The sequence below is a fragment of the Candidatus Campylobacter infans genome (genome assembly GCF_013416015.1).
GTDB lineage: Bacteria > Campylobacterota > Campylobacteria > Campylobacterales > Campylobacteraceae > Campylobacter > Campylobacter infans.
In genome coordinates, this window is sequence record NZ_CP049075.1 from 172424 (window position 1) to 228845 (window position 56422).

Annotated in this window: 63 protein-coding genes, 1 tRNA gene and 1 pseudogene (2 of these 65 cut by a window edge); 35 read left to right on the forward strand and 30 right to left on the reverse strand. The window is 35.5% G+C overall.

Features of this window, described 5'->3' with window-relative positions; all coding sequences use genetic code 11:
• Both CINF_RS00855 and CINF_RS00860 read left to right on the forward strand, forming a co-directional pair.
• Window positions 1–326 carry the final stretch of a restriction endonuclease subunit S gene (locus CINF_RS00855; RefSeq protein ID WP_179975400.1) on the forward strand. The gene continues 532 nt to the left of window position 1, outside the view, so 326 of the gene's 858 nt are visible here — the last part of the coding sequence; the start codon falls outside the window, past its left edge; the stop codon is at window positions 324–326.
• Window positions 327–337: 11 nt separating this feature from the next.
• Window positions 338–817: a restriction endonuclease subunit S gene (locus CINF_RS00860; RefSeq protein ID WP_179975401.1), complete on the forward strand. Its 480-nt coding sequence runs from the start codon at window positions 338–340 to the stop codon at window positions 815–817.
• A gap of 99 nt (window positions 818–916) precedes the next feature.
• Here the strand turns inward: CINF_RS00860 and CINF_RS00865 are convergent, their stop codons facing one another.
• A complete protein-coding gene (locus tag CINF_RS00865) occupies window positions 917–1138 on the reverse strand; it encodes a helix-turn-helix domain-containing protein (RefSeq protein ID WP_178695882.1) in 222 nt (73 codons plus the stop codon).
• 40 nt (window positions 1139–1178) lie between these two features.
• On the opposite strand from CINF_RS00865, the gene CINF_RS00870 reads away from it, so the two are divergent.
• The 3 genes from CINF_RS00870 to CINF_RS00880 all read left to right on the forward strand — a co-directional run bounded on the left by CINF_RS00870 (window position 1179) and on the right by CINF_RS00880 (window position 4172).
• The gene (locus CINF_RS00870; RefSeq protein ID WP_179975402.1) at window positions 1179–1937 is read left to right on the forward strand and encodes an exodeoxyribonuclease III; all 759 of its coding nucleotides are present in this window, start codon (window positions 1179–1181) and stop codon (window positions 1935–1937) included.
• Window positions 1938–1954: 17 nt separating this feature from the next.
• Window positions 1955–2746: a 3'(2'),5'-bisphosphate nucleotidase CysQ family protein gene (locus tag CINF_RS00875; RefSeq protein ID WP_179975403.1), complete on the forward strand. Its 792-nt coding sequence runs from the start codon at window positions 1955–1957 to the stop codon at window positions 2744–2746.
• A 100-nt stretch (window positions 2747–2846) separates the two neighbouring features.
• Complete coding sequence (locus CINF_RS00880; protein WP_179975404.1) at window positions 2847–4172, forward strand: ArsB/NhaD family transporter; 1326 nt, start codon at window positions 2847–2849, stop codon at window positions 4170–4172.
• A gap of 1 nt (window position 4173) precedes the next feature.
• Here the strand turns inward: CINF_RS00880 and guaA are convergent, their stop codons facing one another.
• Together guaA and CINF_RS00890 are read right to left on the reverse strand one after the other, a co-directional pair.
• The gene (guaA, locus tag CINF_RS00885; RefSeq protein WP_179975405.1) at window positions 4174–5706 is read right to left on the reverse strand and encodes a glutamine-hydrolyzing GMP synthase; all 1533 of its coding nucleotides are present in this window, start codon (window positions 5704–5706) and stop codon (window positions 4174–4176) included.
• Entirely contained in the window at window positions 5703–5840 is a 138-nt protein-coding gene (locus tag CINF_RS00890) for a hypothetical protein (RefSeq protein WP_178695891.1), read from the reverse strand. The genes guaA and CINF_RS00890 overlap by 4 nt, the downstream gene beginning before the upstream one ends.
• Here CINF_RS00890 and CINF_RS00895 point away from each other — a divergent pair.
• Window positions 5814–6269 (forward strand): hypothetical protein, encoded by a 456-nt coding sequence (locus tag CINF_RS00895; protein WP_179975406.1) that lies wholly within the window; start codon window positions 5814–5816, stop codon window positions 6267–6269. The two genes, CINF_RS00890 and CINF_RS00895, sit on opposite strands and share 27 nt — an antisense overlap.
• Window positions 6262–8145 (forward strand): excinuclease ABC subunit UvrC, encoded by a 1884-nt coding sequence (gene uvrC, locus CINF_RS00900; RefSeq protein ID WP_179975407.1) that lies wholly within the window; start codon window positions 6262–6264, stop codon window positions 8143–8145. The genes CINF_RS00895 and uvrC overlap by 8 nt, the downstream gene beginning before the upstream one ends.
• 199 nt (window positions 8146–8344) lie before the next feature.
• Here uvrC and CINF_RS00905 read toward each other — a convergent pair whose 3' ends face one another.
• On the reverse strand, window positions 8345–9712 hold the full coding sequence (locus tag CINF_RS00905) for a coproporphyrinogen III oxidase family protein (RefSeq protein WP_179975408.1): 1368 nt from the start codon (window positions 9710–9712) through the stop codon (window positions 8345–8347).
• 205 nt (window positions 9713–9917) lie between these two features.
• Here CINF_RS00905 and thrS point away from each other — a divergent pair, with 205 nt between their 5' ends.
• Both thrS and infC read left to right on the forward strand, forming a co-directional pair.
• Complete coding sequence (gene thrS, locus CINF_RS00910) at window positions 9918–11741, forward strand: threonine--tRNA ligase (RefSeq protein ID WP_178695899.1); 1824 nt, start codon at window positions 9918–9920, stop codon at window positions 11739–11741.
• Entirely contained in the window at window positions 11738–12250 is a 513-nt protein-coding gene (gene infC, locus CINF_RS00915) for a translation initiation factor IF-3 (RefSeq protein ID WP_178695901.1), read from the forward strand. Before thrS ends, infC begins: the two co-directional genes overlap by 4 nt.
• 935 nt (window positions 12251–13185) lie before the next feature.
• On the opposite strand, the gene CINF_RS00920 is transcribed toward infC, so the two are convergent.
• The gene (locus tag CINF_RS00920; RefSeq protein WP_179975409.1) at window positions 13186–13680 is read right to left on the reverse strand and encodes a type II secretion system protein; all 495 of its coding nucleotides are present in this window, start codon (window positions 13678–13680) and stop codon (window positions 13186–13188) included.
• Between the two features lie 535 nt (window positions 13681–14215).
• On the opposite strand from CINF_RS00920, the gene CINF_RS00925 reads away from it, so the two are divergent.
• Both CINF_RS00925 and CINF_RS09045 read left to right on the forward strand, forming a co-directional pair.
• Entirely contained in the window at window positions 14216–14365 is a 150-nt protein-coding gene (locus CINF_RS00925) for a hypothetical protein (RefSeq protein WP_205195802.1), read from the forward strand.
• 207 nt (window positions 14366–14572) lie between these two features.
• Window positions 14573–14707 carry a hypothetical protein gene (locus CINF_RS09045; RefSeq protein ID WP_275690512.1) on the forward strand — a complete coding sequence of 45 codons (135 nt, stop codon included), beginning with the start codon at window positions 14573–14575 and terminating at the stop codon, window positions 14705–14707.
• 652 nt (window positions 14708–15359) lie between these two features.
• Here the strand turns inward: CINF_RS09045 and CINF_RS00930 are convergent.
• The 9 genes from CINF_RS00930 to CINF_RS00970 all read right to left on the reverse strand — a co-directional run bounded on the left by CINF_RS00930 (window position 15360) and on the right by CINF_RS00970 (window position 23013).
• On the reverse strand, window positions 15360–16262 hold the full coding sequence (locus CINF_RS00930; RefSeq protein ID WP_179975411.1) for a radical SAM protein: 903 nt from the start codon (window positions 16260–16262) through the stop codon (window positions 15360–15362).
• Entirely contained in the window at window positions 16262–17302 is a 1041-nt protein-coding gene (gene hemE / locus CINF_RS00935; RefSeq protein ID WP_179975412.1) for a uroporphyrinogen decarboxylase, read from the reverse strand. The genes CINF_RS00930 and hemE overlap by 1 nt, the downstream gene beginning before the upstream one ends.
• Before the next feature lie 54 nt (window positions 17303–17356).
• Window positions 17357–18358, reverse strand: a complete 1002-nt coding sequence (locus tag CINF_RS00940) for a DNA adenine methylase (protein ID WP_179975413.1) — start codon at window positions 18356–18358, stop codon at window positions 17357–17359.
• On the reverse strand, window positions 18358–19044 hold the full coding sequence (locus tag CINF_RS00945) for a restriction endonuclease (RefSeq protein WP_179975911.1): 687 nt from the start codon (window positions 19042–19044) through the stop codon (window positions 18358–18360). The genes CINF_RS00940 and CINF_RS00945 overlap by 1 nt, the downstream gene beginning before the upstream one ends.
• Window positions 19038–19826 (reverse strand): class I SAM-dependent methyltransferase, encoded by a 789-nt coding sequence (locus CINF_RS00950; RefSeq protein ID WP_179975414.1) that lies wholly within the window; start codon window positions 19824–19826, stop codon window positions 19038–19040. Before CINF_RS00950 ends, CINF_RS00945 begins: the two co-directional genes overlap by 7 nt.
• 10 nt (window positions 19827–19836) lie before the next feature.
• The gene (locus CINF_RS00955) at window positions 19837–20859 is read right to left on the reverse strand and encodes an aspartate-semialdehyde dehydrogenase (protein ID WP_179975415.1); all 1023 of its coding nucleotides are present in this window, start codon (window positions 20857–20859) and stop codon (window positions 19837–19839) included.
• A 114-nt stretch (window positions 20860–20973) separates the two neighbouring features.
• Window positions 20974–22167, reverse strand: coding sequence for a sigma-54-dependent transcriptional regulator (locus CINF_RS00960; RefSeq protein ID WP_179975416.1), 1194 nt, complete (start codon window positions 22165–22167; stop codon window positions 20974–20976).
• A gap of 16 nt (window positions 22168–22183) precedes the next feature.
• A complete protein-coding gene (locus CINF_RS00965) occupies window positions 22184–22585 on the reverse strand; it encodes a hypothetical protein (RefSeq protein WP_179975417.1) in 402 nt (133 codons plus the stop codon).
• Complete coding sequence (locus CINF_RS00970) at window positions 22561–23013, reverse strand: LPP20 family lipoprotein (RefSeq protein WP_179975418.1); 453 nt, start codon at window positions 23011–23013, stop codon at window positions 22561–22563. The genes CINF_RS00965 and CINF_RS00970 overlap by 25 nt, the downstream gene beginning before the upstream one ends.
• A 150-nt stretch (window positions 23014–23163) precedes the next feature.
• Between CINF_RS00970 and CINF_RS00975 the strand changes: the two genes are divergently transcribed.
• Window positions 23164–23658 (forward strand): flavodoxin, encoded by a 495-nt coding sequence (locus CINF_RS00975; RefSeq protein ID WP_178696891.1) that lies wholly within the window; start codon window positions 23164–23166, stop codon window positions 23656–23658.
• 143 nt (window positions 23659–23801) lie between these two features.
• A complete protein-coding gene (gene luxS, locus CINF_RS00980) occupies window positions 23802–24302 on the forward strand; it encodes an S-ribosylhomocysteine lyase (RefSeq protein WP_178696892.1) in 501 nt (166 codons plus the stop codon).
• A gap of 125 nt (window positions 24303–24427) precedes the next feature.
• Here the strand turns inward: luxS and CINF_RS00985 are convergent, their stop codons facing one another.
• Window positions 24428–25237 (reverse strand): M48 family metallopeptidase, encoded by an 810-nt coding sequence (locus CINF_RS00985; protein WP_179975419.1) that lies wholly within the window; start codon window positions 25235–25237, stop codon window positions 24428–24430.
• A 116-nt stretch (window positions 25238–25353) separates the two neighbouring features.
• Here CINF_RS00985 and CINF_RS00990 point away from each other — a divergent pair, with 116 nt between their 5' ends.
• From CINF_RS00990 to CINF_RS01005, 4 genes are all read left to right on the forward strand, one after another.
• A complete protein-coding gene (locus CINF_RS00990) occupies window positions 25354–26712 on the forward strand; it encodes a mannose-1-phosphate guanylyltransferase/mannose-6-phosphate isomerase (protein WP_179975420.1) in 1359 nt (452 codons plus the stop codon).
• A 6-nt stretch (window positions 26713–26718) separates the two neighbouring features.
• Window positions 26719–28071 carry an aminotransferase class V-fold PLP-dependent enzyme gene (locus CINF_RS00995; RefSeq protein WP_179975421.1) on the forward strand — a complete coding sequence of 451 codons (1353 nt, stop codon included), beginning with the start codon at window positions 26719–26721 and terminating at the stop codon, window positions 28069–28071.
• A 167-nt stretch (window positions 28072–28238) separates the two neighbouring features.
• Window positions 28239–28544, forward strand: coding sequence for a F0F1 ATP synthase subunit C (locus CINF_RS01000; protein WP_178696895.1), 306 nt, complete (start codon window positions 28239–28241; stop codon window positions 28542–28544).
• Between the two features lie 69 nt (window positions 28545–28613).
• Window positions 28614–28699 (forward strand) — tRNA-Leu (locus CINF_RS01005).
• Between the two features lie 59 nt (window positions 28700–28758).
• On the opposite strand, the gene miaA is transcribed toward CINF_RS01005, so the two are convergent.
• From miaA to CINF_RS01030, 5 genes are all read right to left on the reverse strand, one after another.
• A complete protein-coding gene (gene miaA, locus CINF_RS01010) occupies window positions 28759–29682 on the reverse strand; it encodes a tRNA (adenosine(37)-N6)-dimethylallyltransferase MiaA (RefSeq protein ID WP_179975912.1) in 924 nt (307 codons plus the stop codon).
• A gap of 133 nt (window positions 29683–29815) precedes the next feature.
• Window positions 29816–30076, reverse strand: a complete 261-nt coding sequence (gene rpsR / locus CINF_RS01015; RefSeq protein WP_178696896.1) for a 30S ribosomal protein S18 — start codon at window positions 30074–30076, stop codon at window positions 29816–29818.
• 11 nt (window positions 30077–30087) lie between these two features.
• Window positions 30088–30684 carry a single-stranded DNA-binding protein gene (ssb, locus tag CINF_RS01020; protein ID WP_179975422.1) on the reverse strand — a complete coding sequence of 199 codons (597 nt, stop codon included), beginning with the start codon at window positions 30682–30684 and terminating at the stop codon, window positions 30088–30090.
• Window positions 30685–30696: 12 nt separating this feature from the next.
• The gene (rpsF, locus tag CINF_RS01025; RefSeq protein WP_178696898.1) at window positions 30697–31122 is read right to left on the reverse strand and encodes a 30S ribosomal protein S6; all 426 of its coding nucleotides are present in this window, start codon (window positions 31120–31122) and stop codon (window positions 30697–30699) included.
• An 89-nt stretch (window positions 31123–31211) separates the two neighbouring features.
• Window positions 31212–32204, reverse strand: a complete 993-nt coding sequence (locus CINF_RS01030) for a hypothetical protein (RefSeq protein WP_178696899.1) — start codon at window positions 32202–32204, stop codon at window positions 31212–31214.
• Window positions 32205–32346: 142 nt separating this feature from the next.
• Between CINF_RS01030 and CINF_RS01035 the strand changes: the two genes are divergently transcribed.
• The 3 genes from CINF_RS01035 (at window position 32347) to CINF_RS01045 (ending at window position 34931) form a co-directional block, all read left to right on the forward strand.
• A complete protein-coding gene (locus CINF_RS01035) occupies window positions 32347–33843 on the forward strand; it encodes an amino acid adenylation domain-containing protein (protein WP_179975423.1) in 1497 nt (498 codons plus the stop codon).
• A gap of 81 nt (window positions 33844–33924) precedes the next feature.
• A complete protein-coding gene (locus CINF_RS01040; protein WP_178696901.1) occupies window positions 33925–34149 on the forward strand; it encodes a phosphopantetheine-binding protein in 225 nt (74 codons plus the stop codon).
• A complete protein-coding gene (locus CINF_RS01045) occupies window positions 34146–34931 on the forward strand; it encodes an AAC(3) family N-acetyltransferase (protein WP_179975424.1) in 786 nt (261 codons plus the stop codon). The genes CINF_RS01040 and CINF_RS01045 overlap by 4 nt, the downstream gene beginning before the upstream one ends.
• Window positions 34932–34965: 34 nt before the next feature.
• Here CINF_RS01045 and CINF_RS01050 read toward each other — a convergent pair whose 3' ends face one another.
• From CINF_RS01050 to CINF_RS01090, 9 genes are all read right to left on the reverse strand, one after another.
• Window positions 34966–35661, reverse strand: coding sequence for a hypothetical protein (locus tag CINF_RS01050; RefSeq protein WP_179975425.1), 696 nt, complete (start codon window positions 35659–35661; stop codon window positions 34966–34968).
• A gap of 23 nt (window positions 35662–35684) precedes the next feature.
• Window positions 35685–37616 (reverse strand): RNB domain-containing ribonuclease, encoded by a 1932-nt coding sequence (locus tag CINF_RS01055; RefSeq protein ID WP_178696904.1) that lies wholly within the window; start codon window positions 37614–37616, stop codon window positions 35685–35687.
• A 12-nt stretch (window positions 37617–37628) separates the two neighbouring features.
• A complete protein-coding gene (locus CINF_RS01060; protein ID WP_179975426.1) occupies window positions 37629–38444 on the reverse strand; it encodes an HDOD domain-containing protein in 816 nt (271 codons plus the stop codon).
• A gap of 171 nt (window positions 38445–38615) precedes the next feature.
• Window positions 38616–39722, reverse strand: a complete 1107-nt coding sequence (locus CINF_RS01065; RefSeq protein WP_240156137.1) for a metallophosphoesterase — start codon at window positions 39720–39722, stop codon at window positions 38616–38618.
• A 12-nt stretch (window positions 39723–39734) separates the two neighbouring features.
• On the reverse strand, window positions 39735–40340 hold the full coding sequence (hisG, locus tag CINF_RS01070; RefSeq protein WP_178696906.1) for an ATP phosphoribosyltransferase: 606 nt from the start codon (window positions 40338–40340) through the stop codon (window positions 39735–39737).
• On the reverse strand, window positions 40334–40945 hold the full coding sequence (locus CINF_RS01075; protein WP_179975427.1) for a type III pantothenate kinase: 612 nt from the start codon (window positions 40943–40945) through the stop codon (window positions 40334–40336). Before CINF_RS01075 ends, hisG begins: the two co-directional genes overlap by 7 nt.
• Complete coding sequence (locus CINF_RS01080) at window positions 40932–41258, reverse strand: hypothetical protein (protein WP_178696908.1); 327 nt, start codon at window positions 41256–41258, stop codon at window positions 40932–40934. Before CINF_RS01080 ends, CINF_RS01075 begins: the two co-directional genes overlap by 14 nt.
• Window positions 41258–42241, reverse strand: coding sequence for an L-seryl-tRNA selenium transferase (locus CINF_RS01085; protein WP_179975428.1), 984 nt, complete (start codon window positions 42239–42241; stop codon window positions 41258–41260). The genes CINF_RS01080 and CINF_RS01085 overlap by 1 nt, the downstream gene beginning before the upstream one ends.
• Window positions 42241–42801 (reverse strand): hypothetical protein, encoded by a 561-nt coding sequence (locus CINF_RS01090; protein ID WP_179975429.1) that lies wholly within the window; start codon window positions 42799–42801, stop codon window positions 42241–42243. Before CINF_RS01090 ends, CINF_RS01085 begins: the two co-directional genes overlap by 1 nt.
• A gap of 240 nt (window positions 42802–43041) precedes the next feature.
• Here CINF_RS01090 and gatC point away from each other — a divergent pair, with 240 nt between their 5' ends.
• The 9 genes from gatC to CINF_RS01135 all read left to right on the forward strand — a co-directional run bounded on the left by gatC (window position 43042) and on the right by CINF_RS01135 (window position 50561).
• Window positions 43042–43329 (forward strand): Asp-tRNA(Asn)/Glu-tRNA(Gln) amidotransferase subunit GatC, encoded by a 288-nt coding sequence (gatC, locus tag CINF_RS01095; RefSeq protein WP_178696911.1) that lies wholly within the window; start codon window positions 43042–43044, stop codon window positions 43327–43329.
• Between the two features lie 12 nt (window positions 43330–43341).
• Window positions 43342–44451: a type IV pilus twitching motility protein PilT gene (locus CINF_RS01100; protein WP_179975430.1), complete on the forward strand. Its 1110-nt coding sequence runs from the start codon at window positions 43342–43344 to the stop codon at window positions 44449–44451.
• A 4-nt stretch (window positions 44452–44455) separates the two neighbouring features.
• On the forward strand, window positions 44456–45085 hold the full coding sequence (locus CINF_RS01105; protein ID WP_178696913.1) for a CvpA family protein: 630 nt from the start codon (window positions 44456–44458) through the stop codon (window positions 45083–45085).
• A complete protein-coding gene (locus CINF_RS01110) occupies window positions 45078–45539 on the forward strand; it encodes a Fur family transcriptional regulator (protein ID WP_178696914.1) in 462 nt (153 codons plus the stop codon). The genes CINF_RS01105 and CINF_RS01110 overlap by 8 nt, the downstream gene beginning before the upstream one ends.
• Before the next feature lie 5 nt (window positions 45540–45544).
• On the forward strand, window positions 45545–47044 hold the full coding sequence (lysS, locus tag CINF_RS01115; protein ID WP_179975914.1) for a lysine--tRNA ligase: 1500 nt from the start codon (window positions 45545–45547) through the stop codon (window positions 47042–47044).
• 1 nt (window position 47045) lies between these two features.
• Window positions 47046–48290: a serine hydroxymethyltransferase gene (locus tag CINF_RS01120; protein ID WP_179975431.1), complete on the forward strand. Its 1245-nt coding sequence runs from the start codon at window positions 47046–47048 to the stop codon at window positions 48288–48290.
• On the forward strand, window positions 48290–48832 hold the full coding sequence (locus CINF_RS01125) for a DUF1882 domain-containing protein (protein ID WP_178696917.1): 543 nt from the start codon (window positions 48290–48292) through the stop codon (window positions 48830–48832). Before CINF_RS01120 ends, CINF_RS01125 begins: the two co-directional genes overlap by 1 nt.
• 25 nt (window positions 48833–48857) lie before the next feature.
• Complete coding sequence (locus CINF_RS01130; RefSeq protein WP_178696918.1) at window positions 48858–49643, forward strand: SPOR domain-containing protein; 786 nt, start codon at window positions 48858–48860, stop codon at window positions 49641–49643.
• 93 nt (window positions 49644–49736) lie between these two features.
• Window positions 49737–50561, forward strand: a complete 825-nt coding sequence (locus tag CINF_RS01135) for a shikimate dehydrogenase (protein WP_179975432.1) — start codon at window positions 49737–49739, stop codon at window positions 50559–50561.
• A 311-nt stretch (window positions 50562–50872) separates the two neighbouring features.
• Here CINF_RS01135 and ppk2 read toward each other — a convergent pair whose 3' ends face one another.
• Window positions 50873–51727, reverse strand: a complete 855-nt coding sequence (gene ppk2, locus CINF_RS01140; protein WP_179975433.1) for a polyphosphate kinase 2 — start codon at window positions 51725–51727, stop codon at window positions 50873–50875.
• A 98-nt stretch (window positions 51728–51825) separates the two neighbouring features.
• Between ppk2 and dsbD the strand changes: the two genes are divergently transcribed.
• The 6 genes and pseudogenes from dsbD to CINF_RS01170 all read left to right on the forward strand — a co-directional run.
• The gene (gene dsbD / locus CINF_RS01145) at window positions 51826–53532 is read left to right on the forward strand and encodes a protein-disulfide reductase DsbD (RefSeq protein WP_179975434.1); all 1707 of its coding nucleotides are present in this window, start codon (window positions 51826–51828) and stop codon (window positions 53530–53532) included.
• Window positions 53533–53588: 56 nt separating this feature from the next.
• Window positions 53589–53972 (forward strand): annotated as a pseudogene (gene fliW, locus CINF_RS01150) (flagellar assembly protein FliW); the annotation flags it as partial.
• Window positions 53973–53996: 24 nt separating this feature from the next.
• Window positions 53997–54389, forward strand: a complete 393-nt coding sequence (gene fliW, locus CINF_RS01155; protein WP_420808769.1) for a flagellar assembly protein FliW — start codon at window positions 53997–53999, stop codon at window positions 54387–54389.
• Between the two features lies 1 nt (window position 54390).
• On the forward strand, window positions 54391–55110 hold the full coding sequence (locus CINF_RS01160) for a type II secretion system protein (protein ID WP_179975435.1): 720 nt from the start codon (window positions 54391–54393) through the stop codon (window positions 55108–55110).
• A gap of 8 nt (window positions 55111–55118) precedes the next feature.
• A complete protein-coding gene (locus CINF_RS01165) occupies window positions 55119–56144 on the forward strand; it encodes a pilus assembly FimT family protein (RefSeq protein ID WP_179975436.1) in 1026 nt (341 codons plus the stop codon).
• A protein-coding gene (locus tag CINF_RS01170) for a hypothetical protein (protein ID WP_179975437.1) crosses the window boundary here: on the forward strand, window positions 56141–56422 show its 5' portion. It continues 195 nt past the right edge of the window; only the first 282 of its 477 coding nucleotides appear in the window; the start codon lies at window positions 56141–56143; its stop codon lies beyond the right edge, outside the window. Before CINF_RS01165 ends, CINF_RS01170 begins: the two co-directional genes overlap by 4 nt.

The window sequence follows — 56422 nt, forward strand, 5'->3', positions numbered from 1 at the left end:
TTGAAATCCAAAATAAAATAGTTGCAGATATTCACGCCATACAAACCAAAATCAAAGCATTACAAGTTGAAGAAAAAAGGCTTAAAGATGAGATTGAAACATATATATATATAACACTTGGCTTACAAAAGCCCCAAAGCGCGCAAAAACAAAAGGTATTTGTCGTGCGATTTAAAAATTTAGAGCGTTGGGATATTGTCTATAATCAAAACGCTTATAGCCAAACAAGCACTAACGTCAAGCTAGATAAATATCATTTGCAAGAGCTATGCGACATAAATCCTAGCGTGGATATGAAAGAGATAATCAAGCAAGATAAAATATAAGCTTTATCCCTATGGAGATGCTTGCAACTGATGGTAAAAGTTTTACTCCACTATATAAAAAGGCGTCTTTACACAAAGGCTTTACGAAATTTCAAAACGATGATTTGCTGTGGGCAAAAATCACGCCTTGTATGCAAAATAAAAAATCAGTGGTTGTAAATAGACTAGAAAATGGCATAGGCTTTGGCTCTACGGAATTTTTCGTGCTTCGCTCAAAAGATTCTAACCAAACTGATATACATTTTATTTTGCAGATTTTGCGGACGGATTTAGTCATAGAGCAAGCAAAATTGCATTTCAAAGGAAGTGCTGGACAACAAAGAGTGTCAAAAGAATTTTTAGAAAATCTGCAAATCCCACTTCCACCACTACAAATCCAAAAAGAAATGGTTGAAAATATAGAGCAAAAAACTTCACAAATAAGCAAAATGTCGCAAGAGCGAATCACCTTGCAAAACAACATAGAATCTAAATTGCAAAAAATGTTTTAAGTAGAATATAAATAACGAAAACTCGCGCAGTTTTGGTATAAGTGCGCGTTGATTAGGATTATAAGCATTTTATAAATTTTACAATTTAGCTTTAAAATTTTAAATAATCAGCTGGTAGCATTTATTTGCTAATTTTTTTAGCACCTTTTTTTGCTCTAAAAAATGTAGGGCGTTTATTACGGTTGGCTTGCTAGCGTTGCTAAGGGCGCAGATTTGAGCTATGCTTAATTTTATAATGCCATTTTCATCTGCATATTTACATAAAATGGCTATAATCTCGAATTTTTTACCTAAAACGGCGTTTAAAACGCGCTCAAACATAATAATCCTTTTTTGGCAAATTATATCATAAGGACAGAAAATGAAGCTAATTTCGTGGAATGTAAATGGCATTAGAGCGCTTGCAAATAAAGGCGAGCTGGCTTGGCTTGGTGATTGCGGGGCTGATTTTATCGGCTTACAAGAGGTTAAGGCCAGGCCTGAGCAATTACCCAAGCAAGTAAATGATTTGGGTTTTAAGTTTTTAGCGCAAAATCCAGCAAAAAGAGCAGGTTATTCAGGCGTGCTAACCTTAGCAAATTTTAAAAGTCAGGTAAATAACTCTATGTTTAATGATGACGATGAAGGGCGCGTGATAGAGCATAGTTTTGATAATATAAGGCTTTTTAATATATATTTTCCAAATGGGCAAAGTGGCGATGAGAGATTGGCTTATAAGATGGATTTTTATGCTAAATTTTTAGCTTATATTAAAAAACTGACAAAAGAGGGCAAAAGCGTGATTTTTTGCGGTGATGTAAATACCGCGCACAAGCATATAGATCTAGCGCGCCCAAAGCAAAATAAAAATGTAAGCGGATTTTTGCCTATTGAACGCGCGTGGATGGATGAGCTTTGTAAGGCTGGATTTATCGATACTTTTAGGCTAAAAAATGGTGATATTAAAGATAAATATTCGTGGTGGTCATACCGCGCAAACGCAAGGGCAAATAATGTCGGCTGGCGGATTGATTATTTTTTTATTAGCCAGGATTTAAGCTTTAAGGTAAAAGATGCTTATATTTTAGATAGCGTAATTGGCTCAGACCACGCGCCTGTCGTGCTTGAAATTGATTTATAAATTTTAAAAGGCAAAAAATGAACTCACAAAAAAAAGAGTTATTAGATATTGTTTTATTAGCCTGCGAAGATGCGGGCAAAAAAATTATGAAAATTTACGAAAGTGGCGATTTTAGCGTGCAAAAAAAAAGTGATAAATCGCCATTAACCACAGCTGATTTAGCTTCAAATGAAACCTTATTTGCTTATTTAAATAAAACTGGCATTGAAATTTGTAGCGAAGAGAGCATTTTAGATGTTAATAAGCGCACACATAATAGCAAATTTTGGCTCATTGATCCGCTTGATGGGACAAAAGATTTTATGGCAAAAAACGGCGAGTTTAGCATTTGCGTGGCTTTGATTGAAAACGCTAAGCCACAGCTAGCTGCGATTTATATCCCTTGGAGCAAGGAGGTGTTTTATAGCGCAGGCGAAAATCAAGTATTTAAAAACGGCGAACTTTTGCGCCCAACAAACTATGAAAAGGCCGTGATTTCAGGGCATTCTAGCCATAGTGTTAGTGTGGATAAAATTTGCGAGCATTTTGGTTTGGAGCGTAAAAAATGTGGTTCGGCGATTAAGTTTTGTAGATTGATTGAGGGCAAGGCATCGCTATATCCGCGCTTTTGCGCTAGTAGTATTTGGGATATAGCTGCTGGGGATTATTTACTTGCTCAAAGCGGCGGAGCTATGGTAAATATGCGAACTAACGAGCCTTTTAGCTACGCAAAAGAATTAAAAAATGATTTTTTTATAGCAGTAAATGCTAGCCAAATGCAAAATCTCCAAACATATTTAAAATTTGCCAAAAGCTTGCTTGATGATTAAAATTTTAAAGCAAGAAGTTTTTTATCATTTAAGTTTTTGTGTGGCATTAAAGCATGCATTTAGTTTAATTTCGTAATTCAAATTTTAAAATTTATCTAAAATGCTTGCTTTTTTGATTTTTGCGCTTACACTTTTTGGGATTTTAACGCGTCCTTTTGGGCTTGGAGTTTGGGTGTATTCAAGCCTTGGCGCGCTTTTTGCGCTTGCTTTTGAGCTTATAAATTTTAATGATTTAGCTTTTATATTTTGGCTTATTTGGGATAGTTCTCTTACGCTTATTGGGCTTATTGTCATTAGTCTTTGCTTACAATCTTTGGGCTTTTTTGAAAGGCTGATTTTTTTGGTGCTTAGGCTTTGTGTGAGCGCAAAAAATCACACAAATTTTAATCAAAATTTGCTAATCATAAACGCAAAAACACTTTTTATCAAGCTTAGCATTTTGTGCGCTTTGTGTAGTAGCGTCTTAGCAAATGATGGCGCGATTTTGATTTTTACTCCGCTTGTTTTGGGTTTATTTTTACGCGCTAAAAAGGCAGATTTTGCTTTGATTGTTGTGTTTTTATTTGGAATGAGTTTTATTTGTGATATTAGCTCTAATGCTTTAATTATTTCTAATCTTACAAATATCATCACCGCAAATTACCATAATATCGCATTTGATGATTTTGCTAAGATTATGTTTTTGCCGAATTTATTTGGCTTTGTGTGTGGGCTTGTTTTGTTTTTGTTAATCTTTTCTAAGCGTTTTGGGCAGGATTTAATTTTTTGTCATATTCGCGCGCCTAAACTCCCAAATAAGCTTTTTATTTTTCATTTAATGCTTTTGGTGTGTTTTGTGCTTAGCTATTTTGCTGGGCGAAATTTTGGCTTGCCATTTTGTGTAAATTCTATGATATTTGCTTTGATTTTGCTTTGTATTTTATGGCATAAATCGCCAAAAAAGACAATAAACATCATAAAAAACGCGCCTTTTAGCATTATCATTTTTATTTTCGGGCTTTTTATTGTGGTTTTTGCTCTTAGCAAGATTGAAATTTCAAATTTTATTGCTACATTTTTTAATGTAATTTTACAAGATAAGCTCAGTGCGATTTTTGGCACTGGATTTATAAGCGCGCTTGGTGCTGGCGTGTTTAATAATTTGCCTATGGTGCTTTTTGGTAATTTAGCGATAAATGATTTTTTGCTAAGCTCACAAAGTTTTGATGAAAATACGCGCCAAATGCTAGCATACGCGCATTTATTAGGTGCTAATATCGGCTCTAAGCTAACCCCGATAGGCTCACTTTGTACGCTTTTATGGCTTGGGCTTTTGGCTAAAAAACGAGTAAAAATCAGCTACACAAAATATTTTTCATACAGCTTGATTTTTACTTTACCCGTGCTTTTTGTTGCGCTTTTTGCTTTGTTTATTGTTTTTGCTTAAATTATTCCCATTCTATTGTAGCAGGTGGTTTGGAGCTTATATCATAAACTACGCGGTTTATGCCATCAACTTCATTGATTATTCTACGGCTGCAATTTTCTAATAATTCATAAGGCAAGCGCGAAAAGCTAGCTGTCATACCATCGCTAGCATCTACTACTCTTATACAAACAGCATTTTCATAGCTTCTATTATCGCCCATTACACCTACGCTTTTTACATTTAAAAGCACGCAAAATGCCTGCCAGGTTTTATTATACCAGCCACTACTTTTTAGCTCTTCGCGCAAGATTACATCGGCTTTGCGTAGCAATTCTAAGCGCTCTTTTGTAACCTCGCCCATAATCCTTATAGCAAGGCCTGGCCCAGGAAATGGATGGCGATACACAACCTCGCGACTAAGCCCAAGTTCAAGCCCAAGGGCGCGCACTTCGTCTTTGAAAATTTCGCGCAAAGGTTCAATTAGTTTTAGTTTCATTTTCTTTGGTAATCCGCCTACATTGTGATGGCTTTTGATTGTTTTAGAACTGCCTGCTACGCTGCTTTCTATGATATCAGTATAAAGTGTGCCTTGTGCTAGATATTTGATGCCTTCGTGTTTTTTGGCTTCTTTTTCAAAAACTTCTATAAAGGTTTTGCCGATGATTTTGCGCTTTTTTTCTGGATCTTTTACGCCTTTTAAGCGTTTTAAAAATATCTGGCTAGCATCAATGCTAATTAGCTCCACGCCTAATTTTAGCTTAAACATCTCTTCAACCATCTTAGCCTCATTTGTGCGCAACAAGCCATTATCCACAAAAACAGCCACTAAATTTTTAGGCGCCGCATTTGCTAGTAAAGCAGCCACAACAGAGCTATCTACGCCACCACTTACAGCGCATAGAACTTTATGCGTGCCTAATTTATCTTTTAAAATTTTCATTTGCTCTTTGGCAAAGCTACCCATATTCCAAGTGCTTGAAAGTCCGCAAATTTTAGAGAAATTCTTTAAAATCATCGCGCCAAATTCGCTATGTGCTACTTCTGGGTGAAATTGTAAAGCATAAAATTTGCGCTCATCATCGCCAAAGGCGCAGTTTTGGCTATTTTCGCTAGTAGCAAGAACGCTAAAACCTTGTGGGAGCTTTTCAACCTTATCGCTATGGCTCATCCAAACAACGCTATCATCACTAACGCCATCAAATAAAGCGTGCTTATTTACAAGTTTTAGTTTTGCTTTGCCGTATTCGCTGTGTTTAGCTGGCTCTACGCTACCATTAAAATGCTGTGCCATTAATTGCATTCCATAGCAAATGCCAAGCACTGGCAAACCTAAGCTAAACACGCCAGCATCGCAAAAATACGCATCTTTTGTATATACGCTAGCAGGGCCGCCACTTAAAATTATGCCTTTTGGATTTTTGGCCTTAATCTCATCTAAGTTTGCATTATACGCTAAAAGCTCGGTATAGACGCCATTTTCTCTTAGCCTTCTAGCAATTAATTGCGTGTATTGCGAGCCAAAATCTAGCACTAAAATATCAGCATTTTTCATTTATTGTCCTTTGTTTGTGATGGGTTTTGAGTGTAAAAAGGATCGGCCTTATAGCCACAACCTGTAAAAAACGCACAAATTAAAATAATTTGCGCTATAATCTGCAAATGCGAGCGAGTGAAATTATAAATCATATCTTAAACCTTCAAGATTTTTCTAGGCTAAAAAATATAAATCACACAACCAAAGTGCTTAGGCTACATTTAGGTGCGCGCAAAAATGCTTTGGTTCGTTATGCTTATATTCGTGGTAATTGCTTATATATCGCTGTTTATTCAAATCATGGCTTACAAGAATTAAGGCACGATAGTAACACAATTAGCATTAAAAACTTTTTAAACTCTAACCTAGGGCTTTTAAAATTTCAAATAGAACCTATAAATGATGTAAGAGTTTTTTTAGAAAAATCAAAACTCTATCAAGGCATAAGACCTTATATCCCACACCAGCCAGAGCTAGCTAGGGGCGAGTTTAAACTGCGCTGTAAAGATAAAAAAATAAAAGAAATTTTTGAGCAAATTAGACAAATTGTAAAAAGAAATTACGACAAGCAAAATGACTAAATCAAATCAAAATTTATCAAAAACCGAGCCAAATTTTAAACTAAAAACCGCGCTAAAATCCTTACCAAATAGCCCGGGCGTTTATCAGTATTTTGATAAACTTGGTAAATTGCTTTATGTAGGCAAGGCCAAAGTGCTTAAAAATCGCGTAAAAAGTTATTTTATTTTCAGCCCAGAGCTTGGCCCAAATCCGCGCCTAAGCCCAAGAATTGCTAAGATGATAAACGAAACAGCGCATTTAGAATATATCGCTACTTCTAGCGAGGTAGATGCGCTAATTTTAGAAAATTCTTTCATCAAGCAACTTCACCCAAAATACAATATTTTATTGCGCGATGATAAAACCTACCCATATATTTTTATAGATTTAAACGAAAAATTTCCGCGCCCAAAAATCACACGCAAAATAATAAAAGGCTCTAAAATTCGCTATTTTGGCCCCTTTCATCAAGGCGCGCAGCAAGTCCTTGATGCTATTTATGCTGAGTTTAAATTAGTCCAAAATCCAAGCTGTATAAAGGGCAAAAAAGCTTGTATTTTTGCGCAAATGAATCGCTGTTATGCGCCTTGTGAGGGCAAAATCAGCGAGCAAGATTACGCTAAAATCGTTTTTGAAGCTATGGCAAAATTAAAAGATCCATCGCGCCTAATCCCGTATTTAGAGCAAAAAATGCAAAATTACTCTCTTAATCAAAACTACGAGCAAGCATTGGCTGTGCGCGAGCAAATCCAAGCCATAAACTCACTAAAAATTAAAATACAAATTGATCTTGCAAAGCTTGAAGATTTTGAAATTTTCGCCGTTAGCGGGCTAGATATGATGCTAGCTTGCGTGCATTTTAGCGTGCGCGATGGTAAGGTGGCTTTTGCAAATCATAGCATTATAAAAGCCACAAATGACGATGAGAGCGTAAATGAGCTTTATAAACAAAGCATTTTAGGCGCTTACAGCCAAGAATCTCCGCTGGCTTGCTCTCAAATATTTTGTGAAAGCGCTTTTGAAGATATGGAGCTTTTAGGACAAATTTTAAGTTCGCGCCACGGGCAAAATTTTGAGATAAAATGCCCTAAAATAGGCTCTAAGCGCGCTCTTGTAAATATAGCCAAGCAAAATGCTAGCGAGTTAATCAAAAAGCAAAGTAAGCTTGGCAAATACGAGTTTTTAGAGCATTTACAAGAATTTTTTGGGCTTAGTAATTTGCCTGCTAGGATTGAATGCTTTGATAATTCTTGTTTATTTGGCACGGCTGTTGTTGGTGCGATGATTTGCTTTGATATCAATGCAAGCGATAATAAAGAGCAAAAAAACTCATCAAGCGGGGCATTTATCAAGGCAAATTATCGCCATATGCATTTAAATGGTCAAAGCGATTATGAACAGATGAAAGAGCTTTTAAGCGCGCGCGCATCGCGCTTTAATAAGCTTAGCGCGCCTGATTTATGGCTTATTGATGGCGGGCAAGCTTTGTTTGATCTAGCAAAAAAAATAATCCAAGAAAGCGGAGCAAATGTCGATGTTTTAGCCATCGCAAAAGAAAAAATAGACGCAAAATCCAAGCGCGCAAAAGGCGGTGCGCTAGATAAAATTCACGGAATTTTTGGTCAAATGAAACTAAATAAAGACGATGAAAAATTACAATTTTTACAAAAAATACGAGATGAAGCCCATCGTTTTGCGCTTAGTTTTCACCGCAAAATTCGCGATAAACGCGCGCTTTCAAGCTCAAAACTTGAAAAACTAGGCCTTGGTGTCGGCAATATAAAAAAATTGCTTGATTATTTTGAGAATTATGAAAATATCCAAAATGCTAGCTTTGACGAGCTTACAAGGCTTACAAATAAAAATATTGCCAAAAAAATCAAGGGCGAAGATTAATAAATTTTAAAAGGTATAAATTTTTGAAAATTTTAAAATTTATGCCAAAAATAGCAGTAAATTTTAAAATTTGCGTTTAAATTTACTAGTTTCGCGCCTTAAAAAGATTAAATTTTAAAATTTGCGCTCAATTTGGCGCGAATTTTGAGCGCTAGATATTAAATTTTAAAATTTAGCAAATTTTAAAAGCTAAGAAATTTTATAAACTCTCGCTCATAATTTTTAGCCTTTTGATATTTGGCTTTAAGCCCGCTTTAAAAACAGCGCGCACTCTATCCATACCTATATAAAACTCTTTCATCAAAACCACCATCAAATATCGCCCAAACTTACTAAGCTCGATTTTTTGTCCATTTTGTGTAATTGCTCCGCAAATTTTAAGCGCACGCAGCAAAAGCCCTAATTCTCGCTCATTCACGCTATAAAGATTGATAAATTCATCAAGATTTAGCGAACCTGAAAAGATTTTGGTTAAGAATAAATAAAGCATTCTTGCGCGTTTGCTAAAATCATTTATCGCAATTACCGCGCTACGCCCGCTATTTACGCGCTCGCAATACTCATTTAAATCAAAAGCATTTATATAAAGTCTGCCATTTATAAAGCTAAACGCCCCGCTTCCTGCGCCGATGTATTGCGTGTGATCGGCGCAATATTCATCTTTCATTTTGTGGTTAAAATTTTCATCTTGCGCGCTTGAAATTTTATCTTTTCTAGCAAAACTCCACGCGTTATTTGCGCTGTATTCTTGCATTAAAGCACAAATTAACTCATAAAATTCCCTTTCATTATCTTTAATCTCCACGCCCAAACTTGCGGCGATTTTGTCTTTTGTTAGGTTTGATTTCATTAGCGGATAAAAGGTGATTTGCTGTGGATTTAGCATTTGTGCGGTTTGTATGTCGCGCACTAGCATTTGTTTAGTTTGGCTTGGAAAATTAAAAATTAAATCAAGGCTTAAAATCGGCAAAACATCAATGGCTTTTTGGATTTTTGTAATTAGCGTTTTGCTATCGCCAAATTTTTCCAAGCGACTAACACGGCGCAAAATATCATCATCAAAGCTTTGAACGCCGATACTTAGGCGAGTTATTAAGCCCTTAAAACGCTCTAAATTATCAAGGTGATTAGGATCGCTCTCACAAGAAATTTCTTTTAAATCAAATAAATCGCGCGCTAAAATCAGCGTTTTTTCAAGTTCATTTTCATTTATTAGCGTGGTGCCACCGCCTATATACATACTATCAAAGCTAAAACCAGCGTCTTTAATGGCTCTTAATTGTTTTCTTAAACTCTTAAAATAACTTAGCGCAATTTGGGCATCATAAGCGTATTTATGAAAACTACAAAAGGGGCAAAAAGTATCACAAAATGGTATGTGCGCGTATAATAAAAGCTTGTTGCCCGCTGCGGAGTTTTCATTAAAATTTGCTTTTGTAAAAAGCTGTGCTTGGCTTGGAGTTGGCGCGATATCATAGCTTAAAATATTTGCGTTAAGCTCGGTGTATAAAGCTTGGCGCATTATTTTCGTGGCTGTGAAAATGGCCTGATTTTCTAAGAATTTCATAATTATAAAACCTTAAAATAAAATAAAAAAGCGCAGATTATATAAAATTTTAAATTAAAATTTACAAAATTTTCTTTTTTTTATATTTTATGCCACTTTGGCGCAAAATCGCTAGCTTTTTGCATTTTAAAATTTTAAATTTTTCAGTAAATATTAAAAAATCATTAGCTAAAATCCACGAATTTTTTACTCTCAAAGGTCTTAAATGGACATTATAGCTTATAAAATTGATGATAATATCGTAGATACACACACTTATAATGCTAAAAATTTAAAAGGCGGTGAGCCGATTTATTTTGATAACTCAAAAGACGCGCTTGATGTGATTAGGCATTCTTGTGCGCATTTGATGGCTGAGGCTTTATTTAAGCTTTATCCTAGTGTGCAGTTTTTCGTAGGTCCTGCCATAGAAGATGGCTTTTATTACGATATACGCGTTAGCAAGCCAGATGGTAGCAATTTAGGCGAGGATGATTTAGCCCAAATAGAAAAGAAAATGAAAGAATTAGTCCAAGCTAAAAATGATTTTGTAAGAATATCATCAACCAAAGCAGAAGTTAGCGCAAAATACGCCCACGATGATTTAAAACAAGAAGTGCTTAAAAAAATCCCAGATGGCGAGGTTAGCATATACACCCAAGGCGATTTTAGCGATATTTGCCGTGGCCCACATGTCCCAAATACAAAATTTTTACAATTTTTTAAGCTAATTAGAGTGGCTGGTGCTTATTTGGGTGGCGATGAAAAGCGCGAAATGCTAACGCGCATTTATGGCACGGCTTTTGCTGATAAAGATAGCCTAAAAGAGCATTTGCATATGCTTGAAGAAGCCAAAAAACGCGATCACCGCAAGCTTGGTGAGGCTATGGGATTTTTTAGCTTTGATGATACTATCGGGGCGGGGCTACCTATTTGGCTACCAAATGGTTCAAGATTGCGCACAAGATTAGAGCATAAATTATATTTTGCGCTTAGAAAACGCGGTTATGAGCCTGTAAGAGGGCCTGAAATTTTAAAAAGCGATGCGTGGAAAATAAGTGGGCATTATGCAAATTATAAAGAAAATATGTATTTTACGCAAATTGACGAGCAAGAATACGGCATAAAGCCGATGAACTGCGTAGGGCATATTAAGGTTTATCAAAGCCAGCAAAGAAGTTATAGGGATTTGCCATTAAAATTTTGTGAATATGGCGTTGTTCATCGCCACGAAAAAAGCGGGGTTTTACACGGGCTGTTTAGAGTGCGCGAATTCACACAAGATGATGCGCATTTATTCGTAATGCCAAGCCAAATCAAGGAAAATGTCTATGAAATACTTGATTTTGTAGATAAAATGATGAAAGCTTTTAATTTTAGCTATGAAATGGAAATTTCAACCAAACCACAAAAGGCAGTTGGCGATGATAGCGTCTGGGAGATAGCTACAAATGCGCTTAAAGATGCCCTTGATGAAAAAGGCCTAAAATACGGCATCGATGAAGGTGGCGGGGCATTTTATGGGCCAAAAATCGATATAAAAATCACAGACGCGCTAAAACGCAAATGGCAATGTGGCACGATTCAAATTGATTTTAACCTGCCAGCGCGTTTTGAGCTTGAATACACAGATGAAAACAACCAAAAACAACAACCCGTGATGATTCACCGCGCGATTTTGGGTAGTTTTGAGCGTTTTATTGGCATACTTTTGGAGCATACAGCGGGTGAATTGCCGTTTTGGATAGCGCACACGCAAGTAGCCATCGTGCCTATTAGCCAAAACCATCACGCTTATGCTAAACAAATAGCTGACGAGCTTTTGGATTTAGGTGCTGATAGCGTAGTGCTAAATCGTAATGAAACGCTAAATAAACGCATTCGCAACGCCGAAAAAGAGCATGTGCCTCTTATTTTGGTGCTTGGAGATAACGAGCTAGAAAGCAAAAGTGTCGCCGTGCGCGATAGAATGAATAAAACACAATATAATCTTACTTTGGAGGAATTTTATAAAATGATACAATCTAAACTTAACGAGGTGGCTTTTTGAGTAAAGACAAAATTTACTTAAACGAAGATATACGCGCTAATCAAGTGCGTTGCATTGGTGATGATGGCACGCAATATGGCATCATCAGTAAAACTGAGGCGCTAGAAATTGCTAGCAAAATGGGCTTAGATTTAGTGCTAATCGCCCCTGATGCGACTCCGCCAGTATGTAAGATAATGGATTATGGCAAGTTTAAATATCAGCAAGAAAAGCGCCAAAAAGAAGCGAAAAAAAAGCAAAAAATCATTGAAATTAAAGAAATCAAACTCTCCGCAAAAACCGCACAAAACGACTTAAATTACAAAGTAAAACACGCATTAGAATTTATAAGCGAAGGCAAACATGTAAAATTTCGCGTTTTCTTAAAAGGGCGCGAGATGAATACGCCAGAAATCGGCATTAAAATGCTTGAAAAAATCTGGGAGATGGTTCAAAATAATTGCGATCAAGCAAGCGCGCCAGCATTAGAGGGCCGCTACACAAATATGCTTGTGGTGCCTAAAAAATAGCATTATTTTGGCTTTTTGAGTTTTGCAAAACTAAGTTTTGCAAGGCTTAAATTTTTAAGTTTTACAAGGCTTTAATTTTTAAGTTTTGCTAACACGGATTAAAAAATAATATCATTTTGGTTTTTTAAGTTTTGCTTTTTTTCTAGTTTAAATTCTGCACTGATTTTTTAAAAATTATTTTTAAACTAAGCATTTTTGATTTTAAAATTTCGTGTTTATTTTAAAATTGTGTTTTTAATTTTTCATTTTAAATTCTGCACGGATTTTTAAAATTTTAAAATTTAGTGTTTATTTTAAAGTTTAAATTTGCGTTTTTTACGCTTTTTATTTAATGTTTTATTTTGCGTTTTTTTTATTTTGTTTTGTTCGCCCGTGCGCTTACTTTGCATTTTTTTTGTTTTTGTTCGCGTTTTCATTAGGTAAGCCACAAAAATGCCACAAACACAATTACGCGCGCCCCGCGTTAAACTTGCCATGCTTTTTGCGCGCCCACGCTCAATTCACCACACCCACAAGCCAAGCCATTCAAGCACGCCACACGCTAAATCCGCCACGCTTTTTTTGCTCTCGCCTTGTCATAATCTTAGCCACACTTTTTTTGTGCTACGCACACCACGCGTTTTTTTTGTTTGCGCCCGCTTGTGTGTTTTTTTAATCACGCAAACCAAACTAAACCCGCCACGCCATATTTTATGCCACGCTTTTTTGTACGCTAGTCCGCCCGCTATGCCACGCTAGCTCGGCACGCGTTTTTATTTTTATTATTTTAAATTCCGCACGGGTTTTGAAAAAGATTTTTGAAATTTTAAGATTAAAAGATTTTTGAAAATTAGAATTTAAAGAATAAAAATAAAAACCCCGTTAAATTTTAAAATTTAACGGGGTGAAATTTAATTAAAAATAAATATTTAAACTTTTAATTAAAATAAATTAAATTAGAATTGTATGCCACCTGAGCCACCGATTTGGATTTTACACTCATTACTAACTTTTGCATTTCCTTTTGTAGTATCTATTTGACACATTGTTAAAATACCTGGTAATTTTGCTAATTGTTGGCATACTGCATCGCTCTTGCCAGTAGTGTTAAATTTTAATGTAAGCTTAACTGTGCTTGATTGTTGGGCTGTTGTACCGGTAGTGTTAGTTGGCAACACTACCTCTACGCAAGTTGTACTACCCTTTACATTAAGTTTGCCATCTTTCGTAAGTGCGTTTGTAATCTTGGTAAAATCATTTGGTGTACTAAATTTACCTTTCGCCGTATAATACGCCGTAATATCACTCACCGCAGTGGTTAAGTTTGTCGCCGCCTTTGCCACCTCTGCATCATCTCTTGTAGCTGCTAGTCTTGGTATCGCTACTGACGCCAAAACACCTAAAATTACGATAACAAATATTAACTCAATCATCGTAAAACCTTTTCTCATCGAAAACTCCTTGTGTTGAAATCCTAAGCAAACGCTAGCCCTATGATTGAGATTTTTGGAGTAAGCCACCGTCTGCTTAGTGCCTGCTTCAAGCAAGCACAAGAATTATAGGGGGGTTAAACTAAGCTTAAATTACATAAAGTTTTTTTAAAAAAAATTTCAATTTTTTAAAAATTTTAATAAATTTCTTTAAAATTTGGTAAATGTTTTATAAATTTTGGTGGGTTTTTGGGTTTTTAAATTCTTTAAATTTTTTTTAAATTATTGAAAAATTTTTAAAATTTTGTGATTTTGCATTTTGAAAATTCTATAAATTCTTTAAAAATTTTAATGAAGTGTGCTTTCTAAATTCTGGAAATTCTTTAAAATTTGGCGCAGATTGGGTTGGTTTTGGGTTTGGTTTGTGGGTTCGCGATGAGATCAAGGGCGTGGCGGTTTGGCTAGTTAGTGTGGCATAAATGGTTAGCGCTGAGTAGGGCGCGCGCGCGGCAGTTTGGGTGTGTGGCTGAGAATTTGGCGCGGGTTTAAAGTTGGTGTGGGTTTTATAAAAGCGTGGCAAATTTGGGTTTTTTGGCGCGTGGGTTTGTGGATTTTATTTTTTGGGCGCGTGGCTAAGAGTATGGCGGGCGTAGTTTGTTTTTTAAATAATAGCGTGGCACGAATAGTTAGCGGAGTAGGCGGGTAAATGCGAACGGGCGCGCGGGTTGCTTTTAAATAACGGCGTGGCATAAAGGCAAAGGGCGTTAAAAGCGTTGCATTAAAATAAATTTTAAAATTTGGGCGGTTTGGCGCGTTGAATTAAATTGAAATTTTAAAATTTGTTTTGTGGTTGTGCTAAGAATTTGGCGCGAAATTTTAATGGCGGGGCGCGTGGTTAAAATTTGGTAGATTTATGAATGAAAATTTAAAATTTCATTTTTGGCTAAGAGTGTGGCGGGCGTGGCTGAGAGTTTGCGGGTGCGGGTTGTTTTTAAATAACGGCGTGGCATTAAATGCAAAGGGAGTTAAAAGCGTTACACTAAAATAAATTTTAAAATTTGGGTGATTTGGTGCATTGAATTAAATTGAAATTTTAAAATTTGCTTTTTGGCTGAGAATTTGGCGGGCTAGTTTTTATAATTGTATAGGGTTTGGCTAGTTGTTTGCGTGGCGCGTGGTTAAAATTTGGCGGATTTATTGAATGAAATTTTAAAATTTACTTTTTAATTGTGGCTAAGAAGTTGGCGCGAAATTTTAATGGCGGGGCTGTTTGATTGGCGCGCGCAAGCGCGTGGCGATTGGGGTAGGGCGGTTTGGCTAGCTGTGTGCGCGCTGGTTGTATAAAGGCAGGGCGAGCTTGGATTTTTGGCGCGTGAGTTAAAAGAAAATTTTAAAATTTGCTTTTTGGCTAAGAATTTGGCGGGCGGGTTGGATAACGGCGTGGCAAATTTGGGTTTTTTGGCGGGCGGGCAAAAATTAAAGTTTAAATTTCTGGGCAGTTTGGCGGATAAAAAATTTGCGTGGCGCGGGTTTTGGTGCGTTGAATTAAGTTGAAATTTTCGAGAATTTTATTGTTGGTTAAGCATTCAAAAAAATAAATTTTAATAATAAAACCCTAAAAATTAGCACTCAAAAAAAATAAAATTTTAAATCAATAATTCGCATTCAAAACTAATCAAAAAAAAAATAAAATTTTAAAATCACGCTCTGTAAAATACCACGCCAGCAAGCTTTTGGCTGTGGATTTTGCCGTGTTTTATTAAATCTGCTAAGATATTTTTTGTGCTTTGGCTGAGGTTATTTGCTATGTCGTATTGGCTTTGTGGGCGCATTTTGAGCAGTTTTAAAAGCTCGTTTTGGTTTAGCTCTTTTGGTGCGTTTAGCGGGGTAATGTGCGCTATTAGCGCGGGCGCTGTGGTAATAAGCTCTAAAAGCTCGCCCAAACGCTCAAAACTCACGCCCCTAACATCATGCGCTGGCGGGCGATCTATGCTTGAAATATCCACTCTTGCGGGCTTGATTTTATCAAACGCCCTATTTAGCGCGCTAAACTCGGCCTCATTGTCATTTAAGCCCGCTACCACAAGCACTTCAAGCACTAATTCGCCCTTAAATTGCCTAGAAAATTGCGCCATTTTGTCTATCATTTCATCTACATTATAATTTTTAAGGCCTCTATCGATGCGCCTAAAAGTGCTTTGATTTGCGCTATCAAGGCTAAATTTTACAATATCAAGCTCATTTAGCGCATTTAAACGCTCAGGGTAAAAAACAGCTGAACCATTGCTTAAAATCAGACTTTTTTGGCTGCTTTTTATGGCGTTTATTTGCGTGATTAGCTCGCTTAAATGTGGATAAAGTGTCGGCTCACCGTTAGCGGTTAGTGTTATTACATCAGTTGCGCCAAAGCGCGCAATAGCCGCTTTTAGCTCACTCATAACCTCGCTTATGCTTGGCGGATTTATGCTTTGATCCATTACCTTTGCCTTAGCTAGCTCGCAGTATAGGCAGTCGTAATTACAGCATTTTTGCGCTGGGCTAAGATCTATGCCAAGTGAGCTACCAAAACGCCTTGATGCCACAGGGCCAAAAACTATGGCCATCATTTGGCCTTAGCTATGATTTTTGCGGATTTTTCGCGCACATAATCAATCAAATAGCGCGCATTTTTTACAGGGATATCAGGCAAAATACCATGCCCTAGATTGAAAATATGCCTTTTACCACGCATTATGTTTAAAATTTCATCTACTCCATCTTCAATTGCCATAGTATCATAAAGCCTGCATGGCTCTAAATTGCCCTGTAATACATATTTTGCGCCCATTTTATCTTTTGCGATTTTAAGCGGCATATCCCAGCTAATGCCTAGCACATCGTAACCTGCTTGTAAGTTTTCGATAAATGCGCCTACGCCTTTTGGGAAAACGATTATTGCGGTATTTGGGTGATTTTTGCGGATATAATCGCAAAGCTCACTGATATAACTCCACGCAAATTCCAAATAAGCATTCATTTCAAGCGCGCCAGCCCAGCTGTCAAAAATTTGTATCGCATCTGCGCCGGCGTTGATTTGCGCGCTGATGTAGCCTTTTAGCGCGTTTGTGATTTTTCGGAGCATTGAGTGGAGAAGCTGTGGGTTGCTATAAAGCATTTTTTTCACATTTGCGTAGTTTTTAGAGCCGCTACCTTCTACCATATAAGTAGCCAAGGTCCAAGGCGCACCACAAAAGCCAATTAGTGCTTTATCTGGGCTTAATTGCTCGCGCGTGATTTTAAGTGCGTCATAAACATAATTTAAATTTTCGATTGCCTTATCAGCACTTAATTTATCAAGCGCTTTTAAATCGTTTATAGGCTCGCTAAATACTGGCCCTATGCCAGGTTTGAAGCTTAAACTCATACCCATTTCAAGCGGTAACACCAAAATATCGCTGAAAATAATCGCCGCATCCACATTTAATTCGCTAATTGGTTGGAGCGTGGCCTGGGCTGCTTTTTGGCTATCTTTACAAAGTGCTAAAAAATCGCCCACGCTAGCTCTTAACTCTCGGTATTGTGGTAAATATCGCCCAGCTTGGCGCATTAGCCAAATTGGAGTGCGCTTTGTGGCTTTGCCCTTGCAAGCATCTATAAAAATCATTTTTTACCCTTTAAATTAGATTTAATAATTTTAAAAATTTTATCTTAAAAATATTTATATTTTTTCTAAAAAATGTAGATATTCTACTACACTATCTGCTTTATGTTCTCTTTTACTATCTGCTTTAAATCTGCGGTATTTTTTAGTAAAACACTCATATTTACCGTATTTTGACATAGTTTTTCTTATTTCATCTGGACTTATAATTCCTTCATTGTTGTAACTAAGAAAAATTTGCGAAAATTTAGCAGATTTTAGTAAATCATCAAGCGCTTGAACTGCGCTATTTTTCTTGCACCACGCAGATTTTTTGTATTCTCTAAGTCCTGTTTTGCCTTTTGGTATAAAATCATCATAGAGTGCAATTGTGTTTAATAAATGATAGTTTGCGCCGTATTCTCTGTGATTATAAGGTGGATCAATATATAAAATATCACCACTAATTTTTTTAATTAGCTCATTTGCATTTTCATTAAAAGCCAAATGCTCATTATTATTTAGTTCAAAAATTGCTGGTTCTAAAATAAATCTTTTACTAGCTGATTTTTTAAGCTTTTTTAAAAATGCCCCATAAACACTAGCTGTATTTGCAACCTTATCGCTACTTTCTAAAAGACTAGCAAGCAAATGAAAATAAACTCTTTTATCTATTTTTTTACTATCTAGCCATATTTGAATTGTTTGTCTGATAGCGTCTATTTTTGCTCCATTTTCATCGCTAAAATACTGGCGGTTTTGACTACCACAAAAAGAGTAATTTTCAAAAATTTTACCTTTTATCAAAGGCGTTTTTATCTCATTATTTAGCTTATCAAAAAGATCTTGGATATTTGAAATTCTCGTATGATTTACTATGTAGTTTTGCGCCAAAACAAAACTATAAAACTCCAAATCATTGGCTATTACTTGCTTAACTTTTGTTTTAAAATGCCTTCCTACAGCACAAGTTCCAGCAAAAATATCACAAAAAATTTTATCATTTAAACTAGAATTTACAGATGTAATAGAATTTTCTATAAAATCTAACAATGAAAATTTAGAGCCTATATAATTCATTATTTATTACCATATAATTTATTCATTATAAAATCAACACAATTCTCACTAGCTTCTTTTGAAATTCTTTTTACACTCTGCTTGCGATACTCCACTGGGTCATATTGATAGCACCCAACACAACCTAATTCTTTTGTATATTTTTCATCTCCAGCATAAAAATCATAAGGATTACCTAATATATTTCTAGCACTCCAACGCTTATTTGTCTCTTTACAATTTTTACAAATTTGCCTTTTTATATCATTTGCTGCCTTACAAAGTGGTTGGAAATCTTCTAATTTTTGTGTAGATTGATTTGACACGCGCCAATCATCTTTTCTTCCATCTTTATGATCAATTTCTATTTTTGTATTTTCACTATTTCCATTAACTCCGAGCATTACGCATTTTTTATCTTTATAAAACTCTTTTATATCTTTTCTTATTGCTTGATTGAAAGTTTGAGCCTGATTAAAACCATTTAAACGAATTGCATCGATAGAATTTCCACTTGTTAAACTTTTATCAAATTCAACAATATATCTTTTTGCCAAAGTCGAGTTAGCCCTACACCAACTTCCACCATTTCCAAGCGCCAAATCCTTATAATCGCCGACAAATTCGCTACTTTCCACCCATCTTGAAACTCCATTATCATCGGGCTCGGCCAATTTTAAAAATAATTCCATCTTACTCATCAAAATTCCTTTTTAAACACAAAAATATATTCATGCTTAAATATATAATAATCGCTTTTTAAAGCCCTATAATGCCATACTCCACCACTTCCTAGCTTTCCACGATTTCCTTCGATATTTTTTACCAAAATTCCTTTTAATTTGGCTTTAAAATTTCTTTTTACCATATCCATACACAAAAATGCAAGTGGCACTACCTCGCTATTTTTATAAATATCGCCAATCACAAGCGCAAAATATCCATTTTTCTTTAAAAATTCTAAGCAATTTTTTAAAGTCATCCATAATCTACACAAAAAATCATCAATATTTTGGCAATTTGAAAGGTCTTTTGGATTATCGCTAAATTTTACTATATCAAAATACGGCGGATGAAAAATTTCCAAAGAAACACTATTTTTATTAAGCTCTTTTAGGGAATTTTGTATAAAAATTTTGGAATTTTCGTCTGTATTATCACATAAATTTAATCTATAAAAGTCACCTTTGCTCTCTTTCATTTGAGAGCTCACAAAATCTAAAATCTGCGGATTTAAATCAAGTCCTATAAATTTACGACCAAGTTTTTCACACTCATAAAGTGTTGTGCCAGAACCACAAAAGGCGTCTAGCACTACTTCTCCTGCTTTTGTAAAGCGAGAAATAAGCTGATATGGAATTTGTGGGATAAAATTTCCGTGATAAACATTTTTATGCTTACCATTTTTATCCCTACTAGCAAAGAGCCACAAATCATCGGTTAAAATATCAAGTTCTCGCCAGTTTTTTAAATCCAAATCATTTATCATTTTTAGTATTTTAGTTCTCTTGCGCCCAAATTTGCGCTATTCTCACGGCATTTGTGGCTGCGCCTACTCTTATTTGATCGGCTGCGCACCATAAATGTAAGATATTTTTGCAAAAATTATCAACCCTTATGCGCCCTACAAAAGTTTCGTTTTTATCGCTTGAATGTATAGGCATAGGATAAAGTTTTTGGCTAGGATCATCTAAAACCACGATGTTAGGGGCTTTTTCTAGGATTTTCCTAGCTTCGTTGGCATCTATATCGCGCTCAAAGCTTATGGTGATTGCCTCGCTGTGGCTTCGCAGCACTGGCACACGCACGCAAGTTGCGCTAACTTCTATATCTTTGTGTAAAATTTTGCGCGTTTCATTTACCATTTTCATTTCTTCTTTTGTGTAGTCATTATCCAAAAACACATCAATATGCGGTATTACATTTAGCGCGAGCTGGTGAGCAAAGGCCTTTGGCAAGCATTCATCAAGCTTAAACTCAAAAAACTTTTGCATTTGTAAAACTAGCTCTTCCATGCCTTCTTTACCAGCCCCGCTAGCTGCTTGGTAGGTGCTAACATCTACGCGTTTAATGCCAAAAGCATCATCAAGGGGTTTTAAAATTTGAACCATTTGGATTGTTGAGCAGTTTGGGTTTGCGATTATGCCTGTTTTTTTCCAGTTTTTAATATCATTAGAATTACATTCAGGCACGACTAGCGGGACATCTGGCTCCATTCTAAAATGGCTTGTGTTATCAATTACCACAGCCCCACTCTTAGCAGCTAGGGGCGCAAATTTTTGACTTACCGAGCCGCCTGCGCTAAAAAATGCAATGTCTATTTTGTTTTCTTTAAAAACTGTATCGGTAAGCTCTTGGACTTTAAATTTTTTGCCATTAAATTCTATCTGGCTACCAGCTGATTTAGCACTAGCAAGAGGCAAAACCTCGCCCACGCTAAATTTTAATTCTTCAAGCACGCGAAAAATTTCCTCACCAACTGCGCCAGTTGCGCCAACTACTGCTATATTATATTTTTTCATAATAATCCTTTTAGCATTGATTTAAGCGCGCGATTATATAATTTATTGGCTTAAAATCAAATTTTTACGCCTTGGTATATTTTTAAAATTTAGCCATTTTAAAATTTGCAAATATTATAAACCTATTCTTAAATCACAAGCATTTATGATTTTATCTTCGCTTAAAATTGCTGAGCGTTCTATAATGCTAATTAGCTCTCTAATGTTGCCTGGATAATCATAATCTAAAAGCGCTTTTAAAGCGTCTTTACTAAATGATTTTTCGCCTAAATTATATAAAGTGCAAAATTTCTTTAAGCTTTCTTGTGCGATGGTTTGGATTTCATCTTTGCGCTCTTTAAGCGGTGGAATTTGAATTGGGATTGTGTTTAATCTATAATATAAATCTTCTCTAAACTCGCCATTTTTTACTTTTTCAAGCAAATTCGCATTTGTAGCACAGACTATTCTAACATTGATTTTAAGCTGTTTTGAGCCACCTACGCGCATTAATTCGCGCTCTTGGATTACGCGCAAAAGTTTTGGTTGTAAGGCTATTGGCATTTCGCCGATTTCATCTAAAAATAGCGTGCCACCATCGGCTAGCTCAAATAAACCCTTTTTAGTCGCGCTCGCATCGGTAAATGCGCCTTTTTCATAGCCGTATAATTCGCTTTCAAGTAAATTTTCTGGTATTGCTGCCATGTTTATGGCTATAAAGGCTGAGCTTTTTCGCATAGAATTATCGTGAATATATCTAGCAAAAAGCTCTTTTCCTACGCCACTTTGTCCGCTTATCATTACGCTTGCGTCTGTGCTGGCTGCTTTTTTGGCTAGATTTAGGGTGCTTTGTAGGGCTGGCGAGCTAGCTAAAAAGCCGTTATTACAATCATTTGCCGCGCTAACTCCGGCATTTGTGATTTTTACGGCATTTTTTAGCACAGCATTTTTGCTATTTTCATCACGCACGCGGCGCATGGCATTTACTAAGGTTTGCGCATCAAAGGGTTTGGTTAAAAAATCCCTTACACCAAGGCGCATACTTTCAATTGCTCTATTTAGCGTGGCGTTGCCTGTCATTATGATTATATCGTATTTGCCGGCTAGTTCTTTGGCAAAGGCTAGCCCATCAAGTCCTGGCATATTTATATCAGTTACTATTAGCTCGGTGTCTTCTGGCATTTTTTTAAGCGCATCAAGTGCTGATTTATAGGCCTTTACCTCAAACTCATCATAATCGCTAAGAGCAAGCTCTAGGCTTTTTCGCATATTTATATCATCTTCAACGATAGCAACTTTTAATTTATGATTTTTGGGCGCATTTGGCATTTTAGCCCCTTTATTTTTACATTTGGGCGAGGATTGTAACACCCTTTGGCTTAAAAATGGCTATAAAACGAAGCGGAGTGTAGGTAAGATTTGTGCGTAAATCAGCCTTTTTAATGCCAAATTTTGAAAATTCCAAAACCTGCGAAAAAGAGCCAACAAAACAATCTTGTAGGGCGTTTTTATGGGCGTTGAAATATTGTATTTGGCTTTGGTTTGATTTTTTTGCTGATTTAATAAAGCAAACTTTACGAAATTTTTTAAAATCGCTCTTTGTCATTGCTTTTGAGATTGAAATTTGCGCGGTGCTTAGGGTTTGATTAGCGGTGTAATACTTCGCCCAAAAGAAGTATTCACCGCTAATTTCATCTGCTTTTATAAAATTTAGAACAAAAATTAATAAGCAAATAATTCTTGCCATCTGCGTTTATCCATTTGGATTTCCATTTCTACGCGGTATAGGCCGTCTTTGTATTCATCGTATTTTATGGTTGCGCCTTTGATTAGCCCATGCACGCGCGATTCTATTAAAGAACTTCTAAGCATAGCATCTTTTACCGTGTCTTTGGCATTGATTTTTACGCCATACAGCTTGCTGGCTAGTTGGCGTTGTGCGTCTGCGATGGCTGCTCTTTTAGCAAGAACGCGAGCTTGTGCTGGGCTGTATGTATCAAGCGGTGGCAAGCCCTCGCCATAGGCTGAAAATGTAGCAGTAGGCGTGGTTTCAAGCCCATACATTGCAGGTTTGCTTACTTGTGTGTTAGCCATAGTGGCGTTTTGCTCTGGGTTGGTTGTGCTACAAGCATTAAAAGTTAGCGCAACAACAGGGATTAAGATAAGTTTTTTCATATTTTCACCTTTTTTTGGAGATTTACTACTTTTAAGCAAAAGGCGTTCCATAAATTTTATTTAAGCTTTTAAATTAAATAAATTGATAAAGTAAAATTCAGCTTACAAAGCTATAATTCCGCCTTAAAATCTCTTATTAAAGGACAAAAAATGAGTAAAATTTGTGTTGTGTATGGTTCTAGTATGGGCAATACCGAAGAGGCTGCAAACCTTATAGCAGCTGAGCTTGGCGTGGATGATATTTATAATATTGGTTCAACTACTGCTGAGGTTTTAAATGGTTATGATAAATTAGTAATTGGCACTTCTACTTGGGGTAGTGGCGATTTACAAGATGAATGGGATAGCTTTGATTTAGATAGTATTAAAGTAAAAGATAAGGTTATTGCGCTATTTGGTATGGGTGATAGTAGTAGTTATAGTGATACTTATTGTAATGGTATGGGAATTTTATTTGAGAAATTTAGCGCAAATGGTGCTAAAATAGTAGGTGCTGTAAGCACTGATGGCTATGAGTTTGATGAAAGCATCGCTGTAAAAGATGGCAAGTTTGTAGGCTTAGCCTTAGATGCTGATAATCAAAGCGATCTAACAGAAAGCAGAATTAAGGCTTGGGTAGAGCAAATTAAGCCTGAGTTTGCTTAATTATTGATTAGGCTTGGGGTTTTTATGCTTAGTTCATACTCTGAGCCGATTTTAAATTTTAATTCATTTAGAAATTTTAAATATTTTTCTAGTAATTCTTTCAAAAATCATTTAATTAAAATTTTAAATACAAAAGGATAAAAATGCCGTTATTAGATAGTTTTAAGGTAGATCATACCATTATGCAAGCACCTGGCGTGCGCCTAGCAAAAGTTATGAAAACTCCACACAACGATGAAATAAGCGTGTTTGATTTGCGTTTTTGTAAGCCAAATAAAGAAATTTTAGATGAAAAAGGCATTCACACGATGGAGCATTTATTTGCTGGTTTTATGCGTGATCATTTAAATAGCGCAGTTTGCGAGATTATAGATATTTCGCCTATGGGTTGTAGAACGGGCTTTTATATGAGCGTAATTGGTAAGCCAAGTTGCGAGCAAGTAATAAAGGCTTGGACTGCTTCAATGAATGATATTTTATCTTTTAGCGATGACGATAATTTGCCTGAGGCAAACCAATATCAATGTGGCACTTATAAAATGCATTCACTCCAAAACGCCAAAATAATCGCCGCTGATGTGCTAAAAAAGGGCATAAGCGTGATAGATAATGAAAAAATAAAACTTGATTTAAATAAATTTTAATAAATCGCGCATACTAAGTGCATTTGCTTTAAATAAATTTTAAAATTTGCTAAGAAAATATTTCAAAATTTGCGCGCATTTTATAAATTTTAATTATTTGCGCGCATAGATTTTGGATTAATAAGTTATTTGCTATTAGCTTGTAAATACAGCGGATAGACCTTTTTGGCTATTTCTTGTAAATCTTTTATTCTGCTTTCGTTGCTTGGGTGCGTGCTTAAAATTTCAGGTATGCTTGATGAGCTAAGTTTGCTCATTTTAATCCATACATTTACTGCCTCATTTGGATCATAGCCCGCACGCGCCATAAGCTCGGCGCCTATGTGATCGGCTTCTTTTTCGTGGCTACGCGAAAAGGGCATTTCTAAGGTGTATTTTGCTGCTATGCCAAGCGCGCTTTGGCTTAATCCATCAAGCCCTGCTACTTTTGTGATGGCGTCTAGGCCGATGTTTGTTAGCATATTTGAGCTTGCTTGCTCTGCGCTATGCTCTCTTAGGGCGTGCGCTATTTCATGGCCTATAATCGCAGCTAGCTCGCCATCTGTGAGGTTTAATTTTTCTATGATACCAGTATATACAGCGATTTTGCCACCAGGCATACACCAAGCATTTAGCTCATTGCTGCTTATTAGGGCTACTTGCCATTGCCAATTTAGCGCGTCTTGTCTAAATGAAATGCTTTGAGCTATTAGCTTGGCTGAGATATTTTCAACCCTTTTGCTTTGGATTTCATTTTGGTTTAATTTGCCTTGATTTTTGGCCGCTAAAATTATGGCATCATAGCTTTTTTGCGCGCTTTGATTCATCGCATCGCTACTTACTAAAATTAATTGTTTTCTGTTTGCGCCTATGTTGCCAGCTGATGTCGTGCTAGAGATGCATCCGCTAAAAATTAAGGCAAAAAGCAAAAGCGAAATTTTAATAAAATTTGTCATAATTTTATCCTTGCTAAATTAAAATTTAGGCGCAATTGTAGCCAAAATCGGTCGATTTTCAATCTTATTTTATGTATTTTAAGCTAAAATCCGCAAATTTTAACCCAGGATTAAAGATGATAAATGTGATTTTATGCGGTGGCAGCGGGACTAGGCTTTGGCCACTTTCGCGCGCTATGCTCCCAAAGCAGTTTGTTAAAATTTTTGGCTCTGATTCGCTATTTACTAAGACATTGCGCCGTTTAAAAAACGCCACAAATGATGCTAAAAATATAATAATTTGCAACGAACATCACTATTTTTTAGCCACAGATGAATGCGAAAGTCAAAATTTAAAAGCAAATTTTATTTTAGAGCCTTTTGGGCGAAATACCGCAGCGGCCATTGTTTTTGCTGCCTTACAAGCCTTAAATGATGACGAAAATGCCATAGTTTTAGTAACGCCAAGCGATCATATAATCTTAAATGAAAACGCCTTTAAAAATGCCCTAAACGAGGCTATAAAGCTAGCAAATGATGATAAAATCGTAACCTTTGGCATTAAACCAAATGAGCCAAATACAGGTTATGGCTACATTAAAGCCAGCCAAAATGAAGTAAGCGAATTTGTAGAAAAGCCTGATTTAAAAACGGCACAAGAGTTTGTAAAAAGTGGCCAATATTTTTATAATAGCGGTATGTTTTGCTTTAAGGCAAAGGTTTTTTTAGATGAACTTAAAATTTACGCACACGATACCTTATGCTCTGCTAAAAATGCCTATGAAAATGCTAAGAGTTCTCGTAATTTAGCCCGCATACTCCCAGGCGATATGGATAAAATCCCAGATATTAGCATTGATTATGCTTTAATGCAAAAAACAAATAAAATCGCTATGGTGGCCTTGGATGCTGGTTGGAGCGATTTGGGAAGTTTTGATGAGCTAGCTAAGCATTTAAGAAGTAGCGCGCATGAAAGCGTTGGCGGGGGCGAAAATTTCGTTTATAGCCATAAATTAACCGCCCTTGTAGATGTGCGAGATTTGATTGTTATTGACACCAAGGACGCTTTGTTGATTGCTCAAAAAGGTAGCTCACAAAAGGTAAAAGATGTTTATAATCTAATAGCCAAAAATCACGCAGAATTAACGCAAATTCACACAAAAGCCTATCGCCCTTGGGGGAGTTATGAAGTGCTTGAAGAAGGCGAAGGTTTTAAGATTAAAAAAATTATAGTAAAAAGTGGCGCAAGATTGAGCCTTCAAAAGCATTCATATCGTAGCGAGCATTGGATAGTAGTAGCTGGGGAGGCTAGCGTAAGGATAGAAAATACAACCCGCACTCTTTATGCTAATCAAAGCACCTACATAGCCCCAGGGCAAATACATCGCTTAGAAAATACCGCAAAAACACCACTTGTTTTGATTGAGGTTCAAGTGGGTAGCTATTTGGGCGAGGATGATATCATTCGCATAGAAGATGATTATAAGCGAGATTAAAGCGCAATGATTGATCGTGCTAAGCTTAAACGTGGCATTATTTTAGATGAAAATTTATATTATTTTGATTGGACGGCTAGTGGGCTAGCATTTAGACAGATTGAAGATGAATGCGAGTTTATACTAAAAACTTATTCAAATACTCACTCACAATGTAGTAGCTGTGCCAAAATCACTAGCGATTATTACGATAATGCGCGCTTAGGACTAAAAGCTAGCTTAGAATTAGGCGATGATTTTTATTTGCTTCCTTGTGGTTATGGCTCTACTGCTGCTATTAAAAAATTCCAAGAACTCTTAGGCATTTATATGCCGCCAGCTACGAGAAATAGGCTATTTGGCACAAAAAACTTAAAAAAAATAAATACTAATATAATCCGTGATTTTTCCCCAAATCATCAAAATTTGCTTGAAAATTTGCCTCTTGTGATTGTTGGTCCTTATGAGCATCATAGTAATGAAATTAGCTTTAATAACGGCCTTTGCGAGCTTTACAGAGTTGGTTTAGATGAGTTTGGTGGCATTAATTTTGATGAGATAAAAAGCGTTTTAAAGCAAAATTTTAATCGCGAAATAATTTTAAGTTTTAGTGCGGCTTCAAATGTAACAGGCATTAAAACAGATGTTGCCAAACTAAGAGAGTTAAGCCAAAAATACGCTAAAAACGCCATTATTGCTATTGACGCAAGCTCTCTTAGTGCTTATGAGAATATAAATGCAAAAAATTACGATGCTTTGTTTATTAGCTCGCATAAATTACTAGGTGGAGTTGGCGGATGCGGGCTTTTAGCCATTAGAAAAAGCCTTTGTGCGCGCTATTTTAGTGGCGAGCCAAGCTTTATGGGTGGTGGCACGGTAGAGTATGTAAGCAGAACTAGTTTTCGTTTTGTGAGCGATTTTGAACGCCTTGAAGATGCTGGCACGCCACCGATTATGGCGTTAATTCGCGCGCATTTAGCCTTTAAATTACGCAATGATATTGGCTTGGAAAATATCAAAACGCAAGAAGAAATTTTAAATAAATATTTCGCTGATGAATTAAATAAGATAGATGAGATTATTTGCTATTGCCCTAAAAATCAGCAACGCGTGGCAATTTTTGCCTTTAATGTAAAAGGCGTTTCGCCTTATGATTTTGCCCTAACTCTTAGCCAAAAATTTGGCGTCCAAACGCGCGCTGGCTGTGCTTGTGCTGGTCCTTATGGACATGATTTATTAGGGCTTGATGATAATATCCCAAGCTTTTTTAAGCCCGGCTGGATTAGAGTAAGCTTGCATTATAGCCATGATTTTAGCGATATTGATTATTTAATAAGTGCGATAAAATCGTCTATTAAGTTATTTAAAAATAAAATTTAACCCTAAAAGCAGAGCCAATTTAACAAATTTTAAGCACAAAATTTTAGTTAATAAAAGTTAAATTTTAAATTTTAAGAGCAAATCAAGCAATTTTGGCTATAATCGCCGCCACGCTTTTAAGTAGGGATCACATCCGAACTAAGCGCAATACTACATAAAGGACGACTATGAAGAAAATCATTCTTCTTACTCTTGCATTTGCAAGTTTTGCTTTTGGTGCTGATGCTGGCACAGCCACTATTCAAGCTTACTCAATCATCGCAGCAGGCGTAGGCCTTGGTATAGCAGCACTTGGTGGTGCTATTGGTATGGGACATACAGCAGCTGCTACAATCTTGGGCACAGCTCGCAATCCTGGGCTTGGCAGCAAATTGATGACTACAATGTTTATTGCTTTGGCGATGATAGAAGCGCAAGTTATTTATACACTTGTTATCGCTTTGATCGCGCTTTATGGTAATCCATTCTTATAGGATTTATTTTTAGCTTAGCTTGCTAGATTTAGTTAGCTAGGCTTATTCTTGCTTTTATTATCTTATTTTGCGATCGTGGTGAAACTGGTAGACACGCTACTTTGAGGGGGTAGTGAGCTTTGCTTGTGCGAGTTCAAATCTCGCCGATCGCACCATTAAAATTTAATTTTATTTAAAATTTTACATTTATTTTATTTGAAATTTTAATGCCACTTTATAAGAGCTTATTTAAAATTTGTGTGTAGGCTTCGTCTGGTTTTAGCTTGATGGAGTTTTTAAAATTTGAATTAAAAAAGCTGCGTTGGCGTTTTGCAAGTTGCGCTGTGTGCGTGCTGATTAGCTCGCAAAGCTCATTTTGGCTTTTAATTTGCCCGCATAAAAACTGCCCGCATTCTTTTAATCCTATGGATTTAAGGGCTTTTAGCTCTTTATCATAGCTAGCAAAAAGCGTGCGCGCTTCATCTAATAATCCATCATCTAGCATTTTTTTGGTGCGCGCTAAAATCCTAGATCTTAGCTCATCGCGCTCTAAACTTAGTTCAAAAATCAGCAATTCTTTAATCAATGGAGCAGCTGTGTTTTGTGCTAACCAAAGGCTAGGGATTTGCGTGTATTTGGTTAAATTATTTGAAATTTTAATTTGGGCTGAGTTTTTGCTTAAAAAGCTGTAAATTTCATACCATTTTTGTAAGCGAAAGGTGTCGTTTTGGCTAAATTTAGCACAAAATTTAGGATCAATCCTGCTAGCTATTATAAATATTTCATCATTACTTGGGTGCGTTTTTAGCCTTGGGACTTTTGGGCCTAAGCCATTTAGCATACTGGCTAGATAAAAGCCACTTCCACCTGTGATGATTAGATTTTTGCCATTTTGCTTGGCATAAATGCTGGCTTTTTGGTATTCTTGTGCAAAATCACCTGCGTTAAAGCTCTCATCGATATTTCTTATATTTATGCCAAAATGTTTTATGCTTTTTAGTTCTTGCGCGTTTGGTTTAGCGCTTGCGATATTGATTTGTGTGTAAATGCAAAGTGAATCAAGGCTTAAAATTATGGCATTTAAAGGCTTGGCAAGACGCAAAGCAAGAGCAGTTTTACCGCTTGCGGTAGCGCCAATTAGGGCTAATTCTTTCATTATTTTTGATTTTGTGGCGGGTTTGTTGGTTTATTTAGCTTTAATTAGTTTATATTAGGCTAAGCAAGATTTTGCTTTTAGCCTAATTTTGAAAAATTATGCCTTGTGTTTAAAATTTACACAAAGCATAAGCTTTTTACATACCTTCAAATGGGTTTGTTACCACATTATCGCGATCTACGATATATGGTATTAGAGCGGCTTGTCTTGCGCGCTTAATAGCTTTTTCTACCATTTCTTGGTATTTTTTGCTAGTGCCTGTAAGACGGCGTGGCATTATTTTAAAGCGTTCTGATAGACAATATTTTAGCATTGAAGTATCTTTGTAGTCTATAAACTCAACTTTTGCTTCTGTGTAGCGACAATATTTTTTAGAAAATTTTCTTTTTTCAGCCATTGTGTATCCTTTTAAAATGGTATTTCGTCATTATCGACATCGTATGATGGCAAGTTTTCTTGCGCTTGTTTTGTTTGAGCGTGGTTAGTGTTTGGCTCATGGTTTTGTTTTGTGGCATTTTGATTGTAGCTATTATTTTGATAGCTAGGGTTTTGGTTAGGATTATAGCCACTATTATAGTTAGGGTTTTGGTTAGCGTTGTAGCCGTTGTTTTGATAGCTAGGGTTTGGATTGTAGTTGGTGTTTTGGTTATAACCATAGCCTTGCTCGCCATTTTGTTCTTTTTTGTCTAGCATTTGCATGCTTTCTACGGTTATTGAATGGCGGGAGCGGTTTTGGCCGTTTTGATCTTGCCATTGTTCTAGCACCAAACGCCCTTCTATTAAGACTTTGGAGCCTTTTTGTAAATATTGGTTAGCTACTTCTGCTGTCCTGCCCCAAAATGTTAAATCCACAAAGCAAACCTCTTCTTGTTTTTCGCCATTGATTGTGGTTACGCGATTTACGGCTATGGCGGTTTTAACTACTGCCGTGCCTTTATTTGCTGTGTATTTAAGCTCTGGAGCTCTGGTTAAATTCCCTACTAAAATTACTTTATTAAAAGACATTTTTTACTCTTTTTATTCTTGTGTTGCTGGTTCGTTGTTTTCTTCTGTGTTTTGGGCTTCTTTATTTGGGCGTGGAGCGCGTGGTTCTTGTTTTTTGATTTGAGCTAGTTTTTGCCCTTTGCTTAGTTTTTCCCAAGCTGAAATTTCGCTTTTGGTTTCGTATTTTACGATCAAAAATCTAATGATATCTTCTGTAATACGCACATTTCTTACTAATTCTTCGATTAAATTAGTTGGTGCTTGAAAGTAAAATACCTTATACACACCGCGTTCAAATTTGTCGATTTTATAGGCTAATTTGCGTGTGCCCATATCTATTTGGCTAGCGATTTGGCCGCCATTTTTGCTTATGACTTCGGCTACGAAGTCGGCCTTAGCTTTTACTTCATCATCGGTTAAGGTTGGTTTGATGATGAATAAAATCTCGTAATGTTTCATTCTTTCTCCTTGTGGATATTTAGCTCTTTGCGTTACAAAGGGCAAGGAATTTTGCTAAAAAGCAAGCGCGGATAGTATCCAAAAATAGCTTAATATTTTCTATATTTTGCGATAATTTCTTGTAATTTTAATAAGCTATGAAGCAAAAACAGCTCTTTATCGCCGTTATTGCCAGCTTTTTTTAGTTCTTCTTCGCTTTCATTTATATGGCGAAAAATTGCTAAAAATATTTCATCATTAAAGCTTAGGGCTTGCGTTTTTAGTGTATTTGCTATGGCTTGTGGCGGGGCATAGCCGATGGCTTCTTTTATATCAAATCTGCCATTTAATTTGCTAAAAGAGTTGATCTTAAACAGCCTTAAAAACGAGCTATAAAGCATTGAAATAAACATTATTTCATTAAAACTGCCTTCATTTACAATATTAAAAAAATCATTTTTTATATTAGCATTTGTGATTAGTTTATTAAAAAACGCTTCATAACTAATGCCACTTAGATTTGAAACCAAATTATCTATTAAAATTTCATCTGCATTTTCATATAAAGTGGCGATTTTATTTAGCTCTGCTGCGCTTAGATATAAGTTATCGTTATGGATTTGTAAAATTTTAAAAAGCGCGTGTTCGGTGATTTTTAGATTTAATTTTAAGGCGCGCGCTTTAAGTAAATTAAAAGCCTCGCCCTTGTTTGTTTCAAAAAAACGCACAAAATTTTCATCAAAAGCCTTAGCGTTTTCACCAGCTATTTTTTGATCGCCTTCGTGTAATTCATAAGCAAAAATATTTTGCTCGTTGTTTTGGCATAAGCTTATAAGGGCTTTTAGCTCTTTTTGCGGGATTTTTTTATCGGTTTTGATGTGTAAAATGTTGATATTGCCAAAAAGTGAGTTTTGCTCTAAATGCTTTTTAGCAAGCTCAAAATTATATTCATCAAAGCTAAGCTCGAATTTTTCGCCATCAAAACGCGCTAAGTACTCTTTTGTGTAGCTTTCTACTTGATAAATTTCTGCTCCATAAAACATAAAATAATTTGGAGCAATGCTTGCTTTTAGTATTTTGTTTTCAAAATCATTTCTATACATTTGTGTGCTTTTTATTTATTTAAGGCGCAAATTATACAAAAAATTTCATAATTTTTTGCTAGAATGCGCGCTTTAATTTATATTAAATCTAGTAATATTTAGCCCATAAATTTTAAAATAAAAGTTAAAAAGCAGTAAAAAGATGATTAGACATATTGATGATTTTTTACAAATTAGTGCGCAAAAATTCGCCACAAAAACAGCCTTTACCCAAATGGATAAAAGCATAAGTTACGGCGAATTTAATGAAAGTTGCCAAAAAGTAGCGAGTGAAATTTTAAAAATTTTAGGCAAGTTTAATCGCCAAGTGCCTGTTTTAATCTTGCTTCCAAAAGGCATAGAATGTTTAATAAGCTTTTTTAGCGTTGCCAAAGCTGGGCATTTTTACACGCTTTTGGACGAAAAAACTCCATTTGAGCGCACGAAAAAGATTATTAGCGTTTTAAAGCCTGGGATTCTCATCACTTCAAAGCAATATAATTTTAATTTTTCTCAAATACCTTGCACGATTTATAGCGAGGATTTTGAAAATTTCAGTGTGGATTTAAATGCGCTTTTAAACGCAAAACAAAGGCACATTGATACAAATTTGCTTTATGTTTTCTTTACAAGTGGCAGCACGGGTGTGCCAAAGGGCGTAAGTATAGCGCATAAAAGTGTGATTGATTACACCTTTTGGGTGTGCGAAGAATTTGGGCTTAATGAAAATGAAATTTTAGCCAACCAAGCCCCTTTTTATTTTGATAACTCCATTTTAGACATTTTTTCAAGCATTAAGGTTGGTGCAACCTTACACATCTTGCCAAATGCGCTTTTTGCCTTTCCGCGTAAAATCGTGCAGTATTTAAAAGAGCATAAAATTTCATTTATTTTTTGGGTGCCATCTGTTTTGATTTATTTTGCAAATACCAAAGCTTTTGAAAAAGATGAGCTAACAAGCCTTAAAAAAGTGCTTTTTTGCGGGGAGATTATGCCAAATAAGCAGCTTAATTTTTGGCGAAAAAACCTGCCAAATGCGCTTTTTGCAAATTTATATGGTCCTACTGAAATCACCGATGTGTGCGCTTTTTATAAGGTAGATAGAGCCTTTAAAGATGATGAACTTTTGCCCATAGGCAAGGCTTGTGCAAATACTGAACTTTTGGTTTTTGATGAAAATTTAACCCTTATTGATGAAAAGCAAATAGGCGTTAAGGGCGAACTTTTCGTGCGCGGAAGCTGTTTAAGTTTAGGTTATTTTAATGATAAACAAAAAACAAAACAAGCCTTTATACAAAACCCCTTGCATTCAAACTACCTTGACCTACTTTACAAAACAGGCGACATTGTGGCTTTCAATGAATTTGGCGAGCTTTTGTGCTTTGGGCGCATAGATAATCAAATCAAAATCAAAGGACACAGGGTTGAACTTGGCGAGATAGAAGCTGTGCTAAATTCTCACAAAAGCGTTAAAAACTCAGCTTGCATTTTTAAAGATGAACTCATCATCGCCTTTTATGAGAGCGAAAATGAGCTTGATTTAAAGGGCTTTTTAGCCAGCAAATTGCCAAGCTATATGATTCCAGCGAAATTTATTAAAATTGATAAATTTATGCTTAATCAAAACGGCAAGATAGACAGAAAAGCATTAAATATTTAACAAAATTTATTTTATTTTTAAGCCTTAATTATTAAAATACCAAATTTTAATAATTAAAATTTGCTCTAAAAAGGATAAAAAATGAATGAGATTAGCGAGCTTTTTGCTAAGATAGGGCGCGATGATATTGACCCACAAGCAAGCGGACTTTTAAAAAATGGAATAATTGATTCAATAGATATTATGGCCTTAGTAACTCAAATAGAAAAAACTTATAAAAAAACCTTGGACGCTAAATTTCTTGAAGTAAAAAATTTTGAAAGTTTTGAGAGTATTAAAGCGATGATACAAGAGGCAATGAAGTGAAAGCTTTATTGGAATTTGATGGCAAGATTTTTTATGATGATGATTTAAAGGCGAGCTTTTTAAAGCTTGGAGTAAGCAAAGGCGATACGCTTTGTGTGCATACCGAGCTTTTTAGCTTTGGCAAGGCTTTAATGCCAAAAAACGAGTTTTTACAAAGCTTGCTTGAATGCTTTTGGGATATTTTGGGCGAAGATGGCACGCTTTTAATGCCTACCTTTCCATACAGCTTTTGCAAAAATGAAGTTTATGATAAGCTTAATTCGCGCTCAACAATGGGCGTTTTAACTGAGTTTTTTAGAAAGCAAAAGGGCGTTTGGCGCACAAATGATCCGATTTTTTCTTTTGCGGTGGCTGGTTTTAGGCAAAAAGCCTTTATGAAAGATTATGATTCTTGCTTTGGTAAGGGTTGTGTTTATGATACTTTAACCAAGCAAAACGGCAAAATAATGTTTTTTGGCACCTTAAAGCTTGGTTGTACTTTTACACATTTTACCGAAGAAACAGCAGGCGTTAGCTATCGTTATTTTAAAGAATTTAGTGGCAAGATGATAGATGAAAATGGCAAAACTAGCCAAAAAAGCATAAAATACTTTGTTCGCGCGCTTGATAGGCCATCTGCTGTAAGCGTAAAAAAACAGCAAGAAATTTTTGAAAAAACTGGTAATTTTAAATGTTTAAAATTTGCTGGCGCTCCAATAGCCTTAGTAGATAGCAAAAAATATTTAGCTAATAATTTAAAAGCATTTAAAATCAATGAAAATGTGATGTTGCGTGATTTGTGATTAGCACTTTTGTAGTTTATAAGTTTGCTTAAAATTATTTAAAATTTGGTAAAAAATCCCCAAAATTCTTTGCGATTTCATCATAAGCTTTACTAATTTCATTTTTAAAATTTTCGCTTTTAAAAGGCAATCTAAATAAAATAGCCTTGGCTAAGTTTTGCTCGCTAAAACCACTTTGATTTAAATAATCTAGCAAGTGATTTTGTAGTATTTCTACGCATTTAAAGGCAAAAATAAAAATAGGAAATTTTAAGAGAATTTTTGCTGATTGGAGTTGCTTTTTTAGTTCATCATCGCGCTCTCTTACTAGCGTGCAATAATGAGTTTTTTTATCCAAATAAACATCAAAAATGCTAGCATATAAATATCCTGACATTTCACCTTTTTCATTTACTTTTGGAAAATACGGATAAAGCCTACAAATTAAAGGTTTGTTTGCTTGTGGCGCACAAAGCCCTTGCTTATTGCAAAGCAAATAATAAAGCCTAAAAACCTTGCCATTTTTTAAAATAAATTCCTCTTTTTTTGGTTCATTTAGCCCATCTAATCCGCCGATTTTTTTATAGTATTTGTATTCATCTTCTAATAAAGGTAGCATTAAGGATCTATCATTGATATTTGTAAGGCGTTTTTGACAGCATTCGCCGTTATTACAAGTTGTGTAGCAGTTTGGAAAATCCACAAATTTCATCGCGTAAATATTTTCAAAATCATTCATTGTTAATTGCATCTTTAACCTTAAATTTTAAAATTTTAACTTAATTTTTTTATTACTTTGCCTATAATTTTTGTGCTTGCTATATCGCTTGAAACTATGCGCACAAGCACCTTTGTTAGTATCTCGCAGCTATAATTTGGCAAAAAAATCCTAGCGCCTTTAATCTCATCATCTAAAATAGCAACTAGTGGCTCGCTTGCTTGGCTAATGTAGCAAATAAAGCTATTGCCGATATTTGCGCTAGCCCAGCGCGCAAATTTTCTATCCATAAAATCAAAAGCTACCTTATCTGCTTCTCTTTCTAAAACATTTAAACTCTCGCAAAGTCCTTGGGTAGTTTCTAATAAATAATTAAAAAGTTTTTCATCGTTTTTTAATTTAGCTTTTAGCAAGCGGTGTAAGATTAAATCGCTGTATCTGCGGATCGGGCTAGTAAAATGCGTGTAGGTATCAAAGCCTAGGCCAAAATGCCCGCTTGAAAAATTATTGTATTGGGCTCTTTTTTGTGCTTTGATGATTAGCTTATCTACATCTTCTCTAATGCCTATTTCATCGGCTTTTGCTTGGATTTTGGCTATCATTTTGGCTAGATCGCTTTCATAGGTGGCATTTATGCCAAGAGCGGCTAAATCATCAATTAAATATAAAATTTTTTTCATATCGGCTGGTTCGTGATTGCGAAAAATGCCCTGATTTATGCGTTTTGCAGCTGCGATATTTGCCAAAAGCATACAATCTTCAATCAAAGCGTGGCTTGGCGTGTCGCTTTCATAATGGGTCGATTTTACTAAGCCTGCTTCATCTAAGCTCATTTTAAGCTCTTTTGAACGAAAATCAAAGCCTTTTAACAGGCGTTTTTGTCGCAAAATTTCTGTAATTTTGGCTAGTTTTAAGAGAAAATTTTGAATGTTTTGGTTTGGGAGATGTTTTTTGCCCTTTAAAACTTCATCAACCAAGCCATAAGTAAGCCTAGCGCGCGATTTAATAAGGCCCTCAAATAATTCATCTTTTATCACATTAAAATTTACATCAAAACTAAGCTTAAAAATAAAAGCCAAGCGATAAGCATCTGGCTTTAAAGAGCAGATATTTTCGCTTAAATTTCGCGGTAGCATAGGCACGCATTTATGTGGAAAATATATAGAAAAGCCACGAAATTTTGCTGCTTTATCAGTGGCGCTGTGATTTTGGACATATTCGCTAACATCGGCGATGGCTACATATAAGGCGTTTTCTTTTTCATCGTAAAAAATCGCATCATCGTAGTCTTTTGCATCATCTGGATCAATGCTGCAAAATGCAAGATCGCTTAAATCCACGCGCTCTTTATACATACTAATATCAACGCTATCGCCATAAGCCCTTGCTTCATTTTCGCAAGCCAGAGCGAAATCATCTTGTTTATTATAAATGGATAAAGAAATTTTTTCATCCACGCTTGGATCGCTTAAAACGCCTAAAACTTCTATTATTTCGTTATTTAAGTTATTTATTTTTAGCACAGAGCCATCAGGGAGAGCTTTTAGGGATTTTTGGCTAGCGCGCAAGTTTAAGCTTAGGCCATTTTGTATATTAACCCCAAGCACCACATTGCCAAAACGCTTGGTATAAACCACGCTTGTAGCATTTGCCATAACTAGCACGGCTAAAATTTTAGCATAAACTCTATCTTTTTTGCTTTTTAAAATTTTAGCCAAAACTATATCACCAAGATGAGCAGCGTTTAAGTCGCGGTTTTGTATAAGCAAATCTTTTTTAAAGCGTTCATCGTAGGCGTTTAAATAGCCGGTGGCGTTTTGGGATATATCTAGTTTGCCGATTACGAAATTATTATTTAAATAAAATTTATTGTGATATTTGCTAATGGCTTTTAAGGATTCTAAAATCCTTAAAAGCTCTTTATTTTCGGTATTAAGGCTAGTAGTAACATCTAAGCCTTTACTCAAACCTTGTAAAAAAGTTTTCAAAATAAAATTTTCTCAAGCTTCTTGGACTTTTTTTAAGGCTAACGCAAATTTATCTTTATCTAAGCCATTTTTTTCTACAAAATTTAGCGCGCTTTGGATGTTTTCTGGTTTGAATTTATTTAGCACATTTACGCTAGTTTTTGTAGCATTTAGAGCAATGGCGTAATTTTTTATTTCTTTTGGGGCTTGGCTTATTTTGTTTAGATATTTTATGCTTTGGACTATTTCTTCTTCAAAATGCCATTGTTCTAGGATTTGAGCGGTGATTTCTTCGCTATTTGATCCTACTAATTGGGATTCTAATTGGCTTAATTCTTCGATGGTGTTGATATTAGCAAGCTTAGATTTAAACTCATCTGCTTTTTTGCCCTCAATTAATTCTTTTGCAACTACTATCTTGCCTATTTCCATCAAAAAGCTAGAAGGTGATAGCACATTTAAGGCTGAGCGATTTACCTTAGCATACCAATCAAAAATTAAAATGCTTTGCGTGCCTACTATATCAAGAAATTTTGTGCCATCTATATTATATGGGCTTAAATCCATCTTAAAGCTATGCTTAATCGCGCCATAAAGCGCAAATCCCCTAATAGTCGCCATACCAAAAAGATTCACAGCCTGGCTTACATCGCTGATTTCGCGGCTAAATCCATAAAGTGGGCTATTTGCTGAGTGTAAGATATTAGCAGTAAGCATAGGATCGCGTTTGATAACGGCGATTAAATCGGACATATTTGCGTTTTCGTCATGGCAAATTTGTTGTATTTGTGCGATGGTATCATCAAGCGGTGGCAAATTTTTAATGCTTTTAAAAATTGATTCATTCATTATAGCTAGCCTTTAAACAAAGTTTGTGAGGTCGCATTTTACTATAAATTAACCCCGAGATTTCTTAAAAATTATGAAAAAATTTTAATTAAAATTTTAAAATTTAGCTTCAATTTTTTAGCAATAAATATTTTTTTTGCTTTTAAATTCTAAACATAGCTTAATTAAAATTTATCTGCTTGGTATTAGGTTTAGCTCTACTATTTCGCTGTGCGAGCCTATTCGCATAGCTGGTCCCCAAAATCCAGCTCCGCTTGTTATTATTAGCTTTGTGCGCTCGCTTAGGTTATATTGGCCATAAAGATAGCCTTGTTGTATCCAAACCAAAAGCGAAAATGGAAAAATTTGCCCGCCGTGAGTATGCCCGCTCAAAATTAAATCCACGCTCTTTAATAATTCTTTATCTATTAATTTTATACTGCGTGGCTGATGAGTTAATAAAATAGTTGGAGCGTTAGGATCTGTGCTGTTTAAGCTGGCATTAAAATCTGGCTCATTTACGCCAAATTGTAAGCCGGCGATATCATTAACGCCTGCTATATTTATGCCCGCTACTTTTAGGCTGAAATTTTCTAAAATATTAAAATTTAGGGCTTTTATTTTGTTTGTTAGAGCGTTTATGCCATTATAATATTCGTGGTTGCCGCTAACATAAAAGGTGCCATAAGTGCTATTTAAATCCAAAAACGGATCCAAGCTATCTTGTAGATTAGAGGCTTTGGTATCGATAAAATCGCCCACTATAAAAACCATATCGGGTTTTAAGGCGTTGATTTTATTTACTAATTGTTGTGAAAAATCCCTTTTTAGCATTTGGCCTATATGTGTGTCTGAGATTAAGGCTATTTTAAGTGGTGCTTCTAAGCCTTTGATTTTTACTTCTCTTTTGGTGATTTGAAGGTTGTAAAGAGCGTTAAATGCGCCATATCCTACATATAAAACAATACTAAGCAACACAAAGCAATCAAAACAAAAATTTAATATTTCTCTGTGGTTTTTTTGCCTTTTTTCTATAAATTTTAATACCAAATCACAAGGGGCTAAAATACAAAATGCCATAAATGAAAAACCTATTGAATACACGGCTATTTCGTATAAAAGCTGGTTTGTATTAGTTAGATGTAAAAAAAACGCCAGCTCAAAGGTAAAAATCAGCGTAAAAAATAATAACAAAACCGAACTAAACTTACGCAATAAAATATTTTTTGCCAAGCTTTTGTAATTATAAAGATTAAAAAGAAAAAATATAACACTACCAACCACACTAAAAACACTCATTTTCAAACCTATTTATTTATTTGCTAATTTATGATAAATATTTAAAATTTCATCTTTTTTGCTTACAAAACTTAGCTTATTTGCTATTAAAAATGCTGAGCTTTGCATAATAACTTGGGCTGGCTCTAAGCCGTTTTGCTTCATTGTAGAGCCAGTTTCTACTATATCAACTATACAATCAGCCAGTCCAACAAGTGGCGCAAGCTCTATTGAACCATAAAGGGTAATAATTTTTACAGGCACGGCGCGAGCGTTAAAATACGCGCGCGTGATATTTGGCAAGCTTGTAGCGACTTTTAGCTCTGGTTTATTAAAATCTAAATTTGTGCCTTTTTTGATACCTATGCAAACCTTACAATGCCCAAATTTTAAATCAAGCAAGCGCAAAACATCGCTATTATGCTCTAATAGCACATCAAGCCCCACCACGCCAAGATCTGCTGCGCCTTCAATTACATAAGTGTCTATGTCTTGATTGCGAACCATTAAAAACTCAAAATCACCTTTTATTAGGCGAAGTTTTCTATCGCTAAATGAAAAATCTTCTTTAAAAATACTAGCAAAGGTCTGCAAGGTTTGCTCTGCGATGCGCCCTTTTGGTAATGCGATTTTTAGCACAAACCCTCCTCTTTTAGCAGTTTTAACATACCATCAAAAATTAAATTTTTATTATAAATAGAATTTGGCAAATACCGCTGAAAAAACGCCCCGTTACTGCCTGTTATATAAATATCTCTGCCACAAGATAAATTATTTACTATATCAATCACGCTTTTTAGCACGCCATAGCTTATAGCATCTATGGTGCGCTGTGGCAAGGTATCTAAATCTAATTGAGTGTTTAGATGGCATTTTAATCTAGGGCTAATGCTAGCATAAGCTTGCAAATAGCTTTCAATCCCTGGTAAGATTACCCCGCCAAGATGCGTGCCGTTATTCATTAAATCTATCGTTGTGGCTGAGCCGCTGTCTATTACTATGCCTGTATTTATGCTATAACAAGCAAAAGCTCTATCCACGCCTAAACCTTTATAAGTGCTTTTAAAATTTAATAATTTTTCTAAATTCTTACAAACTTCTGGCATACGCACTCTATCATTTACATTTATATAATACAAAGTATCTTTTATTTTGAAATTTCCAAATTTTTCAATGTTTATTGTATTAGTGCGCCCGTTATTCCAAATATGCGCGCTAGTATTGCCTATATCACATAAAATCATAAAATTTCCATTTGTTATTTTGCTTGTTTAATTTAGAGCATATTTTAGAGTTATAAAAAAGCACCCTTTTATTTATTATAATATCTAGTTTTGATGCTACGCAATTTGCTATTAAATCTAAATTTTCTAGCTCGGCTTGTAACATTTTGGATTTACTAAAACGCACAAATACCAAAGTATGATAATCCTTAGCATTTATGCCATAAATTAGCTCGTAATTTCGCTTTTTGCTAAAATCGCTCATTTTCAGCGTTTTAAGCTCTCTTAGTAGTAATTTTCGCTCACTAAAAAGATTAGCTATAAAATTATTCATTATTTTAAATCAATCATCTTATCATCATAATAAAAAGCATCTTTGCCCGCAAAACTTTTATTTTTAATAGGCGTGGCTTTATAAATGCGCTCATTTTGTAGTTGCGTGTCTATTTCTATAATATAGCCGGTTTTTTCAAATAAATATAAGTGATCGTTTTTGGCTATTATATTGCTAAAAATAGCAAACTCAAACTCACGCCCAATTAACTCTTTTAGCTCTAAATCCAGCACCTTAATAAAACCATCTTTTAATGAAACATAAAGCCTGCCATTATAAAGCGTGATGTCTTTTATGCCAGCATTAAATACAGCAGTTTTTTCTGGGCTTATCATTAAAATTTTAGTTGCGCTTGCAGCGTAGAGCTTATCGCCTTCTACATCTAAAAAAATAATATTATTAAAAAAATTATCACTGCTAACGACAGCATCGCGCATTATTATGGCGCGGTTTTTATCTACTATCATTACCTTACCATCAAGTGTGGGATAAACGATAATGGAGTTTAAAAATATCGGTGCTGCCATACGCGAATCATTAGCAAAGCTTGCTCCGCTTGCGTATTCGATGGCTATCTCGCCTGTGTCTATATAAATTAGATAAATTTTATTTTCAGCACTTAAAAGTGCTAGATTGTTGCCCTCTAAACTAGCTGAGATAATGGCTTGGGGGAATTTTTGCTCATAAATTATTTCTTGGTTTGAAAGTATTTTTAAATTGCCATACAAATCACTTATTATATATTTGCCCTCATATTCTCCCAAAAAGCTTTCATCGCCTTTTAAATTGATTTGCGTAACGCCATTTTTGGTTAAAAGCGAGCCATCACTTAGTGTTGCGCCTGCTCGTGTTGAGTGCTTTATGCTAGCGCCAAGACTAGAAATAGGCGCATCGCCGTTTATCATAGCCGGCTTAAAATACTCCCTTTTAGTCCCACAAGCATTAAAAAATAAAGCTAGTAAAATTAAGGCTAAATATTTCATTATTTAATCCCTTGATAATGCTCTAAGTTTCTAGCTAATTGTTTTAATGATGAATTTTCGGTGATCTTAGCAAATTCTAATTTAGCGGCTTGGATTTTGTTTTCTTTTAATAATTTAAAGCCAGCCAGCAAGGCATCATAATCTGCTAAAAGCTCGGAGCCATCGCCACTAGCTGCTTTTAAAATTTCTTTTAGTATGGCATCGCCTTTTGGGTTTTCTAAGGCAAGATTTAGCGGAGCTAGCTCGCCATTTTTAGCCATTTGTAAGGCATAAAGCGCATAAAGATTTGGGCTTGCTTTATTTAGCTTAGCAGCTAGGGCTGAGTTATTTACATCAAGCATTAAAGCATTATATAAGGCATTATTTTCTTTAATATTTTTATTTTGAAAAAAGCTGTTTAAGCCATAAATTAACACAAAAATCAAAGCTAAAATAACGCCAAGATAAATAATTTTTTTGTATTTTTTAAAAAAACGCTCACTTGCGATGGCTGAGCTAAGTAATTGCTCTTGGGTATTTAGCCCTTCTTTTATATATTCTAAATCATCTTTAATAGCCAAAATATCGTCCTTTGATGAAATTTGAGTAAAAAAAGCGCAATTTTACACAAAAAATCTTAAAATTTTGCTGTAATTTATGTAAAAAGCAAAGCCCAAATTTTAAAATTTTAAAATTTGTGGAATTTTTAGATTAAATATTTGCTTAAAATTTGTATTTAATTTAAAAATTAAGCCTTAAATGCTTGAATTATCTAAAAATTTTGATATAATGCGCGCTCAATTTTTCAAAAGCGATGATTTATGAAGATTACAGATGAAATGCTAGGTAAGCTTGAAAAGCTAAGCGCGCTAAGTGTCCCAGCTGATAAACGCGAAGAATTTAAAGGACAACTTAGCCAAATAGTAGGTTTTGTAGAAATCCTTGACGAGCTTGATTTAGCCGGGCTTGAAGCCGAGGTTAGTACCATTAAAGCCAATGGTCCATTAAGAGCTGATGAAGTGCGTGAAAGTGAGGTTATTAAGGACATTTTAAAACACGCCCCAAAGGCAAATGGCAACTTTTTTGAAGTGCCTAAAATCATTGACTAAAAGGATTGTATTATGCAAGGACAACATTTTGGACATCTAGACGACCTACTATTTACAGTTTCTCGTCAAGGAGCGAGCGATTTGCACTTAGTAGCTGGTTCAGTACCGCAAATACGCATTGATGGGCGTTTGCGTCAGTTAGTAGGTGATCCATTATCTGGTGCGGATATTGAAAATATCTGTTATAGCATTCTAACCGATGCTGAAAAAAGCAGGTTAGAAGAACAAAGAGAGTTAGATTTTGCTATTAGGCGTGAAAATATAGGGCGTTTTCGTGCGAATTATTATTACACCTTAGGCGGTGGTGGCTCTAATGAAGGCCAAAAAAGTGAGCTAGCAGCGGCTTTTCGTATAATACCTGAGCATATACCTAGTTTAGATGATTTAAATTGCCCAGCCATATTTAAAGAGTTAATAAAACGCGAAAAAGGGCTTATTTTAGTTACTGGTCCAACAGGTAGCGGTAAATCGACCACTTTGGCAGCTATGCTAAATGAAGTAAATCTTACAGAGCGCAAGCATATCATCACAGTTGAAGAACCTGTGGAGTTTTTGCACGAGCATAAAAAGTCGCTATTTTCACAACGAAATGTAGGCACTGATACAAAAAGCTTTGCTAACGCACTTCGCTCAGCACTGCGCGAGGATCCAGATATTATACTAATAGGCGAGATGCGCGATCCTGAAACCATTTCTATTGCGCTAACAGCAGCTGAAACAGGACACTTGGTTTTTGGTACCTTACACACAAACTCAGCCATTCAAACAGTTACTCGTATAATTGAATCTTACCCACAAGAAATGCAAGCACAAGTCCAAGTAATGCTTTCAAACTCTCTTGCTGCGGTTATTTCACAAGCTTTGTTACCTAAAAAAGAAAGCGGGCGTTTAGCAGTGCATGAAATTTTGGTTTCAAATCCAGCTATTGCGAACTTAATTCGTGAGAATAAGATCAATCAAATCTACTCACAAATGCAAGTAAATCAGCTAAATACAAATATGCAAACACAAACACAAGGTCTAGTAAATGCCATTAAAGCAGGCTTGATAGATAAAGAAACGGCTCTAAGGTATTCGACAAACTTGCAAGAGTTAAAAGGCGCACTAGGCATAGTAGGTTAAAAATATGCAAGATTTTGCTTGGTTTGATTTAGTAGTTATATCTTTGGTTTTGATTTTAGCTATTAAGGGCTTATTAAATGGTTTTATAAAAGAGCTTTTTGGGATTATAGGGCTAATAGGCGGTGTGATTGTAGCTAGCAGATATGCCATGAGTGCTGGTGAGTTTATAAATAATAATATTTATGCTATAAACAGCAGTTCGTGGTATTTTTTTGGCTTTTTATTGGTGCTTATTGTTTTTTGGGTTGTGTGCTTAATCCTTGGACGCGTTTTTGCTAAGATGCTTTCAATGAGTGGCTTTGCCTTTGTAGATAGAGCTCTTGGCTTTTTGCTAGGTTCGGCTAAGATTTTTTTAGTCTTTGCTATATTTTCAGCCATTATCGCTAGCATACCTATAATTAATGATAAATTAACGCCATACGCGCAAAAAAGTGTTGTTTATCCATTCTTGCTTACTAGCGGACAATTTATAATGAATGTGGATTATAAAAATTTGCCTGTTTTAGGCGATGCAAATCTTAGTCAAAACTCCACACTAAATGCAGCAAAATCCTTTAAAGATTTAAAAGATTTAAACCTAAGTGATATCAACACAAATAAAGAACTAAACTCTACAAGGTCATCATATGAATAGTATTATAAATATAGAATACAACAACCTTTTAGAGCTATTTAAAGAAATTTTAAAAAAAAATGCTCTTAAATACACAAAACAGCGTGAAATTTTACTTAAAACCTTATACAATCACCACACGCATTACACGCCAGAAAGCCTTTATTTACGCATTAAAGAAGAATACCCTGATTTAAATCTTGGCATTGCTACTGTTTATCGCACGCTAAATTTATTAGAAGAAGCTGGTATCGTAACCTCTTTAAGTTTTGGCTCGCAAGGCAAAAAATTTGAACTAGCCAACAAACCTCACCACGATCATATGATATGCAAAAGTTGCGGTAAGATCATAGAATTTGAAGATAACACGATTGAGCGCAAACAAGAGCAAATAGCGAAAGAGCATAAATTTAAATTAACAGGACATTTAATGCAACTTTATGGTTTATGCTTTGAATGTGCCAAAAAGGCGTAAAATTGATTTTTCAAAATGAATTAGAACAAATCCGCATCGCAAAAGCAAATGAATTAAAAGCTAGCGGTTATAATCCTTATCCACATTTTTTACATCGCGATATGAGTATTACAGATTTTAAGGCTAAGTTTGAATATATCAAAAATATAAATGGCGATGATAAAAAAGCAGATATTGAAATTTGCGTAGCGGGTCGCTTAAAACTCAAACGAGTAGCTGGTAAATCAACCTTTGCAAATATAGAAGATGAAGATGATAGTATTCAAGTATATTATTCTCTTAATAGCATAGGTGAAAATGATTATAATGCATTTAAAAAAAATTTAGAAGTAGGCGATATAATCCTAGTAAAAGGCTATGCTTTTATAACTAAGACGGGAGAATTTAGCATACACGCTAGCAAAATAACCCTAGCTAGTAAGGCTCTAAGCCCATTACCTGAAAAATTTCACGGCCTAGCAGATAAAGAAATTCGCTACCGCCAACGCTACCTTGATATGATTATGGATTCTAGTGTGCGCGCTGATTTCATTAAACGCGCTAAAATCATTAGCTTAATACGCCAGTTTTTCCAAGAACGCGGATTTTTAGAAGTAGAAACGCCGATGATGCATCCTATCGCAGGCGGAGCAAATGCCAAGCCTTTTATCACACATCATAATGCGCTTGATGTAGATAGGTATCTTAAAATCGCGCCAGAGCTTTATTTGAAGCGTTTGATTGTAGGCGGTATGGAAGCGGTGTTTGAGATAAATCGTTGTTTTCGCAATGAAGGTATGGATTTAACGCATAATCCAGAATTTACAAGCATAGAGTTTTATTGGGCCTGGCATGATTATAATGAGGCTATGGATTTAAGCCAAGAGTTATTTAAGGTGCTTTTACAAGGGCTTAATATGCCAAGCGTGATTGAATACGGCGAGCATAGCATAGATTTTAGTAAGCCTTTTGCGCGCATTAAATACCTTGATGCGCTCACACAAATAGGCGGTGTGCCAAGCGATATAATAAAAGACAAGATTAAAATTTTAAATTATCTTAAATCCCAGCATTTAGAAGCTAATGAAAATTTAGATTTAGGGCATTTACAAGCTGAGCTTTTTGATAATTTTGTAGAGGCAAAACTTATAAACCCTACCTTTATCGTGGATTTTCCATTATCAATTAGCCCGCTTTCAAGGCGAAGCGATGAAAATGCCGATATAGCCGAGCGTTTTGAGCTTTATATAGCAGGCAAAGAAATAGCAAACGCTTTTAATGAATTAAACGACCCCTTAGATCAATACGAACGCTTCAAAGCTCAAATTGATGCAAAAAATGCAGGCGATGATGAAGCGCATGAAATGGACGAGGATTATTGCCAGGCCTTAGGCTATGCGATGGCGCCTACTGTTGGCTGGGGGCTAGGTGTTGATAGATTAGTGATGTTGCTTTTAAATAAACAAAGCATACGAGATGTTATTTTATTTCCGGCTATGCGACCTATTAAAAATCAAGGAGAATAATATGAGCGTAAAAGATTATGATAGCGATATTTTTGCTTTATTAAATAAAGAATTACAAAGACAATGCGATCACTTAGAAATGATCGCTAGTGAAAATTTTACCTATCCTGAGGTAATGGAGGTAATGGGTAGCGTTTTAACCAATAAATACGCAGAAGGTTATCCTAATAAGCGATATTATGGCGGATGCGAGTTTGTAGATGAAATAGAACAAATCGCAATTGATAGATGCAAAAAGCTTTTTTCTTGCGAGTTTGCAAATGTCCAGCCAAATAGCGGTAGCCAAGCAAATCAAGGCGTGTATGGCGCATTTTTAAAACCAGGCGATAAAATTTTAGGTATGGATTTAAGCCATGGCGGGCATTTAACACACGGAGCAAAAGTAAGCAGTTCTGGTAAAATTTACGAAAGCTTTTTTTATGGCGTGGAGCTTGATGGCCGCATAAATTACGAGCGCGTAGCCGATATAGCAAATATAGTAAAACCAAAAATGATAGTTTGTGGTGCTAGTGCTTATCCGCGCGAGATAAATTTTAAAAAATTCCGTGAAATTGCCGATAGTGTAGGCGCGTTTTTGTTTGCCGATGTGGCACATATTGCTGGGCTTGTGGTTGCAAATGAGCATGCTCATCCTTTTCCGCATTGCCATGTAGTAAGCTCTACTACGCACAAAACCCTAAGAGGGCCAAGAGGCGGGATCATTATGACAAATGATGAAGAATTTGCCAAAAAAATAAACAGCTCTATTTTCCCTGGCATTCAAGGTGGCCCACTTATGCATGTAATAGCAGCAAAAGCAGTAGGCTTTAAGCATAATCTTAGCCCTGAGTGGAAAGATTATGCCAAGCAAGTAAAAGCAAATGCTAAAAAATTAGGCGAAGTGCTAATTTCTCGTGGTTATGATTTAGTAAGCGGCGGCACGGATAATCATCTAGTGCTAGTAAGCTTTTTAAATAAAAATTTTAGCGGTAAAGATGCTGATATTGCTCTTGGCAATGCTGGCATTACTGTAAATAAAAATACAGTCCCAGGCGAAACACGCTCACCATTTATCACAAGCGGAATACGCATAGGTAGCCCAGCACTAAGCGCGCGCGGTATGAAAGAAGCAGAGTTTGAGCTTATAACAACTCGCATAGCCGATGTGCTAGATGATATCAACAACACCGACAAACAAGCCAAAATAAAAGCTGAGTTAAAAGAATTGGCACATAAATTTATTATTTATAAAGAGGCGACATTTTAATGCAAAGTATAGAGCTAAATTTAATTAAAATGATAAGCGATCATTATTTTATCAAAACAGATAGAATAATCCAAAAAATAGAATTTCGCGGTAAAAATTTTTTTGATAAATTTGAGCGAGTAAATGAACCATTAACATATCAAATCCAAAAAGAACATTTCGAGCATAAAAAAATCATAGCACATGATTTAATCAACAAGGATAATATAGTAGAAAATATAGTTTTTGATTATAATGGCTTTATGCCAGAGCGTTTTTGGCATAGGGCGCAGTTAATGCTGCGTGAGATGGGCTTTGTAAATTTTACAGCCTATCATAGCAAAACTAGCGGACATTTGCATTTGTATGTGCATAAAGGCCATACTATTCTTAGCGAGGCATACCAACTAGCCAATAAACTCTCAGCAAGCCTAGCACAAAAACTCCCACAAGAATGGAGAATGTTTCCAAATATGGATATGCCACGCGAGTTTCAAATTTTAACCTTGCCATATGAACTATACCAAAAAGAACGCGGTGCTAGCTGGTCAAAATATATGTAAGAATTTAAAATTTAAAGGAGAAATAATGGAAGAGCATCAAGATTTACAAGATATCTTATTAGATAAAGAAGAAGAGCAAGGCACATCAAAGATTAGAAAATTTATTACTACCGTAGTATCTTTGGTTATTTTATTTTTAGTTGTTGTAATAGTGGTAAAATTTATAAATAGTGATTCTAACAAAGATAGCGATTTAATAAGCAATGAAACTTTAATCTTACCAGAAGAAAGCCAAATGCCAGAAAATAAACCACAAAATTATAATCAAGCAAATATGGCACAAAATGGCAGTTTTACTATGCCGCCAAATTTTGAAACACCAAGCAAACCAGCAAACAACGATGAATTATTTGCCCCTGTTGCAAGCGATGATGGCTTTAATAAACCTAGCATAGAGCTTAAACCTGAAATTTTAGAGCCTATGCCTAGCAAGCCAGTTGATGTAAATATCAAACAAGACCCAGAGCCAAGTATGCCTAGCAAACCAGAACCAAAGCAACAAAACATCGCCAAAATAGAAAAACCAAGCCCTAAGCCACAAGCTAGCACTCAAAAGCCAAGCACAAATACCCAAATAGCAAAAGGCACTTATGTTCAAGTAGCCTCTTTAAGCACGATAACGCCAAATAATGCGTTTTTCAAAAAGATTAAAGATGCAGGATATAGCTACACCACTTATAAAACAATAGTAAATGGCAAGCATACAATAAAAGTGCTAATAGGGCCTTTTACCCAAGGTGAGTTAAACGAAAACATAGGCAAGATAAAGGCCGATATCTCAAATAGCGCCTTTATTTACCGCGTTAAATAATTTAAAATCGCCTTAAATATTTAAAATTTAAAGAGCTTTTTTTAAAGCTCTTTATTAAAATTTCAATTTTTAATTACATTTTAAAGCAAGATTATGAATTATTATGCCGTTATAGGAAATCCCATCGCTCACTCAATTAGTCCGCGCTTACACAATGCCGCTTTTAATGCGCTTGGCATAAATGGCGTGTATTCGCGCGCGCTTTTAGAGATTATCGATGATGAAAACTTACAGCAAAATGCTCTTAAAAATTTACTTTTTGATCTAGGTTTAAGCGGGGCAAATATCACCGTGCCTTTTAAGCAAACAGCCCTTAATATAGCAAATAAAGCAGATAGCCTAACAGAGCAAATTAAAAGCGCAAATACTCTTATAATTGAAGGCGATAAAATTAGTGCTTACAATACCGATGCGCCTGGGTTTTTGATGGCTATAAGTGAGTTTAGTGGTATTAGCGATGCGCTGATTTTAGGCGCAGGTGGCACGGCGCGCGCGATATCTTATATTTTAGATAAAAATGGCGTAAAAGTTAGCGTTTTAAATCGCAATGAAAATAGGGCGCAAGCTTTTAAAAATTATAATTTCTACACCCCACAAAGCTATCAAAACAAATCACACAAACACGATTTAATCATAAACACCACGCCATCGGGGCTAAGCTTTGCTGGTTTGCCTTTTGATGAAGATTTATTAAAAAAAGCAATGAGTAGCGCAAAATACGCATATGACGCTGTTTATGGCAAAGCTAGTGCCTTTTTAGCCCTTGGCAAAAGCGGAGGATTAAAATGCAAAGATGGCTTAGATATGCTGCTTTTTCAAGCCGTGCTAGCTTTTAAACTTTTTAGCAAAAATAATGATGAATTAAGCATTACACAAGCTATGCGCTACGCACTTAAACTCCCACAAATTAAAATTTAATGCTATGCCAAAAGGCAAATTTTAAATTAAAGCTAAGTTATCAAAATATAAGTAAATTGTATTAAATATGTTAAATTAAAATTTAAAGCAGGCTTTTAAAAAATAATTTTTAATTTTATCGCTTAAATTTAATATGTTTAGCCCCGCACGGGGCTAATCCGCAAAAAAATAAATTTTAAAAAATAAATTTTAAAAATAAATTTTTAACTTTATCGCTTAAATTTAATATGTTTAGCCCCGTGCGGGGCTAATCCACAAAAAGACAAATTGTAAAAAAGAAATTTTAAAAAGCCCTAAGTTAAAGAATAAAATTATTTTGCTTTGTTTTCTATCTTTTTTAAGCCCTCGTTGCGAAGATTTTTACTCATTATGGCAATTTCTTCGGAGCCTGTTTTTACAAGATTAGGGTTACATTCTAGCTCTTTTTTGCTGATTTTTTTAGGATAATCAATGCGAGAGAGAATAGAGCGAATTGTATTTAAGCGCGCTTTTTTCTTATCATCGCTAACTATTATAGTCCAAGGCGCAAAATCAGTGTTTGAGGCTAAGAGCATAGAGTATTTTGCTAGGGTGTATTGATCCCAAAGTTGCTGGCTTTTGCTATCTACTGGTGATAATTTATATTGTTTTAGTGGGTCGTCTTTTCTGCTATCAAAACGGCGTTTTTGCTCTTCTTTGGTTACTGAAAAATAAAATTTATATAAAATTATGCCCGAATTTACTAGCATTTCTTCAAGCTTTGGCACTTGGTGCAAGAACATATTATGCTCTTCATTAGTACAAAAGCCCATCACAGGCTCAACGCCACCTCTATTATACCAGCTTCTATCAAAAATTACGATTTCCCCAGCTGCTGGCAAATGCTGAATATATCGCTGAAAATACCACTGCGTGCGCTCAATATTGCTTGGCTTATCAAGTGCTACAACGCGACACCCGCGCGGATTTATATGCTCGATTATGCGCTTAATCGTGCCACCTTTGCCAGCTGCATCGCGCCCTTCTGTTAAGATTAAAACTTTTAAGCCTTTTTCTTTTACATGCGCTTGTAATTTTAATAATTCAATTTGTAATTTTATTAGCTCTTTTTCGTATTTAAGCTTTTTCTTTTTTACTTTGATGGTAACATATTTGCTTTCATTGTCTTTTGTAAGCTCACTAGCCATAACCTCTCCTTTTTAGTGAAAAAATTTTAACATTTTAGCACGATTTACTGAAAATTTGGCAAAAATTTATAAAATTAGCCCTTTTAAAAAGGATAAAAATGAAAATTTTAAAATTTATTTTATTGTATTTTGCGATTTTTGCTAGCTTTATATTAGCTGCGCCAGTAGATAAAGATAAGGCTTTTGAAATTTCGCTCTCATCTGCAACTAGCGGATTTGAAGCCACAATCAACATCGATAAAAGCGTGTATTTATATGCCGATAAATTAAAATTTTATGCCAACTCAAAAGAAATAAACGCCTTTTTAGATTTTCCAAAAATCACGCAAAAAGACGGCGAAAATGTATTTTTAAATAGTTTTAAAATTTTTATCCCGCTTGGGCTTTTGTATAATTATGCTGATGAAAATCTAGATTTATTGATAAATTATCAAGGTTGCTCGCTTGATGGTTTTTGCTATTCGCCCTTACAAAGTAGCTTTAAATTAAACTTAAAAACATCATTTATCACGCCCATTTCGCTAAATACTCCACTTGAAAACACTTCAAATTTTGAAATTTTAACAAAATCAAATGACGAGCAAATCGCCGATAGCTTTAATGAGCTTAGCGCGTTTTGGGTGATTGTTAGCTTTTTTGGTTATGGATTGTTGCTATCATTTACGCCTTGCGTGCTACCGATGCTACCTGTGCTAAGTGCTATCATAATAGCAAAAACTAGCAAGCAAAAAAGCCTAAAAACCGCCCTTTTAGCAAGTTTGAGCTATGTATTGGCGATGGCTTTAACTAATGCGATTTTTGGCGTGATTGCAGCAAGTGCTGGCAGCGGGCTAAATGCTTGGCTACAAAGCAATGTCGTAATAATCATCACAAGCGCGGTTTTTGCGATTTTAGGGCTTTTGATGTTTTTAACGCATAATTTTAAAATTCCAAATTTTTTAAATAATTTTGTAGATGAAAAAATAAAAGCCAGCTCAGGTTATGCGGGCATTGCCTTAATGGGCGCGCTTAGTGCTTTGGTGCTTAGTCCTTGCGTGGCCGCTCCCTTGGCTGGTGCTTTGCTTTATATAGCAAATAGTGCTGATATTTTGCTTGGCGGGCTGGCTTTATTTTTCCTTGGGCTTGGTATGGGCGCGCCATTAATCGCGCTTGGTTTTGGGGTTAAAATTTTGCCTCGCCCTGGCGAATGGATGGTTAAAATTTCGCAACTTTTTGGCTTTATTATGCTTGGTTTTGCCTTGTGGATGTTATCTAGGATTTTTGATGAAATTTTAATTTTTGCTGGGATTTTATGCGTGTTTGCGGCTGTAATTTTGGGTGCTTTTGATGAAGCTCTAAGTCTGGCGCAAAAAGCCTTTAAAGCTTTTTGCGTGGTGATTTTGATTTTTGGCGCGGGTTTTATTTTGCTTTTTATGTTTAAAGAATTTGGAGCAGATAATTTAAATAAAATTTCATACCCTAGCCAAGCTCGCATGCAAAAAATTAGCACTCTTGCTCAGTTAAACACAGCTATCCAAAACTCACAAAAGCCCGTTATAGCTGAGTTTTGGGCATCGTGGTGTGTTAATTGTAAAAATTTTGAAAAAGAAGTTTTAAGCGATAGCGAGGTTAAAAATGCCTTAGAAAACTTTACTTTAATTAAAGTTGATGTAAGCAAGGCAGATAATGCGAGCAAAGAACTTTTAGAAAATTTTAAACTTTTTGGGCCGCCGGCTTTGATTTTTTTTGAGAATAAAACACAAAAACTAAAAATCACAGGTGAAGTAAATAAAATGAAATTTTTAGAAATTTTAAATAAATTTTAAAGCATTTATTATTTTTTTTGTGCTAGAATTGCGAAATTTTTGCTAAGGAGAGAGTGATGACTTTCAGTGTTAAAAGCCCGATTTTAGGTTTTGAAGATATTAAAACAGTAGAGATTGAACCGCTTGAAAATGGATTTTTTAAAATTAGCTCAAAAGAGCGTGATGAGGGCAAAGAGTCTGTGTCTTTTACCGTAGTAAATCCATATGTGATTCGCCCTGATTATGATTTTGAGTTGCCTACGCCTTATCAGGTTTTGATGGATATAGACGATAATAGTGGCTTAGAGGTTTATAATATGGTAATGTTAAGCAAAACCATAGAAGATTCAGGTGTAAATTTCTTAGCGCCGATAGTTTGTAATGTAAAAAACAAAACCCTAAGCCAAGTAGTTTTAGAGCCAAAATTTTATCCACAATACGGCCAAGCAGAGCGCATAGGTGCGATTGTAAATAAAGATGTTTATGTGGTAAAAGGGCCGATTTTAGGCTTTGAAGATATCACAAAAGTAGAAATAACCCCGCTTGATAAGTTTTTTGTAACTATGAAAAGCAAGCAAAGCAACGATGAGCATAAAAACACAAGCTTTACTTTAATTAATCCTTACATTTTGCGCCCTGATTATAGCTTTGATGTGCCTACTCCATACCAAGTTTTGTTAGAAATCCACGATAAAAGCGAGCTAAGAGTATATAATATGGTAATGCTAAATAAAACCATAGAAGAATCAGGCGTAAATTTCTTAGCACCGATAGTTTGTAATGCAAGAAACAATCTAATGGCGCAAATCGTGCTAGATCCAAAAGATTATGTAGAATATAGCCAGGCTGAAAAAATATCTAAATTTTTAGGCAAATAAAATGAAAAAAGCTATTTCTTTATTAGAATTGCTATTAGCGATAATCGTAGTAGGTATAGGTGCTAGCGCCATACCGCCTATTGTTATGGCAACGACTAAGGCAAATGAACAAACCATTCTTTCAGAGGTTGTAACCTCTACTAGAATAATGATTGATGAGCTTTTATTAGAGCCTTATAATAGCGTTTTGGCAAATGGCTTTACAGGCAAAAGTGGTGCCACGCTATACACAGGCATTGTAAAAACCGTAGATTGTGGCGATAATGCAGATTGCGATAGTAAAGATAGGCGTTTTAATAAAAATGCTACTCAGTATTTTTCTCGTAGCTTGGCTGTAAATAGTGATGGCAATTTTGTAAAGGCTGAAAATTTAGCTAGAAAATCAGGCGAAGCAAATAAGCCCGGCTCAGCAAATTATGCATTAGGATTAAACAATAGAAAAAATGCCGTTGAAAGAAGCATAGACACAGGCACTGGCAATAGAAATCTTATAAAATTTAAAAGCCTAGCAAAGGCTAGATTTTTAGATATTGCTGGTGATGCCGATAATAAATCAGAATTAAATGTAACCTTTGATCTTAGCAAAGCAAATGGCGATAACCCAAAAAATGTAATGGTTGTAGATGTAAATTCTAGCTTTGATAATAATAGCAAAATCGGCGGTATAGAAAATGTTATTCTTTATGGTTTTGCGTTTAATATCTCAGAAGAATCAAAATAGGTAAAATTATGAAAAATAAATACAAAAAAAATAAGTTAATTTCAGCTTTTACTATGATAGAGCTGATTTTAGTGATAGTGATTTTAGGCATAGTAGGCAGTCTAGGCTCTGAAATTTTAAGCGTTTTGTATAATAATTATTATTGGACAGCAAAAACTCAGCGCCTAGAAGCCCAAGCAAACCTAGCAGCAGATATCATAGCAGCTAGGTTAAAGCACCGCATTCCACAAACAACAGCCGCACTTAGTGGCACTCAATACAAATCAGTAAATGGAGCCCAAGATAGCGATCTTATTTTTTATCTTAAAGCTTATGAATTAGAGCGCCGCGATTTTACCGCTTGGAAAGATAATTCTCCTTATACAGAGGCACGCGTAAGCGGATATATCAATAACTTAAAAGATACATCTAATAAAGCTAATAATCAATACAACGATATCATCACAATCACTAGCGATGATAGCAGATTTAATGGTTTAGGTGAATATACTATATTTTTTAATGACGATTCAGCTATATTTTATAAGCCAAAAAATGCAGCAAATAATAAAGCTGAGGATTTATATTTAAAGGCTTATTATGAAAAAAATCAGCCGTTTTTTTATGGGTGTAGTAATGGGAGCATAGCATATCCTACTCATCAGGCTGGCACAATTACTATAACTAGAAATGGTTGTGATTTAGATAATGGCGATAAGGTTCGCCCAAGTAGAGCTGGCTCTTTGTATCGTTATTCTTTTTCAAAAGAAGTAAATAAGATTATTTTTGAAACAAAACAAACACTTGGCACTGCTCCTATTCAAACTAAGATTGGGACTTTAAAATTAGAAGTTTTAAAGGCCACTGAAAATAAAATCGCCCGAGGACAAACCTACACCTTAGCTCGTAATGTAAGTGCTTTTTCTTTTACTTCATTAAGTGCGGATCCGCATTTTGCCAGTGGTATAGTATTTAAAATTTGCGTCTATGATAATGAAAAAAACGATCTTAGCGGAGTAGAACACGAAGTATGTCAAACTAGGATAGTCCAATGAAAAAAGCTTTTTCTTTAATTTTAGCTATTATATTTATACTAGCAATAGCAAGCATTGGTGCGCTAAGTTTTAGTATATCTAGCGCAGGCGCACAAACTACCACAAAGCAATACATGCACGAGCAAGCCGAATTATTATCCCAAGGCGCGATAGAATATGCCATTTTACGCATTCAACAAACCGATTTTGCCGCGGCAGACAAATGCATAAACAAAATAACAACAAACCTAAAACCTACTAATCCTACCGGAGCAGAGGCTAAAATAACCTTCATATCT

Bases quoted from the DNA above. Each gene is read 5' to 3' on its own strand.
- CINF_RS00860 (WP_179975401.1), top strand. From the start codon at position 338: ATGGAGATGCTTGCAACTGATGGTAAAAGTTTTACTCCACTATATAAA.
- CINF_RS00865 (WP_178695882.1), bottom strand. From the start codon at position 1,138: ATGTTTGAGCGCGTTTTAAACGCCGTTTTAGGTAAAAAATTCGAGATT.
- CINF_RS00870 (WP_179975402.1), top strand. From the start codon at position 1,179: ATGAAGCTAATTTCGTGGAATGTAAATGGCATTAGAGCGCTTGCAAAT.
- CINF_RS00875 (WP_179975403.1), top strand. From the start codon at position 1,955: ATGAACTCACAAAAAAAAGAGTTATTAGATATTGTTTTATTAGCCTGC.
- CINF_RS00880 (WP_179975404.1), top strand. From the start codon at position 2,847: ATGCTTGCTTTTTTGATTTTTGCGCTTACACTTTTTGGGATTTTAACG.
- guaA (WP_179975405.1), bottom strand. From the start codon at position 5,706: ATGAAAAATGCTGATATTTTAGTGCTAGATTTTGGCTCGCAATACACG.
- CINF_RS00895 (WP_179975406.1), top strand. From the start codon at position 5,814: ATGCGAGCGAGTGAAATTATAAATCATATCTTAAACCTTCAAGATTTT.
- CINF_RS00890 (WP_178695891.1), bottom strand. From the start codon at position 5,840: ATGATTTATAATTTCACTCGCTCGCATTTGCAGATTATAGCGCAAATT.
- uvrC (WP_179975407.1), top strand. From the start codon at position 6,262: ATGACTAAATCAAATCAAAATTTATCAAAAACCGAGCCAAATTTTAAA.
- CINF_RS00905 (WP_179975408.1), bottom strand. From the start codon at position 9,712: ATGAAATTCTTAGAAAATCAGGCCATTTTCACAGCCACGAAAATAATG.
- thrS (WP_178695899.1), top strand. From the start codon at position 9,918: ATGGACATTATAGCTTATAAAATTGATGATAATATCGTAGATACACAC.
- CINF_RS00920 (WP_179975409.1), bottom strand. From the start codon at position 13,680: ATGAGAAAAGGTTTTACGATGATTGAGTTAATATTTGTTATCGTAATT.
- CINF_RS09045 (WP_275690512.1), top strand. From the start codon at position 14,573: ATGAATGAAAATTTAAAATTTCATTTTTGGCTAAGAGTGTGGCGGGCG.
- CINF_RS00930 (WP_179975411.1), bottom strand. From the start codon at position 16,262: ATGGCCATAGTTTTTGGCCCTGTGGCATCAAGGCGTTTTGGTAGCTCA.
- hemE (WP_179975412.1), bottom strand. From the start codon at position 17,302: ATGATTTTTATAGATGCTTGCAAGGGCAAAGCCACAAAGCGCACTCCA.
- CINF_RS00940 (WP_179975413.1), bottom strand. From the start codon at position 18,358: ATGAATTATATAGGCTCTAAATTTTCATTGTTAGATTTTATAGAAAAT.
- CINF_RS00950 (WP_179975414.1), bottom strand. From the start codon at position 19,826: ATGATAAATGATTTGGATTTAAAAAACTGGCGAGAACTTGATATTTTA.
- CINF_RS00955 (WP_179975415.1), bottom strand. From the start codon at position 20,859: ATGAAAAAATATAATATAGCAGTAGTTGGCGCAACTGGCGCAGTTGGT.
- CINF_RS00960 (WP_179975416.1), bottom strand. From the start codon at position 22,167: ATGCCAAATGCGCCCAAAAATCATAAATTAAAAGTTGCTATCGTTGAA.
- CINF_RS00965 (WP_179975417.1), bottom strand. From the start codon at position 22,585: ATGGCAAGAATTATTTGCTTATTAATTTTTGTTCTAAATTTTATAAAA.
- CINF_RS00970 (WP_179975418.1), bottom strand. From the start codon at position 23,013: ATGAAAAAACTTATCTTAATCCCTGTTGTTGCGCTAACTTTTAATGCT.
- CINF_RS00975 (WP_178696891.1), top strand. From the start codon at position 23,164: ATGAGTAAAATTTGTGTTGTGTATGGTTCTAGTATGGGCAATACCGAA.
- luxS (WP_178696892.1), top strand. From the start codon at position 23,802: ATGCCGTTATTAGATAGTTTTAAGGTAGATCATACCATTATGCAAGCA.
- CINF_RS00985 (WP_179975419.1), bottom strand. From the start codon at position 25,237: ATGACAAATTTTATTAAAATTTCGCTTTTGCTTTTTGCCTTAATTTTT.
- CINF_RS00990 (WP_179975420.1), top strand. From the start codon at position 25,354: ATGATAAATGTGATTTTATGCGGTGGCAGCGGGACTAGGCTTTGGCCA.
- CINF_RS00995 (WP_179975421.1), top strand. From the start codon at position 26,719: ATGATTGATCGTGCTAAGCTTAAACGTGGCATTATTTTAGATGAAAAT.
- CINF_RS01000 (WP_178696895.1), top strand. From the start codon at position 28,239: ATGAAGAAAATCATTCTTCTTACTCTTGCATTTGCAAGTTTTGCTTTT.
- rpsR (WP_178696896.1), bottom strand. From the start codon at position 30,076: ATGGCTGAAAAAAGAAAATTTTCTAAAAAATATTGTCGCTACACAGAA.
- ssb (WP_179975422.1), bottom strand. From the start codon at position 30,684: ATGTCTTTTAATAAAGTAATTTTAGTAGGGAATTTAACCAGAGCTCCA.
- rpsF (WP_178696898.1), bottom strand. From the start codon at position 31,122: ATGAAACATTACGAGATTTTATTCATCATCAAACCAACCTTAACCGAT.
- CINF_RS01030 (WP_178696899.1), bottom strand. From the start codon at position 32,204: ATGTATAGAAATGATTTTGAAAACAAAATACTAAAAGCAAGCATTGCT.
- CINF_RS01035 (WP_179975423.1), top strand. From the start codon at position 32,347: ATGATTAGACATATTGATGATTTTTTACAAATTAGTGCGCAAAAATTC.
- CINF_RS01040 (WP_178696901.1), top strand. From the start codon at position 33,925: ATGAATGAGATTAGCGAGCTTTTTGCTAAGATAGGGCGCGATGATATT.
- CINF_RS01050 (WP_179975425.1), bottom strand. From the start codon at position 35,661: ATGCAATTAACAATGAATGATTTTGAAAATATTTACGCGATGAAATTT.
- CINF_RS01060 (WP_179975426.1), bottom strand. From the start codon at position 38,444: ATGAATGAATCAATTTTTAAAAGCATTAAAAATTTGCCACCGCTTGAT.
- CINF_RS01065 (WP_240156137.1), bottom strand. From the start codon at position 39,722: ATGAGTGTTTTTAGTGTGGTTGGTAGTGTTATATTTTTTCTTTTTAAT.
- CINF_RS01075 (WP_179975427.1), bottom strand. From the start codon at position 40,945: ATGATTTTATGTGATATAGGCAATACTAGCGCGCATATTTGGAATAAC.
- CINF_RS01080 (WP_178696908.1), bottom strand. From the start codon at position 41,258: ATGAATAATTTTATAGCTAATCTTTTTAGTGAGCGAAAATTACTACTA.
- CINF_RS01085 (WP_179975428.1), bottom strand. From the start codon at position 42,241: ATGAAATATTTAGCCTTAATTTTACTAGCTTTATTTTTTAATGCTTGT.
- gatC (WP_178696911.1), top strand. From the start codon at position 43,042: ATGAAGATTACAGATGAAATGCTAGGTAAGCTTGAAAAGCTAAGCGCG.
- CINF_RS01100 (WP_179975430.1), top strand. From the start codon at position 43,342: ATGCAAGGACAACATTTTGGACATCTAGACGACCTACTATTTACAGTT.
- CINF_RS01105 (WP_178696913.1), top strand. From the start codon at position 44,456: ATGCAAGATTTTGCTTGGTTTGATTTAGTAGTTATATCTTTGGTTTTG.
- CINF_RS01110 (WP_178696914.1), top strand. From the start codon at position 45,078: ATGAATAGTATTATAAATATAGAATACAACAACCTTTTAGAGCTATTT.
- CINF_RS01120 (WP_179975431.1), top strand. From the start codon at position 47,046: ATGAGCGTAAAAGATTATGATAGCGATATTTTTGCTTTATTAAATAAA.
- CINF_RS01125 (WP_178696917.1), top strand. From the start codon at position 48,290: ATGCAAAGTATAGAGCTAAATTTAATTAAAATGATAAGCGATCATTAT.
- CINF_RS01130 (WP_178696918.1), top strand. From the start codon at position 48,858: ATGGAAGAGCATCAAGATTTACAAGATATCTTATTAGATAAAGAAGAA.
- CINF_RS01135 (WP_179975432.1), top strand. From the start codon at position 49,737: ATGAATTATTATGCCGTTATAGGAAATCCCATCGCTCACTCAATTAGT.
- ppk2 (WP_179975433.1), bottom strand. From the start codon at position 51,727: ATGGCTAGTGAGCTTACAAAAGACAATGAAAGCAAATATGTTACCATC.
- dsbD (WP_179975434.1), top strand. From the start codon at position 51,826: ATGAAAATTTTAAAATTTATTTTATTGTATTTTGCGATTTTTGCTAGC.
- CINF_RS01160 (WP_179975435.1), top strand. From the start codon at position 54,391: ATGAAAAAAGCTATTTCTTTATTAGAATTGCTATTAGCGATAATCGTA.
- CINF_RS01165 (WP_179975436.1), top strand. From the start codon at position 55,119: ATGAAAAATAAATACAAAAAAAATAAGTTAATTTCAGCTTTTACTATG.